This is a genomic window from Rhodocista pekingensis, assembly GCF_042665545.1.
In the GTDB taxonomy this organism is placed as follows: Bacteria; Pseudomonadota; Alphaproteobacteria; order Azospirillales; family Azospirillaceae; genus Rhodocista; species Rhodocista pekingensis.
Genome location: NZ_JBHTCM010000016.1, coordinates 56822 through 112021, shown reverse-complemented (window position 1 = coordinate 112021; position 55200 = coordinate 56822). Strand labels below are relative to the sequence as shown.

Below are 55200 nucleotides of genomic sequence, written 5' to 3'. Positions count from 1 at the left end.
TCGGCCAGACGGCCCTGGCGAACGGGCCGGAATACATCGGCGTCGCGGTGCAGGACGCGACGACGATCACCGGCATCGGCCGCATCACCATCCACGCCGACGGGCTTGATGTCGGGCTGATCCACGATCCCTTCACGATGCAGGTGGCCAACGAGACGCAGCAGCAGCGGACGATGCGGTTGCAGACCTGGTCCAACAACCTGCCCGGCGGCACCACCCCGGACACCCGCGGCCTCGCCTACGTCGTGATCGCCAACGGCAACTCGGCCGCGGCGGTGGGCTTCATGCACAACATGTACACGTTCGAGGAAGCCCGAGCCCTGACCGCCGGCAAACTGCCGGGGATGGCCCGGTTCATGCGGCAGGCGATGGTCACGGCCGTGCCGAACGCGGCAAGCTATCTGACCGTCATCGGCGGGGACTTCAACGTCGCACCGATCGAAGTCCGCGGCACCGCGCGCCAGGGCCGGATCTTCGCCTACGACACGCCCTGCCTGAACCCGCCGCCCGGCGCCATGGCCGGCGGCACGACCTGGTTCGGCAACCTGTACGACTACTGGTATCTGGATCTCCAGCCGACGGGGGGCGGAGGCGACCCGGTGCCGGGAACCTATCCGGACACCATGGACAACGACCTGATGTCGGACCATTGCGGCATCACGCTCCAGTTCTGACTCTGAGCGTTTCTGCGCGCGCCGGCCCCCTACCCCGCCAGCTTCGGGGCCGGATGCACGGCGATCTCACCGCGCCGGTTCAGGGACTTCGCCAGCGCATCGACGCGGCGCTGCACGGCCTCGCCGGTCAGCATCGCCGCGTCCTCCGGCAGGACCAGGGTCAGCGTCTCTTCGCCCAGCCGCAGTGCCGTCCGTTGCAGCAGCGTGGCGGCCCCGCCGGTCAGGGTGTGGGCCAGCCGCAGCGCCAGCCCCAGGATCAGGGCGCGGGCCTGCACGCCGGGGCCGGTCATGGTCCTCGCCGTCTCCACCTCCCGCGCCTCCAGCGTGCCGGCATAGCGGACGAAGGAGGTCAGGGCGAGGAAGCAGCGCTCGGTATGGTCGATACCGGCGACGGGCATGCGCAGGATGCGCAGGAAGGCATGTTCCGCCCGGTAGTCGGGATGCTCCGCCCAGCCCAGGTCGGACAGCAGGCAGGCCGCATGCCGGAGCCGCGCCGCGGCCTCGTCCTCCCCGACGAAGAGGGGAGCCGTCCAGCCCGTCAGAATCTCCGCCTCGCCGAAGCGGCCCAGCCGCTCCGCCACCTCCCGGCAGGAGAGCAGCAGCGGGTCCAGGCGCCGCTGCTCCGGCGGCAGCAGGTCGAACAGATGCCCCTCGCGCAGCCCGTAGGCGGAGAAGACGACGCGGGCCGGCTGCACCGTCTTCAGCACCCGCTCCAGCACCAGTGCCGCCATCGGCAGGGTGTCCAGGCGGCGGCGGGACACCCCGGGCTGCTTCTCCAGCGCCGACCGGTTCTGCCGGGCGATGCCGGCCGCGAACTCGGCCATGTCCGGGGCGGCGACGGTATAGTGGTGGATGATGTGGAGCGGGTATTTCACCTGCTCCATGTGCATCTTGGCGATGGCGCGCCAGCTTCCCCCCACCGGGTAGAAGCTGCGGCCCTTGGCGGCGCCGATCCAGTCCAGCTTCCCGAGATGCTGGTCCACCAGCTTCGTGACCGTGGCAGGCTTGCCGTCCGTCGCCTCCATCAGGCGCAGCGGCCCCAGCGGCAGCGTCACCTGCGGCCCGATCTCGCCCTTGTCCAGCCCGACCAGTTCCAGACTGCCGCCGCCCAGGTCCCCGGCCAGACCGTCCGCCCCCGGCGTGCCCGACAGCACCCCCATGGCCGCCAGCCGCGCCTCCTCCTCCCCCGGCAGGACGGTCAGGCGCAGGCCGGTCCGTTTCTGCACCTCGGCGACGAAGTCGGGACCGTCCGTCGCGTCGCGCACGGCGGCGGTCGCCAGCGCATCCACCCGGCCGACGGCCATGCCCTCGATCAGCCGCCGGAAACGGCAGAGATTGTCGAGGGCGAGCGGCACCCCCTCGGGGTTCAGGCGGCCGCTCTTCTCGACCGACTTGCCCAGACCGCAGAGGACCTTCTCGTTGAAGAGCGCGGTCGGGGACCGGGACAGCCCGTCATAGACCACGACACGGATGGAGTTCGACCCGATGTCGATGACGCCGATCCGTTCGGTCGGGGAGGACTGGCCGGGCTGCCGGTTGAACTGGAGTGCCATGCGCGGGGGCGACCCTTTACGGGAGGGACTTCTTCAGCTCCAGCTTCGGTGGCAGCCGCGCTTCCGTCAGCGCACTGCCCCGGCCGGACAGGCTGGGGTTCGTCATGAAATAGGTGTGCGCGCTGAAGGCGCCCGGCGTGGCGTCGTTGCGCTGATAGGTGCCGTCGGGCCAGAGCCGCCAGCTCTGCGCCTCGTCCTTCAGGTTCGCCACCATGATCTGGTCCAGCACCTGCTGGTGGACCGTGGGATTCTCGATCGGCACCAGAACCTCGATGCGGCGGTCGAGGTTCCGCGGCATCCAGTCGGCGGAGGAGATGAAGACCTTGGCGTCGGGATGCGGCAGGCCGTGGCCGTTGCCGAAGGCGACGATGCGGGCATGCTCCAGGAAGCGGCCGATGATCGACTTCACCCGGATGTTCTCGGACAGGCCCTTGATCCCCGGCCGCAGGCAGCAGATGCCGCGGATGATCATGTCCACCTGCACCCCGTTCCGGGACGCTTCGTAGAGCTTGTCGATCACCTGCCCGTCCACCAGGGAGTTCAGCTTGACCCAGATGTGGGCCGGCCGGCCGGCATGGGCGTGGGCGATCTCCGCGTCGATGAGCTGGACCAGCCGCTGCCGCAGGGTCAGCGGCGCCACGGCCAGCTTCTCCAGCACCCGGGGCGTCGCGTAGCCGGTCATGTAGTTGAACATGTTGGCCGCGTCGTGGCCCAGTGCCGGATCGCAGGTGAAGAAGGACAGGTCCGTGTAGACCTTCGCCGTGATCGGGTGGTAGTTGCCGGTCCCGAAATGCACGTAGGTGCGCAGGCCGCGGGTTTCCCGGCGCACGACCAGGGAGACCTTGGCGTGCGTCTTCAGGTCCACGAAGCCGTAGACGACCTGCACGCCCGCCCGCTCCATGTCGCGGGCCCAGCGGATGTTGGCCTCCTCGTCGAAGCGGGCCTTCAGCTCCACCATGGCGGTGACGCTCTTGCCGGCCTCCGCCGCCTCGATCAGGGCGGCGACGATGGGCGAGTTCTTGGAAGTGCGGTAAAGCGTCTGCTTGATCGCCAGCACGTTGGGGTCCTGCGCCGCCTGACGCAGGAACTGCACCACGACGTCGAAGCTCTCGAACGGGTGGTGGACGATGATGTCCTTGTGCCGGATGGCGGCGAAGCAGTCGCCGCCGAAGTCGCGGATGCGCTCGGGGAAACGGGCGTTGTAGGGCGGGAACAGCAGGTCCGGCCGCTCGTCCACGATGAGCTGCCGCGTGTCCGTCAGCCCCAGCAGCCCGTCCAGCAGGAACACGTCGTCATTGGAGACGTGGAGCTGGCCGCGCAGGAACTCCAGCAGCTCCTTGCCCATGCCGGAATTGACGGCCAGCCGGATGACGACGCCGCGCTTGCGCCGCTTCAGGGCGCTTTCGAAGGTGCGGACCAGATCCTCCGACTCCTCCTCGATCTCGATGTCGCTGTCCCGCAGGATGCGGAACACCCCGTGCCCCTTCAGCACGAAGGGCGGGAACAGCCGCGAGATGAAGGTGAGGATGATCTGCTCAAGGAGGACGAAGCGCAGCTCCGAGCCCGGCAGGCGGATGAACCGTTCGAGCTGCTGGGGCATCATCACCAGCGCGTCGAGATTCTGGTTCTTGATCGGATCGAAGAGCTGGAGCGCCAGCGAGAAGCCGGTGTTGGGCACGAACGGGAACGGATGCGCCGGGTCCACCGCGATGGGGGTGAGCACCGGGAAGATGTCGTCGTGGAACTTGTTCTCCAGCCAGTCGTGCTCGGCCGGGGTCAGGTCCTCGGGATCGACGACGTTGATGCCGGACCCGCGCAGATCCCGCCGCAGCAGCAGCCAGCAGGCCTGCTGGTCGCGCATCAGGTCGTTGACCCGCGCGTTGATCGCCGCGAGCTGCTGCGCCGGCGTCAGATTGTCGTCCGACGGCGTGGCGACGCCCGCCGCCACCTGTGCCTTCAGGCCGGCGACGCGGACCATGTAGAACTCGTCCAGGTTGCTGGCCGAGATGGAGAGGAAGCGCAGCCGTTCCAGCAACGGGTGATTCGGGTTGTAGGCCTCTTCCAGGACCCGCTGGTTGAAGGCCAGCCAGGAAAGCTCACGGTTGATGAACCGGTCCGGCGTGGACAGGTCCGTCCGGTCGACTTCGGGTTCGGCCAGAATGGTCATCGTGGTCTCCGGGACGGGGGCCGCCATGGGCGCTTCGGAAGAGGCCTTGGGACTGTAGGCCGGTTCCGTTACGGTTTTCGGGCGCGTATCCTGGGGCGCTGTCCCGGAGTCCGGTTCGTGCAGGTCGTCCCGCATGGCCGGGTCCACCGACGGCCGCCGCCGTGGAGCCCGTCCCGTCGAAGTCCGCCTGGTCGCCATGAAACGCCTCTATCTGCTCCGCCACGCCAAATCGGCCTGGGACGATGCATCCCTTGAGGATCACGACCGTCCTCTCGCCCCCCGCGGTCGCCGTGCCTGCGCGACCATGGCCAAATATCTGGGGGAACGCAAGGGCGGGCCGCCCCGGCTGGACCTCGTGCTCTGCTCCACGGCGCGGCGGGCGCGGGAGACGCTGGAGGGGGTGCTGCCGGCCTGGCCGGTGCCGCCGGAGACCGTCCACGAGGCGGGCCTCTACCTCTGCGGCACCGACGCCCTGCTGGACCGCCTGCGCGCCCTGCCGGAGACGGTGACGGCGGTCATGCTGGTCGGGCACAACCCCGATTTCCAGGAACTGGCGCTGACGCTTGCCGGGGCAGGCGATCCGACGGCCCTGGCCGCGGTGCGGGAGAAACTGCCAACCGGCGGCTTCATCGCGCTGGACCTGCCGGACGGGCCGTGGGCCGACCTGTCGCCCCGGAGCGGCCGGCTGGTGGAATTCACCCCACCCCGCAGCCTTGCCGGCTCCTCCGAATGATCCCGGCCGGGCGGGCCCGCGGATTTGGACTTAACGTCCTGCCGACGCTAGGCTATCTGAACGCGGGTTCCCCAGCGCCACGGATACCGTGACAGGCCAGCCGACGCCTTCCCAGCCCCGCCCCCAGCCGATCCCGTCCGCGGGATCGCCAGCGCCGACGCGCGAGATCGAGCTGAAGCTCTGCGCCCCCGCCGCGGACCTGCTGCGCCTGCTGGACCTGGACGAGGTGACCTCGATCGCCACCGGGCCGGCGCAGCGCACGCGCCAGCGCACCACCTACTTCGACACGCCGGACCTCCGGCTCGCCCGCGGCGGCATCGCCCTGCGCGTCCGGCGCGTGGGCAACAGCCGGGTGCAGGCGGTGAAGACCACCGGCAGCGCCCCCGGCCCGGCCTCGGGCAAGGCGGGCGGCGGCGGCGCCGTGGCGGTCCGGCGCGAGTGGGAATGGCCGATCCAGACGGACACGCCGGACCTGAGCCTGCTGTCGGAACTGGAGCTGGACGCCGCCCTGCCCGACGGGGCGCTGGACCGCCTCGGCCCCGTCTTCGTCACCGACGTGCAGCGCACCACCGTGCTGCTGCGCCCGGACCCGCGGGTCGAGGTGGAACTGGCGATCGACATCGGTCAGGTCACCGCCTCGCCGCCCGGCGCCGCCCAGCGTCACCAGCCGATCAGCGAGGTCGAGCTGGAGCTGAAGGCCGGGCGGATGTCCGATCTGCTCACGCTGGCGGCGGCGCTGCACCGACGTGTGCCGCTGCACCTCTCCACCCGCAGCAAGGCGGATGAGGGGTTCGGGCTGCTGACCGGCCGGCGGCCGCGGTCAAAACCGGCCGGACCCGTCGGGCTGTCGCCGGCGACCACGGTGGCGGAGGCATTCCGCCATATCGGTCGCAACGCGCTGGGCCAGCTCCTGGACAACGCCCCCGCCTTCCAGGCCGACGGCGACCCCGAGGCGCTGCGGGAGATGGCGGCGGCGACACGGCGGCTGGAGGCGGCTTTCGTCCTGTTCAAGGACGTGATCGTGCATCCGCGCAGGGACGGGCTGCGCCACGAGCTGCGCGGGCTGGCCGAACCGCTGGCGCTGGCACGGGCCTGGGACCGGGTCGCCGCCCGCGTGTCCGGCCATGGCGGTGGAGCGGCGGCCGGTCCGCTGGCCGCGGCCGTCGCCACCGCGCGCCGCACGGCACGCCTCCAGGCCCTGGAGACGCTGAACGGACCGGCCTGGACCGGCTGGGCCCTGGGCTTCGGCGCCTGGCTGGAGGACGGCGCCTGGGCCGATGGGGAGGGCTTCGCCGGCACGATGCGGGAGATCGCCCCGACCCTGCTGGCGAAGCGTCTGGCGAAGCTGGAGAAGAGTGCGCGGAAGCTGCCCGACGGGCCGACGGCGAAGCTCTGGCGCCGGTTGCAGCGTCTGCGCTACGGCATCGACTTCTTCCGCTCCCTGTTCCCGGCCGACCGGGTGCGTCCGGTGCTGGCCGCCGTGGACTCACTGCGGGGCCCCTGCAAGACGCTGATGGACGGGCACGAGGCGGAAACGCTGCTGGCGGACATGCGTGACGGACTGCCCAGGGAGTCGCGGGCGGCGCTGCGGAGCCTGCTGGAGACCATCGCCACCCACCGGGCAGAAGCGCGCGCCGCCCTGCCCGCCGCCTGGGCCGATCTGCGCGCGACGCCGGTGTTCTGGGACTGACGGCCTGCTCAGGGCTGTCCGGCCGCCGGCTCCGCCTCCTCCGCGTCCTGCCCCAGCACGGCCTTGCAGAACGGCACGGTGATCGGCTTCTTCGCCTCCAGCGCGGCGCGGTCCAGCACCTCCACCACCCGGCGGGCATTGGCGAAGGAGCGCTCGGTCCGGGTCATCAGCCAGCGGATGACATCCTCGCCCACGCGGATCTGGCGGTCGGCGAACAGCTTCACCAGCACCGCCATCAGCAGCGCGTCGTCCGGTGCCGCCATGCCCACCGCCGGCGCCGCCAGCAGGCGGGAGCGCAGGTCGGGCAGCCGCAGCACCCAGTTGACGGGCGCGTTGTCGGCCAGCAGCAGCAGCGAGCCGCCGATCTCCTTCGCCGCGTTGTAGAGGTGGAACAGGGCCCGCTCCCGCCCCGGATCGCCCGCCACCTCGTGGGCGCGATCCAGCACGACGGTCCGCATGGGCCGCAGCAGGTCCGGGACCGAGTCGAGGTGCAGATCGTCGGGTTCCACCAGGACGGCCCGGCTGCGGGCGCGCCAGATCTGGGCGAGATGGCTCTTGCCGCTGCCGGGCGGCCCGAACAGCACCAATGCCGGCGCCGGCCAGTCGGGCCAGGCGTCCAGCCAGGCCACCGCGTCCGCATTGCCGGGCGCGACCAGGAAGTCGGCCTCGCCCATGGCGGAGCGGTGCCCGAGATCGAGGGACAGTTGCTTGTTCTCGGCGACCATCAGGACCGGCCTCAACGACGTGCTCAAGGGGCCGGCGGCGCGTCCGCCGGGCCGTGGCCGCCCGCCCCTTCCGCCGCCGGGTGCGCCAGCACCGGCTCGGGCGGGAAGACGGGCGGGCCGGACGGCTCCGGATCAACCCCCATGTAGTAGGTGCTGGAGAGATACTGCCTGAGGCCGAAGCGCACCAGCACTCCGATCACGGCCGCCACCGGCACGGCCAGCAGCACGCCCACGAAGCCGAACAGGCTGCCGCCCGCCAACAGCGCGAACATGACCCAGACCGGGTGCAGCCCGACCCGCTCGCCCACCAGCTTCGGCGTCAGCAGATAGCCCTCGATGGTCTGGCCGACGACGAAGATGCCGGCCACCAGCGCGATCCGCCAGAGATCGTCGTACTGGAAGACCGCGATGCCGACGCTGAGCCCGAAGCCGACCAGCGAGCCGACATAGGGGATGAAGGAGAGCAACCCGGCGATCAGTCCGACGACGAGCCCGAAATTCAGCCCCGTGAGGGACAGGGCCGCGGCGTAGAGCAGCCCCAGCGCGATGCAGACGGTCGCCTGCCCGCGCACGAAGCCGGCCAGCGTCCGGTCCACCTCCCGCACCTGGCCGCGGATCGTCTGCGCGTGCGGGCGCGGCAGCCAGCCGTCCACCGTGCGGATCAGACGGTCCCAGTCGCGCAGCAGATAGAAGGCCACGACCGGGGTGATCAGCAGCACCGATAGCACGTCCACCAGGGCGACGCCCTGCACCAGCAGGCCGCGCAGCAGGGCCGCGGTCCAGCTCACCACCGTGCCGGCATACTCGCCCACCGCCTGCCGCAGCCGCTCCACATCCTCCGGCGACAGGCGGGCGACGATCGCCTCCAGGTCCGGCAGCAGTTCCTCCTTGACCCAGGCGATCCAGCCCGGCGCGCTCTCGGCGATCTGGACGATCTGCGCCTGCACCAGGGGGAACAGCAGCACCGCCGCGACGGTGGCGCCCAGCATGAAGGCCAGCAGCACCACGGTCGCCGCCAGCCAGCGCGGCAGGCCCGCACGTTCCATCCGGTCGGCCAGCGGGTCGAGCAGATAGGCCACCGCCATGCCGGCCACGAAGGGCAGCAGCATCTCGTGCAGCAGCCAGATCAGCGTGATGAAGACGCCGAGTCCGATCATCCAGAAACGCAGCGGCCGCCTGTCGTTCATGTCGGACCCGTCTCCCGTTCCTCCTCCCGCGTGCGCAGGATCAGCAGGCCGCGCAGGAAGTAGCCGAGCAGCGACCAGCCGGTGGTGACCGCCACCAGCCAGACCAGAGGCTCGATCCAGGATTCCGGCGCCAGGTCCGGGCCGTAGACGGCCAGCACCAGCGCCGCCAGCGCGATCTGGGCGAAGGTGTTGACCTTGCTGATCCACAGGGGCTGCATCGCCAGCCGCTCCTTCATCAGGGTCAGGACCGAGACCCCGCCCACGATGATGATATCGCGCAGGACGATCAGCACCACAAGCCAGAGTGGAACCAGCGCCTCGTAGCCCAGCACCAGGAACACCGCGACCAGCATCGCCTTGTCCGCGATGGGATCGAGATAGCCGCCGAGCTTCGTGCGGGCCCGGAAGGTGCGGGCGATGAAGCCGTCCATGGCATCGGAGACGCCGGCGGCGACGAACAGCCAGAACGCCTCGTGGAAACGCTCCTCCGCGATAAGCCAGACCAGGAGCGGCACCGCCAGGATGCGCGCGACGGTGATGATGTTCGGCAGGCTTACGATGAACATGCGGACCGATCAGGGCGACGGGGCGACCGCTCCGGGAACGGCCGGCTGGGGGGAATGGGCCGGGTCCGCCGCGGGAATCGCCGCGGCAAGCGGCGAGCCGCGCCAGACCAGCCGCCATGCGGGCGCAGGCGGGACGGCCGCCGGCAGGCTCGTCCCGGGCTCCGCGACCGGTGGCCCCCCGTAGGGCGACGGACCGGCGGGCAGCCCGGCCCCCGGCTCCTCGGTCAGGATCAGATCCTGCTGCGCCAGGGCCGTGCGCAGCCGGGCCGTGTCGCCGAGACAGGTCAGTTCAAGTTCCGCCCGGTCGCGGGCCAGGGAGACGATGCGGACATGGGTGATCGTCGGGACCCCGCCCAGGCGACGCCGGGTCTCGGCCCAGTCCTGCAAACCGGACAGGGGCACCGTCACGGCGAGCCGGTTCTCGTGCCCCGTCTCCACCAGATTGGCCTGGACCCAGTCCTGCTCCAGACGCGCCACGACCTGACGGACAGCCTCGGGCATCGCCTCGGCGATGCCGGGCGGCGGTGCCCCTGCGGCGGCGGACGTTCCGTCCGCGGGCGGTGCGGACGCCAGGTCGGTCGTCGCATCGGCGCGATGGACCGGGGCCGGCGGCAGGTCCAGGACCGTCACCGTCGGCGCGCCGTCGAAATGATGGAGCGTGACGATCACCCGCAGATCGCGCGCGCCGGTCGATGGAGCGCCCGCCGTGGCGGATGCCGGCGGCACGGCCGGAACCGGGGCCGGAAGTGCCGTGGGACCGGTCGGCGGCAGCCCGGCCGGCGGCGGCATCTCCAGGAGCCCCCTCAGCCCGGCCTGGACCACGGCGACGGCGCCGGCGCCGTAGCGGTCCGCGATCCGGCGCAGGGCCGTGACGTCGCCGGCCAGGGCCTCGGCCACCCCGATGTCGGTCACGTCCTGAAGCTCGCCATAGGGAATGACGATGGGCAGCAGCCCGTCGGGCAGGGCCAGATCGGCCCAGGCGCGGCGCCATGCCGTCTCCTGCTGCCAGAGGATCGGATCGCCCAGCGTGTGATCCACCGCCAGCACCAGCACCGGCTTCGCCTGCACCTCGGCATAGGGGATGCCGGCACCGATCATCAGGGTGCGGACGGCCGAAGGGCGGAAGCGGACCGTGTAGGTCCCGACATAGCGCACGGCGGAGGTCCGCTCCTCCTGCACCTCGAAGGCTTCGACCAGCGGTTCGATCTCCGCCGGCCCGAGCGTCGGCAGCCGGTGCGCGTCCCGCGGCAGGGTCAGGCGCTCGTACAGCGTCCGGAACGCCTTGCGCTGCGCCTCCGGGATCGCCTCGTCGCGGGCGGCCGCGGCGTTGCCGGCGGTGATGTCCACGACCACGTCGCGCACCGTGAAGACATCGTGCGGCGCCTGCGCCCGGGCGGGGGTCCAGAGGCACAGCAGCGCCAGAACCAGGAGGGCGGGACGCAGGGCGGAAATGCAGCGGACCAGCATTGCAATGGATTCCGATCTTGCTATGTTCGGCGCCGGTTGAAACGCCCGGACGGCCGCATCGGCGCCGCAGGCTACCCCAGACCCCGAGTTGAGCGCCACACCGTCCGGCGCCAAAGCGAGGACGCCATTACCAGCTACTCCTACAAGGATGCCGGTGTCGATATCGACGCGGGCAATGCTCTCGTCGAGGCGATCAAGCCGCTGGCGAAGTCCACGGCCCGTCCCGGCTCCGATGCCGGTCTGGGCGGCTTCGGGGCGCTGTTCGATCTGAAGGCCGCCGGGTACTCCGATCCGCTGCTCGTCGCCACCACCGACGGCGTCGGCACCAAGCTGAAGGTCGCCATCGAGGCCGGCCGCCACGATACCGTGGGCATCGACCTCGTCGCCATGTGCGTCAATGACCTGGTCGTGCAGGGCGCCGAGCCGCTGCTGTTCCTGGACTACTTCGCCACGGGGCGGCTTGAGGTCGCGGCCGGCCGCGCCATCGTCCAGGGCATCGCCGAGGGCTGCCGGCAGGCGGGCTGCGCGCTGGTGGGCGGTGAGACGGCCGAGATGCCGGGCATGTACGCCCAGGGCGACTATGATCTGGCCGGCTTCGCCGTCGGTGCCGTGGAACGCAGCCGGGTCCTGACCGGCGACGCCGTGGCCGAGGGCGACGTGGTCCTGGGCCTCGCCTCCTCCGGCGTGCATTCCAACGGCTACTCCCTGGTGCGCAAGCTGGTCGGCGTCGCCGGCCTCAGCTATGCCGATCCCTGCCCCTGGGATGCCGGCCGCACCCTGGGCGAGGCGCTGCTGACCCCGACCCGCATCTATGTGAAGCCCCTGCTGGCGACGGTGCGGGCCGGCGCGGTCCATGCCATGGCCCACATCACCGGCGGCGGCCTGATCGAGAACATTCCGCGCGTCCTGCCAGCCGGACTGGGCGTTGCCCTGGAGGCCGGCGCCTGGACCCTGCCGCCGGTGTTCGGCTGGCTGATGCGGACCGGCGGCATCGACGCGCACGAGATGGCGCGCACCTTCAACTGCGGCATCGGCATGGTGGCCCTCTGCCCGGCCGAGCGGGCGGACGAGGCGGCCCGGCTCCTGACCGCGGGCGGCGAGACGGTGACCCGGATCGGCCGCGTGGTCCGCGCCGCGGATGGCGCCGAGCGGGTGGCGATCGCGGGACTGGACGGATGGCGCGCCTGAAGCTTGGCGTGCTGATCTCGGGCCGCGGCAGCAATCTCCAGGCCCTGATCGACGCCTGTGCCGCGCCCGGCTTTCCGGCCTCGGTGGCGCTGGTGCTCTCGAACAGGGCGGACGCCGCCGGCCTGGAGCGCGCCGGCGCCGCCGGCATCGCCACCGCCGTCGTCAGCCACCGCGACCATGCCGGCAAGCAGGCCTTCGAGGAGGCCATGAGCGCGGCGCTGGAGGCGGCAGGCGTCGAGCTTGTCTGCCTGGCCGGTTTCATGCGCCTGCTGTCGCCCTGGTTCGTGGAACGCTGGCGCGACCGGCTGATCAACATCCATCCGTCCCTGCTGCCCGCCTTCCCCGGCCTGGACACGCACGCCCGCGCGCTGGAAGCGGGCGTCCGCTTCCACGGCTGCACCGTGCATCTGGTCCGCCAGGACATGGACGCCGGGCCCATCCTCGTGCAGGCGGCCGTGCCCGTTCGGCCCGACGACACGGAAGAGAGCCTCGCCGACCGCGTGCTGGAGCAGGAGCACCGCTGCTATCCGCTGGCGGTGCGGCTGCTGGCGGAAGGGCGCGCCCGCGTCGTGGGCGAGCGGGTGCTGCTGGATGCGGACATGACGGTCCCGGAACCGCTGCTGAACCCCGTTCCCTGACGCGGCGCTCCCCCGAAAGGAAGGGGCGGACCGCCCTTGTCAACGGGTCCGACAGCCCGTAAATCGTTTCCCGTTGGAACAGTTCTGAGAACGGGAGGATTTGACATGGCCGGCACTACCGGACCCGCCGCCGTCAGCGAGGATCTGGTCCGCGAGCATGCCGCGGGCTGGACGCGGTTCACCCGCCTGCTGACGATCGCCGTCGTCTGCGTCGCCATCGTGATGCTGATGTTCGTGCTTCAGTTCGCCACCGGCTGGGGCTTCGCCGTCTTCATGATGCTGGCGGGCTTCGCCACCGTCGGCATCCTGGTGGCCCGCGGCCGGCTCTGACGGACCCTTGCCGCTTCCCTGCCGGCCCATCCGCCGGGCAGGCGGTGCCCACGAAAGCCATGAAAAAAGGGCCGCCGGATCGCTCCGACGGCCCTGGTCCGGTTGTCGCCGAGCTGTATCAGCCGACGATCTCGGTCCCGCTGAAGAAGTAGGCGATCTCGGTCGCCGCATTCTCCAGGCTGTCGGAGCCGTGGACGCTGTTGGCCTCGATGCTCTCGGCGAAATCCTTGCGGATCGTGCCCGGAGCGGCGTTGGCCGGGTTGGTGGCGCCCATGATCTCGCGGTTCCGGGCGACAGCGTTCTCGCCCTCCAGGACCTGCACGACCACGGGGCCGGAGATCATGAAGGAGACCAGCTCGCCGTAGAACGGGCGCTCGGCATGGACGATGTAGAACTGCTCGGCCTGCTCGCGGGTCAGGCGGATGCGCTTCTGGGCGACGATGCGCAGACCGGCTTCCTCGAAGCGGGCATTGATCTTGCCGGTGAGGTTGCGGCGGGTCGCATCGGGCTTGACGATCGAGAGCGTCCGTTCGACGGCCATGTTTGTTCTCCTGGGCCTTCCAAAAATCCGCGGCGTTATATCCGCCCGATGTCCCCACGGCAACGTCCTTGTGGCGAGCGGCCCGCCGCGCAGCCCGCACCTTCTGCAAGCCGGCCCTGCGTGGTATGAGGCGGCATGCTGCACATCAACGACCTGACATACCGCATCGCCGGCCGTGTCCTGCTGGACAGGGCGACGGTCGCCATCCCGGACGGGCACAAGGTGGCGCTGGTCGGCCGCAACGGCACCGGCAAGTCCACCCTGCTGAAGCTGATCGCCGGCGAACTGGCGCCCGACGCGGGCGAGATCACGCTGCCCGTCGGCACCCGCATGGGCTGGGTGCGCCAGGAGGCGCCGGCCGGCGCCGCCAGCCTGCTGGAGACGGTGCTGGCCGCGGACGAGGAGCGCAGCGCCCTTCTGCGCGAGGCGGAACAGACCGGCGATCCCGTGCGCATCGCGGAGATCCACACCCGCCTTGCCGACATCGGCGCCCACGCGGCGGAGGCCCGGGCCGCGCGCATCCTCTCCGGCCTGGGCTTCGATGCGGAGGCGCAGCGGCGGCCGTGCAGCGACTTCTCCGGCGGCTGGCGGATGCGCGTGGCGCTGGCGGGGGTGCTGTTCGCGGAACCCGACCTGCTGCTGCTGGACGAGCCGACCAACCACCTGGACCTGGAGGCGACCCTCTGGCTGGAGGACTTCCTGAAGTCCTATCCGCACACGGTGCTGATCGTCAGCCACGACCGCAACCTGCTGAACCGGGTGCCGACGACCATCGTGCATCTGGACCAGCTCAGGCTGACCGCCTATGGCGGCAACTACGATGCCTTCGTCCGCACCCGGTCCATGAAGCTGGACCTGATGCGGGCGCAGGCGGCGAAGCAGGAGGTGCAGCGCCAGCACCTTCAGGCCTTCGTGGACCGCTTCCGCTTCAAGGCGTCGAAGGCGCGACAGGCGCAGAGCAAGCTGAAGGCCATCGAGCGCCTGGGGCCGCGCATCCAGGTGATCGACGACACCCCGGTGCGGTTCGACTTCCCCTCCCCCGAGGAACTGGCGCCGCCCCTGATGACGCTCGACGGGGCGGAGGTCGGCTATGACGGCCGCCCGGTGCTGCGCCGGCTTGACCTGCGAATCGACCAGGACGACCGCATCGCGCTGCTGGGCGCCAACGGCAACGGCAAATCCACCCTGGTCAAGCTGCTGGCCGGGCGGCTGAAGCCCCTGGCGGGCGAGGTCCGCCGCTCCTCCAAGGTGCGGATCGGCTATTTCGCGCAGCATCAGGCGGACGAGCTGACGCTCGACTGGACGGCCCTGCGCCAGATGCAGGCCTCCATGCCGGGCATCGCGGAGGAGAGGGTGCGCGCCCATCTGGGCCGCTTCGGCTTCAACCAGGCCAAGGCGGAGACGCGGATCGGCGACCTGTCCGGCGGCGAGAAGGCGAAGCTGCTGCTCGCCATCATGACCAAGGACGCGCCCCACATCCTGATGCTGGACGAACCGACCAACCACCTGGACATCGACAGCCGCGAGGCCCTGGTGGAGGCGCTGAACGACTACCAGGGCGCCGTCATCCTCATCAGCCACGATCCGCACCTGATCGAACTGACGGCCGACCGGCTCTGGCTCGTTGCGGCGGGCACAGTGCAGCCCTACGAGGGGGACATGGATGACTACCGCCGGCTGCTGCTGGACCAGCGCCGGGCGGAAGCGCGCGACACCCGCGCGGACGGCGGCGGCGCCTTGCGCGGCCGCGATGCCCGCAAGGAGGAACGCCGCGCCGCGGCCGAGCTGCGCGCCCAGCTCGCCCCCCTGCGCCGCAAGGTGGACGAGGTGGAGAAACGTCTGGCCCGGTTGACGGAGCGCCGCAACAAACTGGAAATGCAGCTCGCGGACCCCAAACTGTACGAGGGACCGGCCGACAAGGTCTCGAAGCTCCAGATCGAACTCGGCACGATCGTGAAGGAGGTGGACTCAGCGGAACTGGAATGGCTGGATCTGTCCGAACAACTGGAACAGGCGCAGGCTGCCGGTTCCGCATAGGCGGGTCGGCATTTCCCCTCGGACGGATGCCACCGGCCCCCGCTTCGCTTCGGGGAACCATCGGTGTTGTTCCGGGTTTGCCAGACCGTGCATGCGACGGTCAAACGATTGCATTGCAGCGGACACCGTGCCATCTCTCCTCACCGTCTTCACCCCCAATAACCCATCGGAAGGGCATGTCCCCAAATGCCGCTCGATCGTGCTGAGGCCGCCACGGCCGGCAAGGCGCCGCATCCCGCTTGGCTGTTCTTCAAGCGCTGGATGGCCAACCCGCTCACCATGGCGTCCATCACCCCGTCCTCCCCGGCGCTGGGGCGCCTGATCGCCAGGAACGTGCGTCGGGAACCCGACGAGGTGGTGGTGGAGTATGGCGGCGGAACCGGCCCCATCACGCGCTGCCTGCTGGAATCCGGTATCCCGTCGTCGCGGCTGTTCACGGCGGAGATCGACCCGAACCTCGCCAGCTACCTGCGCCGGCAGTTCCCCGACGTGACGATCCTGGAAGGCGATGTCCGCAACATCCGCCAGATGCTGCCGGAGCAGCACATCGGGAAGGTCGGCACCGTCGTCGTCGGCATCCCGATGATCCTGATCCCGCTGTCGGCGCAGCAGGTGATCGTGGACGAGATCTTCAAGATCATGCCGGAAGGCCGCTACTTCCTGGCCTACACCTATTCGACCGGCTCGCCGCTGAAGCACAAGGAGCTGGGCATGAAGGCCCGGCGTGTGGGCTTCACCCTGGCGAACATCCCGCCGGCCCATGTCTGGGCCTATTCGCGCTGAGCCTGTTCCCGCTGACGGGCGGTCCCGTTCCCCGTGGCAGAAGGCGCCGGCTCCGGCGCCTTCTGCGTTTCGGGATCTGGCGCCCTTGAACGCCTCGCAGCCCCCGCCTCACCCCTTGCGGGGCGCCCGCGCCAGCAGCGCGTCCGTCAGCCCCGGCGGCAGCAGCGACAGGAACCACACCGCCGCCCAGGTCGGCCAGGGAAAGGCGATGCGCGCCCGGTTGCGCTCCAACCCGCGGCGGATCAGCCGGGCCGCCCGCCCCGTCTCCATCAGGAACGGCATGGGAAAGCGGTTCACCGCCGTCATCCGGCTGACGACGAAGCCGGGGCAGACGACGCTGACCTCCACCCCCGCCGCCGCGAGCGCGCCGCGCAGCGACTCGCCGTAGAGCCGCACCGCCGCCTTCGACGCGCAGTAGGCCGGCGCGCCGGGAAAGCCGCGGAAGCCGGCCAGCGAACTCATGAGCGCGATCTGGCCCCGCCGCCGCGCCACGAAGCGCGGGATCAGCGGCTGCACCGTGTTCAGCACCCCGTCCAGGTTGACCGCGAAGATGGCCCGGGCCTGGTCCTCGCTCTCCCCGCCGCTGCCGGTGCCGGCGGAGATGCCGGCATTGGCGATGGCGAGATCGACCGGCCGTTCCCCGTCGCGCGCCAGCAGCCAGTCCGCCAGCCCCTGCCGGTCGGTCACGTCGATCACGGCGGCCGCCACCTCCGCACCGCGGCTCCGGCAGGCTTCCGCCACCGCCTCCAGCCGTGCCGTGTCCCGTCCGGTCAGCAGCAGGCGCCGCCCCGGCGCCGCATAGTCCAGCGCCAGCGCCTCCCCGATCCCGCTGGACGCGCCGGTGATCAGGATGCACCCCGGGTCATGCATGGAACCTCCTGCTCCGTCTGAGGACCGCCGCCATAAGCTCCATGCGCGGCAGCCAGCGCCCGGCGCGGCTTGTTGGCTGCCGACCCGCGGGCTATAACCGCGGCAACCGATGCGCCCGGCGCGTTCCCCGAAAGCAGTATCCCGAGAGACCGTTGCCAGCCAACAGCCCCGCTCCCGCCGCCGCCACGAAGGCTCCCGTGCCGCAGGCTTCCGCCCCGCAGGCGATCGTCAGCATGACCGGCTTCGCCCGGGCCGACGGCGCGCTGGCCGGCACGCACTGGACGGTCGAGGTGAAGAGCGTCAACGGCCGGGCCCTGGACGTCCGCTGCCGCCTGCCGGGCGGCTTCGACTCGCTGGAGGCACCGGCACGGGCGGAGATCACGCGGCAGCTCAAGCGCGGCAACGTCTCGCTGACCCTCAGCGTCGTGCGCGCCCAGGCGGGGGCGCCGATGCGGCTGAACCGGGAGCTGCTGGCCCAGGTCGTCCAGCTTGCCCGCGAGATCGAAGGGGCCGGTGCCGCACCGCCGCGGATCGACGCCCTGCTGGCGGTGCGCGGCATCCTGGAGCCGGTCGAGGAGCAGGAGACGGAGGAAGGGCGCGCCGCCCTGGAGGAGGCCGTGGCCGCCAGCATCGCCCAGGCCGTCGCCCGTCTGGCCACGGCCCGCGCCGACGAGGGCCGGCATCTGGCCGACGTGCTGGCGGGACAGATCGACACCATCGAGCACCTGACCCGCGCCGCCTCCCAAGTCGCCTCGCTGCAACCCGAGGCGCTGCGCTCGCGGCTGCGTCAGCAGCTCCAGGCCCTGCTGGAGGCGCTGCCGGCACTGCCGGAGGAGCGGCTGGCGCAGGAAGCGGCGCTGCTGATCGCCAAGGCCGACGTGCGCGAGGAGCTGGACCGGCTGCGCGCCCATGTCGCCCAGGCGCGCGCGCTGCTGAAGGAAGGCGGGGCCGTCGGGCGTCGGCTGGACTTCCTCTGCCAGGAGTTCAACCGCGAGGCCAACACCCTCTGTTCCAAGTCCTCCGACGTGGAGCTGACCCGGATCGGGCTGGAGCTGAAGGCGACGATCGAGCAGTTCCGCGAGCAGGTCCAGAACATCGAATAGGCCGCCGCCGGCGACGGCGCGTGCCCCGACCATCACGATCCGCGTACCGGGAGAACCCTTCCCCGGGTTCCCGCTTCCGAGTCCCTGTATCCAAGACCCCGATCCCGAGACGACGCCCATGTCCAGCACCGCCCCGACGCCCGACTCGACGGCCGACCGCATCCGGCGCCGCGGCCTGATGCTCGTGCTCTCTTCCCCTTCCGGGGCGGGCAAGACCACCATCTCCCGCCGCCTGCTGGAGCAGAATCCCGACGTCGCCATGTCGGTGTCGGTCACCACGCGCCAGAAGCGGCCGGGCGAGGTGCATGGTCGGGACTATTTCTTCATCGACCCGACCGAGTTCAACCTGATGGTCAACCGCGGGCAGCTCCTGGAATACGCCAAGGTCTTCGACAACTACTACGGCACCCCGCGCGAGGCGGTGGAACAGTCGCTCCGGGGCGGGCACGACGTGCTGTTCGACATCGACTGGCAGGGCACCCAGCAGCTCCGCGAGACGGCGCGCACGGACCTCGTGAGCGTCTTCATCCTGCCACCCTCGGCGCATGAGCTGGAGCGGCGGCTCACCACCCGCGCCCAGGACAGCGCGGAGGAGATCGCCCGCCGCATGGCGAAGGCGAACGACGAGATGAGCCACTGGTCGGAATACGACTATGTCATCGTCAACCATGACATCGACGACTCGGTCGTGGCCGTGCAGGGCATCCTCGACACCGAGCGTCTGAAGCGCGAGCGGCAGGTCGGGCTCAGCGAGTTCGTGCGCGGGCTCCAGGCCGGGTTCTGATCCCGGCCGCGCCGGTTCCGAGCCGCGGCAGCCCTCAGCGGCGCAGCGCCTTCGCCAGCGTGACGAAGCCGGCCACGTCCACCTCCTCCGCCCGGGCGGTCGGGGCGATGCCCACCGACTCCAGCAGCGGTTCGGGCTCACGCACGACGGATTTCAGGCTGGCCCGCAGCATCTTGCGGCGCTGCCCGAAGGCGGCGGCGACCAGCGTCTCCATGGTGCGGAAATCGGGATCGTCCGCCGGCCGCGCGCGCGGCGTCAGGTGCGCGATGGCGCTGTCCACCCGCGGCGGCGGCGTAAAGGCCCGCGCCGGCACGTCGAACAGGATGCGGCAGTCGGCCAGCCACTGGCACATCACGGCCAGCCGGCCATAGGCTTCGGTCCGCGGCCGGGCGACGATGCGCTCCGCCACCTCCTTCTGGAACATCAGCGTCAGCGAGCGGTACTCCGCGATCCGCTTCAGCCAGCCGATCAGGAGCGGCGTGCCGACATTGTACGGCAGGTTGGAGATCACGGCCCGCGGCGCCGGCACCAGATCGACCGGATCGACCGTCAGCGCATCCGCCTCCACCAGCCGCAGCCGGCCGTCCGCCGCGGCCACCACGTCGGCCAGGGCCGCGGCGAAGCGGCTGTCGCGCTCCACCGCCACCACCTCGCGCGCGGCGCTCTCGACCAGGGCGCGGGTCAGCCCGCCGGGGCCGGGACCGACCTCGACCACGGCGACGCCCGAGAGATCGCCCGCCTCCCGCACGATGCGGCGGGTCAGGTTCAGATCCAGCAGGAAGTGCTGACCCAGCGCCTTGCGCGCGCCCAGCCCGTGCTCCGCGATCACGTCGCGCAGCGGCGGCAGATGCGACAGGTCCGCCATCACGGCGCCCCCCCGTCCTGACGGGCGGCGCGGCGGGCGGCGATGCGCGCCGCCGTGTGCAGCGCCGCGATCAGGCTGGAGGCGCTGGCGGTGCCCGTGCCGGCGATGCCGAGCGCGGTGCCGTGGTCGGGGGAGGTGCGGACGAAGGGCAGCCCGAGCGTGACATTCACGCCCGTCTCGAAATCCAGGGTCTTCAAGGGAATCAGGGCCTGATCGTGGTACATGCAGACGACCGCGTCATAGCGGCTGCGGGCGCCGGGGTGGAACAGCGTGTCGGCCGGCAACGGCCCCGCGGCGTCGATACCGACGGCCTGGAGGGCGGCGACAGCCGGGGCGATGATCTCGATCTCCTCCCGGCCCAGGCTGCCGGACTCGCCGGCATGCGGGTTCAGGGCGGCCACCGCCAGCCGCGGCCGCGCCACCCCGAAGTCGGCCGTCAGTCCGGCCGCCGTGGCCGTCGCCACGCGGACGATGCCCGCGGTGGAAAGCGCCGCCGGCACGTCCTTCAGGGGGATGTGGATGGTCGCCAGCACGACGCGCAGGCCACCGCCCTCCAGCAGCATCACCGGCTCCTCGGCCTGCCCGGCAAGGTGGGCGAGATATTCGGTGTGGCCGGGCCAGCGGAAACCCGTGGCGTAGAGCGCACTCTTCTGGATCGGGTTGGTGACGACGGCCGCCGCCCGCCCCTCCCGGCAGAGGGCCACGGCGCGGTCGATGCTCTCCAGCACCGCCGGCCCGTTCGCCGGGTCCGGCTGGCCGTAGCGGACCGGAACCCGCAGCGCCACGGGGAGCACCGGCAGCGCCGAGCCGAACAGGCCGGGAGCTTCGGCCGGGTCCGCGACCGTGACCAACGGCACGTCCCAGCCCAGGCTGCCGGCCAGCGCCGCGAGGCGCGCCGGATCGTCGAGCAGGACGAAGGGCGGCACCGCCCGGTCGGCACGGTCACGCCAGGCGGCGAGCGCGATCTCCCCGCCGATCCCGGCCGGCTCGCCCATGGTCAGGGCGAGCGGCCGGCCTGACGGTCGGTCGCCGCTCACAGGCGGTATTCGATGGTCGCGTCGCGGCGCAGGTCGCGCAGATAGCGCCGCTGCAACATCTCGATCCGCTCGCCGGCGATGGCGTCGCGCACCTGGTCGGCGGGGGGGATGCTGCCCTCCGGCACCACCCGGTCGCAGACCATGAGGATCATGATGCCGCGGTCGGTGAGGAAGGGCTGCGTCGGGGTGCCGACGCCCAGCGCGCCGACGATGCTGGAGATCTCCGGCGGCAGATCGCCCAGCCGGGTCAGCGCCGCCTGTCCCTGCTGCGCACCGGGGATGCGCTGCGCCGCGGCCGAGAGGGCATCACAGCTCGCCGCCTCCTGCGCGATCTGGCGAGCGGCCTCCAGGCCGGCCGCCGGGTTGGCCGGGTCCGCCGGCAGGACGAGCTGTCCGACCGCGACCTGGATGTCCGCCGGGTTGCCGGCGGCCACCGCGCGCTGATCGCGGAGCCAGAGGATGTGGTAGCCGTTCACGCCGCGGATCGGGCGGGAGAACTGGCCCGGCTGGAGCTGCTGCACCGCCGTGTCCAGCGCCTGTTCGAGCTGACCCTGCTGGAGCCAGCCCAGATCGCCCCCGGTGAAGGCGCCGGCCGACTGGCTGAACTGGCGGGCGACGGCCCCGAAATTGGCGCCCCCGGCGATCTGCTCGACCAGCCGGTCGGCCAGACGGCTGACCTCGGCCTCGTTGGCGTCGTCGTCCACCGCGAGGAAGATCTCCGACACCAGATATTCGGGCTTGCCGGCGTTGGCCTTGATGCGTTCGAGCTGGGCCTGGACCTCGTCATCGCTGACGCTGACGGTGGGGCGGATGCGCCGCTGCACCAGCCGGCTCCAGGCGACGCTGGCCAGCAACTGCTGGCGCAGCGAGGCGACGGGAACGCCCGATGCATCAAGAAGGCGCTGGAACTCGCCCAGCGACAGGCGGTTCTGCTGCGCCAGATTCTCCAGCGCGCGGTCGATGTCCTGTTCGGTGACGCGGATCTCCAGCCGCCGCGCCTCCTGGATCTGCAACACCTCGTCGATCAGCAGGCGTAGCACCTGCGGCAGCAGACGCTGGCGCGTCTCCGGCGTGTCGGGCAGGCCGGAGGAAGAGAGCGCCATCTGCAACCGGTTCATCAGATCCGACATCGAGATGACCTCCTCGTTCACGAGGGCGGCCGCGCGTTCCACCGGCCCCTGCCCCTGTGCCGCGGCCGGCCGGCCGGCGAGGAGCACGCCGGCGGACAGCAGGACGCCGCAGAGGGCGGCGGCGGCGGTCGGAAGATGCCGGACAAGGGACTGCCGGAGGGTGCGGATCATGGCGTATCGGCTCAACGCTGGTGTCGTGGGGGGACTTATAGACGGTTGTGCCCGCGCGGCAAAGCGCGCCGGGCCGGGGCGGACGGGATCATCCGTCCTCCAGATGCAACAGCGCCGCCGCCCCCAGCATGACGCTGACCCCGGCCGGGGCCCAGGCCGCCAGCAGCACCGGGATGGTGCCGGACATGCCCAGGGCCAGGACGATGTCCTGCATCACGAACAGGAGGAGCGCCGCGGCAATGCCCAGCGCGATCAGGGTCAGGGCACCGCCGCGCCGGACCTGGCGCATGGCGAAGGCCGCAGCCAGCAGGATCATGGCGCAGAACAGGACCGGCTGCGCCAGCAGAGAATGCCAGTGCAGCCGGTGCCGGACCGACGACAGCCCCGTCGCCTCCAGCGTGGCGATGAAGCCCGGCAGCTCCCAGAAGGACAGGGTGTCGGGCGAGGCGAACGCCTCCTGGATCTTCTGTTCGGTCAGTTCCGTCGGCAGACGGTAGGCAGGCAGGAACTCCCCCACCCGGCCGGGCCGGTTGAACCAGGCGTCGCGCAGTTCCCAGAAGCCGTCGCGCAGGGTGGCCGAGGTCGCGTCGAACCGGCCGGACACCTGTCCGTCGCTTTCGTTCAGCAGCACCATCACCTGCCGCAGTTCCAGCGTGCCGGGCACGATCGCGTCGGCATGGATCAGGTAGGCCTGGGGCTCCCCGACCTGACGCAGCCAGATGCCCGACTCCGCCACGTCCAGCGAGGATTTCAGACCGCGGAGATAGCGGTTCTCCAACTGCTCGTAGCGGCCCAGCATGGCCGAGAAGACCGGGTTCAGCACGCCGACCATGGTCATGCCGATCAGAAGCGTGGCCGTCAGCACGGGTGCCATGAACTGCCAGACGGAGATGCCCGAGGCGCGCGCCACCACCAGTTCCTGCGTCCGGGTCAGACGCCAGAAGGTGTACATGCCCCCGAACAGCACGACGAAGGGCACGATCTCCTGCCCGATCTCGGGCAGCTTCAGCAGCCCCATGGTCAGCACGATCTGGAAGGTCGCGTCCGGCTTGTTGGCGGCGCGGCGCAGCAGCTCGACCGTGTCCAGCAGGTAGACGATCGCCAGCATGCCGCCCAGGATCGCCAGGAACCAGAGCACGAACTGCCGGCCGATATAGAGGGATAGGGTCGCGGACAGACGCATCCGGGTCACTCCGCCGGAACGGTGCGGGTCAGGCCCCGCCGGAGCGCCCGCCAGCGGACCATGTACCAGAGAGCGGCCACGGCGGGCAGCAGAACGACAGCATAGAGCAAGGGCGTCAGGACCGGGTTCTTGCCCACGAGATTGGAGATGCCGAGCACCGCGCTCTGCAACACCAGCGCCCCGACCGCTGCCAGGGCGATGCGGCGCCCCTGCCCGCGGCGGGAGAACTCGCCCGGCAGCAGCGCGGCCAGGCCGACCGCCGTGAAGGCCAAGGGCAGCAGCGGCGTCGCCAGCCGCGAATGCAGCTCGGCCCGCAGGCGGCCGACGAACTGGCGGTCCAGCGGATCATCGGTCAGGTTGACGAGGTCGCGCAGGCTGCGTTCCCGCGGCTCGATCCAGCGCGGCCCCAGCTCCTTGCGCAGCACCTGGAGGTCAACCGTGTAGCGGGCGAACTCCAGCCATTCCGTCCGGCCGTTGTCCTGGCGGAACTTGATCTGGGTGCCGTTGAAGACGACGACATGGGGGACGTCGTCCACCTCGACCAGCCGACCGCGCTCGGCGACCACGGTGGTGGCGACGCCGGGGCTGCGCAGGTCATGGATCAGCAGGCCCGACAGCGCCCCCTCGCGGCCGCGCTCGCGGACATAGACGGTCAGGCCGGAGCCGACATCGTTGAAGGTGCCCTCGCGCAGCAGCACGGCGGTGACGTCGCTGCGCACCGACTGCCGCAGCTGCACCAGCTCGCGCTGGGCCGCGGGGCCGGCGAACAGGGTCAGGGTGTAGCAGAGCACCGCCACGACGGACGCCAGGATGAGCGCCGGCCGGGCCAGCGCCATGGGGCTCAGCCCGGCGGCGCGCATCACCACCAGTTCGCTGTCCATGATCAGCCGGTTGTAGGTGAACAGCACCGCGGCCAGCAGCCCCAGCGGCAGGATCAGCGACAGAAAGGTCGGGAAGGTCAGCAGCGCAAGCCGGAAGAAGATCCCGAGCGAAGCGCCCCCCTCCACCACCATCTCCACCAGCCGCAGCGACTGGGTCAGCCAGATGGCGGCAGACAGGCCCGCCGTGACGAACACGGTGGCCACGGCCAGATTGCGCAGGAGGTATCGGTCGATCTGATTCATGGCTCCTGCGGGGACCGGCGTCGCGCCGGCGGGCGGAGGGTTCCGGTGGACGGCATCCGGGACGGATGACGGCCGCTCTATCCGACGATTGGGACGGCATCGTGGCGCGCCGGCTTCCCGCCGCCGCCGCCCCGGCCGGCGAGGCCGCTTCCCCGGGTCCTCTTGCTTGACACCGCTCGGAGGGTGTTCTTTATCGACTCCCACGGCATGAGACAACAGCGGGGCAAGCAGGTCCCCCATCCGGCCCGCCGCCCCCTCCCCGATCCGTTTCGAGAGGCATGATGAAGATCTCCTTTTCCCAGCTCGCCCTGCCGAAGTCCGGGGCGATCGCACTGACCGTCGCGCAGGACGCCAGGCTCGGACGCTTCGGCGCGGAACTGGACGAGCGGACCGGGGGCCTCATCACCCGCGCCATGCAGGCCGGGCGCTTCACCGGCAAGGCGGAGGAGACGCTGACGGTGCTGGCGCCCACCGGCGTCGAGGCCGGACGTATCCTGCTGGTCGGCATCGGCAACCCGGCCGACGCCACCCTGCTGACCGCGGAGAATGCCGGCGGCGCCGCGCTGGGCGCCCTGCTGACCTGCGGCGAGACGGAGGTGGCGATCGCCGTGGACGTGCATGACGGCCTGTCCATCGGCGCCGGTGAGATGGCGGCCGAGGCGGCGTTCGGCGCCGTGCTGCGCGGCTACCGCTTCGACCGGTATCGCACCAAGGAGCCGAAGGAGAAGAAGCCGTCGGTCCGCAAGGTGGCGGTGCTGAGCGACGAGCCGACCGTGGCCAAGAAGGCCTGGGCGCGGCTGGAGAAGGTCGCGGACGGCGTCTGCCTGACCCGCGACGTCGTCTCCGAGCCCGGCAACGTCATCTATCCGGAGAGTCTGGCCGAGCGCTGCCTGGCGCTGAAGGACCTCGGCGTCGAGGTCGAGGTGCTGGACGAGAAGAAGATGAAGAAGCTGGGCATGGGCGCCCTGCTGGGCGTCGGCCAGGGCAGCGCCCGGCCGCCGCGGCTGGTGATCATGCGCTGGAACGGTGCCGCCGACGCCAAGGAGGCGCCGGTCGCCTTCATCGGCAAGGGCATCACCTTCGATACCGGCGGCATCTCCATCAAGCCGGCGGCCGGCATGGAGGAGATGAAGTGGGACATGGCCGGCGCGGGCGCCGTGATCGGCCTGATGGCCGCGTTGGCCGGCCGCAAGGCCCGCGCCAACGTCGTCGGCGTCGTGGCGCTGGCGGAGAACATGCCCGACGGCAACGCGCAGCGGCCGGGTGACATCGTCACTTCGCTGTCCGGCCAGACCATCGAGGTGCTGAACACCGATGCCGAGGGCCGGCTGGTCCTGGCCGATGCCCTCTGGTACACGCAGGACCAGTTCAAGCCGAAGGCCATGATCGATCTGGCGACCCTGACCGGCGCCATCATCATCAGCCTGGGCCACGAGCATGCCGGCCTGTTCAGCAACAACGACGACCTTGCCGACAAGCTGTCCGGGGCCGGCCGCAAGGCGGGCGAGCTGCTCTGGCGCATGCCGCTGGCCGCGGCCTATGACAAGGACATCGACAGCGACGCTGCCGACATGAAGAACATCGGCTCGCCGGGCAAGGCCGGGTCGATCACCGCGGCCCAGTTCCTCCAGCGTTTCGTGAACGGCACGCCCTGGGCGCACCTGGACATCGCCGGCACGGCCTGGTCGAAGGCCGACAAGGCCGTCTGCGCCAAGGGGGCGACGGGCTTCGGCGTGCGCCTGCTGGACCGCTTCGTGGCCGAGAACTACGAGGTCTGAGAACTACGAGGCCTGATCCGGCGGCCGACGCCGCCGCGACGGGTATCCAGCGCATGGAGGGGCCGGAGCGATCCGGCCCCTTTTCCATGTCCGACTGCCCTGTGCCCGTCTGCTATGATCGCGCCATGACGGATGTCCGCTTCTATCACCTGACGCGCAAGACCCTGGAACAGAGCCTGCCGGAGCTTCTGGAGAAGACCCTGGAGCGCGGCTGGCGCGCCGTCGTGCTGGCCGCCAGCGAGGAGCGGGCGGAAGCGCTGGCGCAGCATCTCTGGACCTGGAAGCCGGACAGCTTCCTGCCGCACGGGACCGCCCGCGACGGCCATCCCGCGCGTCAGCCGGTGTTCCTCAGCGCGGCGGACGAACGGCCGAACGACGCCAATGTCCTGTTCCTGGTGGACGGGGCGGAAACCGCCCGCGCCCCGGAGTATGAGCGGGTCTGCGACCTGTTCGACGGCAACGATCCCGACGCCCTGGCCGCCGCACGGCAGCGCTGGCGCACCGCCAAGGCCGCCGGGCACGCGCTCCAGTACTGGCAGCAGGGGGACCGCGGCGGCTGGGAACAGAAGGCCTGAGGCCGGACGGACAGGCGGGCCGGCGGCGGAGCCGGCGCCCCGCCCCTCACTTCTGCGGTGCCGTCTCCGCCGGGCCGTCGCCCTGGTCACCCCGCTCCTGCCGGATACGGCGCCAGGCGGCGACGTTGCGGTTGTGCTGCTCCAGCGTCTCCGCGAAGGCATGGCCGCCGCTGCCGTCCGCGACGAAGTAGACGAACCCGTGCCGCGCCGGGTTCAGGGCGGCCGCCAGCGACTCCCGCCCTGGATTGGCGATGGGGCCGGGCGGCAGCCCGTCGATCACATAGGTGTTGTAGGCCGAGTCGTGCTGCCAGTCGGCGCGGGTCAGCAGCCGGTCCAGCACCCCCTTGCCCCCGGTCAGCCCGTAGATCACCGTCGGGTCGGACTGCAACCGCATCCCGGAACGCAGGCGGTTGACGAAGACGCCGGCGACCTTCGCCCGCTCCGCCGCCACGCCCGTCTCCTTCTCCACGATGGAGGCGAGGATCACCGCCTGCTGCGGCGTCTCCAGCGGCAGGTCCGGCGCCCGCGCCGCCCAGAGGTCGGCCAGCGTGCGCTCCATGGCGGACTGCATCCGGCGCAGCAGGTCGCCGCGGTCGTCGCCCCAGGAGAAGTGATAGGTTTCCGGCAGCAGGGTTCCCTCCGCCGGAGCGTCCGCGACCTCGCCGGCCAGCGCCGGCTCGGCACGCAGCAGTTCGACGATCTGGGCAGAGGTCAGCCCCTCCGGCACGGTCAGGCGCCGCACCACCGTCCGGCCGCTCTCCAGCAGCTCCAGCGCCCCCTGGAGGCTGATCCCGGCGGGGAAGGCGTATTCGCCCGCCTTCAGACGCCGCGCGGACTCGCGGTAGCGGGCGGCGGCCAGCACCTCCCACTCCGCCCGCACGACGCCCGCCGCGGCGAGCTGGCCGGCGATGGCCTGCACCCCGCTGCCGCGGGGGATCACCAGGGTGGTGTCCGCCGCCAGGGGGCCGGGCCCCGTATAGCGGTCCTGCACCCAGGACAGCAGCCCCGCCGCCAGCACCGCCAGCAGCAGAAGCAGCAACGCCGCCGCGGGCAGGACCCGGCGGCGGCGTTTCTCTGAAGGATCGGGCGTCACGCTCAAGCGACCGGCGCTCAATCGACCTGCTTGAAGACCAGCGAGGCGTTGGTGCCGCCGAAGCCGAAGGAGTTGGAGAGCGCGGCGCGGACCTTGCGCTGCTTCGCCTGCTTCGGCACCAGATCCGCGCCCTCCGTGCCCTCGGACGGGTTGTCGAGGTTGAGCGTGGGCGGCACGACCTGGTCGCGGATCGCCAGGACGGAGTAGATCGCCTCCACCGCGCCGGCGGCCCCCAGCAGGTGGCCGATGGCGGACTTGGTGGACGACATGGAGGCCCCGGCCAGATCGTTGCCGAACAGGCGGCGGACGGCCCCCAGCTCGATCATGTCGCCGACCGGCGTGGAGGTGCCGTGGGCGTTGATGTAGTCGATCCCGTCGATGCCGACGCCGGCGCGCTTCAGGGCCATCCGCATGGAGCGGAAGCCGCCGTTGCCATCCTCCGCCGGGGCGGTGATGTGGTAGGCGTCGCCCGACATGCCGTAGCCGATGACCTCGGCATAGATGGTGGCGCCGCGCTTCTTCGCGTGCTCGTACTCCTCCAGCACCACGACGCCGGAGCCCTCGCCCATGACGAAGCCGTCACGGTCGCGGTCATAGGGCCGGGAGGCCTGCTCGGGCGTGTCGTTGAAGCCGGTGGAGAGCGCCCGGGCGGCAGCGAAGCCGGCCATGCCCAGGCGGTTGACCGCCGCCTCGGCGCCGCCGGCGACCATGACGTCGGCGTCGTCCAGGGCGATCAGGCGGGCGGCGTCGCCGATGGCGTGCGCGCCCGTCGAGCAGGCCGTCACCACCGAGTGGTTGGGCCCCTTGAAGCCGTGGATGATGGAGACGTGGCCCGAGGCCAGATTGATCAGGGCCGAGGGGATGAAGAACGGCGACACGCGCCGCGCCCCCTTCTCGGCCAGCAGCAGAGACGTCTCGTAGATGGCCGGCAGGCCGCCGATACCGGAGCCGATCATCACGCCGGTGCGCTCGGCCTGCTCCTCGGTCTCGGCCTTCCAGCCGCTGTCCTTGATGGCCTCATCCGCCGCCGCGATGGCGAACTGGATGAAGTCGTCCATCTTCTTCTGTTCCTTGGGCGGAACATAGTCGTCGGGGTTGAAGAGGCCGTCGGCGGTGGCGCCGCGCGGCACCTGGCCCGCGATCTTCGCGGTGAGGTCCGAGACGTCGAAGCGGGTGATGGCCGAGATGCCGGACTGACCGTCCAGCAGCCGCGACCAGTTCTGCTTCACGCCCACGCCGAGGGGCGTGACGAGCCCCATACCGGTTATGACGACACGACGCATGGAGATGCCCACCCCTGGATCAGGATGCTTTTGTACGGGGGCGACCCGAAGACTCGTCGAGGCCAGCCGCGGCTGGCCCCGGCGTCGTCCGATCCGCTCAGGCCGCGGTCTTCTGATTGATGAAGTCGATCGCGTCCTTCACGGTCAGGATCTTCTCGGCCGCATCGTCCGGAATCTCGATCCCGAACTCCTCCTCGAAGGCCATGACCAGCTCGACGGTGTCGAGCGAGTCCGCACCCAGATCGTCGATGAAGCTGGCGCTCTCCGTCACCTTGGACTCTTCCACGCCCAGGTGCTCGACGACGATCTTCTTCACGCGCTCGGCGGTATCACTCATGTCTTTCGACCTTTCCAGGATCGTTTGGTGGCTAGGATTAAGGGACGTGGCTTGCGACGGACGGTCAAGGCCAGTCAAGTGCGGCGCCAGTCTTCAAAAAAGTGCCGTCAGATAGCACAGACGGCGGCCCGTTGACCAGCGCCGACGAACGGGCCGAAGCGAGCGGGCTCCGGTCAGATCATGGCCATGCCGCCGTTGATGTGCAACGTCTGCCCGGTGACATAGGCCGCCTCCTCGCTGGCGAGATAGACCACGCCGGCGGCGATCTCCTCCGGCGTGCCCAGCCGCCCGGACGGGATGCGGGTCTGCATCGCCTCCTTCTGGGCGTCCGTCAGCACGTCGGTCATCGCCGTCCGGATCATGCCCGGCGCGACGCAGTTGACCGTGATGTTGCGGCTGGCGACTTCCTGGGCAAGCGCCTTGGTCAGGCCGATCATGCCGGCCTTGGACGCGGCATAGTTCACCTGTCCCGGATTGCCGGTGACGCCGACGACGGAGGTGATGCCGACGATGCGCCCCCAGCGGCGCTTCATCATGCCCTTCACGACCGCGCGGGCGAGGCGGAAACCGGCCGTCAGATTGACGTCCAGCACCGTCTGCCAGTCCTCGTCCTTCATCCGCAGCACCAGCGTGTCGCGGGTCAGGCCAGCGTTGTTGACCAGGATGTCCACCTGCCCCAGCGCCGCCTCGGCGTCCTTGGCGAGCTGCTCGACCGCCGCGGGATCGGCCAGATTGGCCGGGACGATGCGGGTGCGCTCGCCCAGCTCGGCTGCCAGCGCCTCCAGCGAGGCCACCTTCGTGCCGTGCAGGGCGACGGTGGCGCCGCGCGCGTGCAGCGCCCGGGCGATGGCGGCGCCGATGCCGCCCGAAGCGCCGGTGACCAGGGCGGACTTGCCGGTCAGGTCGAACATGGGGGGTCTCCTCGCGGGTAGGCGGATCAGGCGTTCAGGAAGGTCTCGACGTCGGCCGAAGTGCCGACGGAGGTGGCGGCGATCTCCTTGTCGATGCGCTTGACGAGCCCGGCCAGCACCTTGCCCGCGCCCAGCTCGACCGCCTCGGTCACGCCCTGCTGCTTCATGTAGGTGACGCTCTCGCGCCAGCGGACCATGCCGGTGACCTGCTGCACCAGCAGCCCGCGGATCGCCTCCGGATCGGTCACCGCGGCGGCGGTCACGTTGGCGACCAGCGGCACGCGCGGCGCCTTCAGGGTGACGCCGGCCAGCGCCTCGGCCATGGCATCCGCCGCCGGCTGCATCAGCGGGCAGTGGAAGGGGGCGGACACCGGCAGCAGCACGGCGCGCTTGAAGCCGCGCTCGGCCGCCAGCCGGATGGCGCGCTCCACGGCGCCCTTGTGGCCGCTGACGACGACCTGTCCGGGGGCGTTGTCGTTGGCGGTGGTGCAGACCTCACCTTCCGCCGCCGCGGCCGCGATCTCCTGCGCCGCCTCCAGGTCGGCGCCCAGGATGGCGGCCATGGCGCCAACGCCGACCGGCACCGCCTTCTGCATGGACCGGCCGCGCAGCTTCAGCAGGCGCGCGGTGTCGGCGAGGCTCAGCGTTCCGGCGGCGCAGAGGGCGGAGTATTCGCCGAGCGAATGGCCGGCCACGAAGGCGGCCGACCGGGCCAGATCCACACCGCCGGCCTCCAGCACCCGCAGCACCGCGACGGACACGGCCATCAGCGCCGGCTGGGCATTCTCGGTCAGGGTGAGCTGGTCCTCCGGCCCCTCGAACATCAGGGCGGAGAGCTTCTGGCCCAGCGCCTCGTCCACCTCCTGGAAGGTGTGGCGGGCGATCTCGAAGGCGCCGGCAAGCTCGCGGCCCATGCCGACGGCCTGGCTGCCCTGTCCGGGGAAGACGAACGCGCGGGTCATCTGGCTTCCGTTCCTCTGGGTTTCCGGGGTCGGGCCCATGGCAGTTGCAGACGGGGCCGGTGCGCTGGCACCGGCCCTCGGTAAGTCGCGCCCTTGATAGCGTCTCGGACCGCCAAGTCAAGCCGCGTCGGCCGACACTGTCTCTTGTGCCCTGCGGCGATTTGTGTATAGTCGCCCGCTTCCGTAACCCCGCCGACGCCCGCCAAGCGCCGGCTAGGTCCGTGCGGCCGCAGGTTCCCCCGGTAACGGTCCGGAGCCGGGCGGCGGACCGTGAACAGCCAAGGGGAGTGACATGGCACTGTACGAGACGATCCTGATCGCGCGTCAGGACATCACCGCCTCGCAGGTGGAGGGTCTGACCGAGACCTTCACCGGCATTCTCAAGGAGAATGGCGGCGAGGTGAAGAAGGTGGAGCAGTGGGGTCTCAAGACCCTCACCTACCGGATCAAGAAGAACCGCAAGGCCCACTACGTCTACATCGGCCACGAGGCGCCGGCTGCCGCCGTCGCCGAGATGGAGCGCAACATGTCCATCAATGAGGACGTGCTGCGGTTCATGACCGTGAAGGTCGAGAAGATCGAAGAAGGCCAGACGGCCATGCTCACCAACAAGGGCGAGCGCAGCGAGCGCGGTCCCCGTGGTGGCTTCGGCGACCGTGGTCCGCGCCGCGACTTCGGCGACCGCGGCCCGCGCCGCGACTTCGGTGACCGGGGTCCGCGCCGCGACGGCGACGGTCCCCGCGCCGAGGGTGGCCGCAACGAAGGTGAAGGAGACCGCGCATGAACGCCGAACGTACCCCCGGCGCCGGCCCCCGTGGTGGTGGCGGCGGTCGCCGCCCCTTCTTCCGCCGTCGGAAGACCTGCCCCTTCTCCGGCCCCAACGCGCCGGCGATCGACTACAAGGACGTGAAGCTGCTGTCGCGCTTCATCTCCGAGCGGGGCAAGATCGTCCCGTCCCGCATCACCGCCGTGTCGGCCAAGAAGCAGCGTGAACTCGCGCGCGCCATCAAGCGCGCCCGTTTCCTCGCTCTCCTGCCGTACGTGGTGAAGTGAGCGGCTCTGGCAAAGGAGAACAGACATGGACGTGATCCTGCTGGAGCGGGTCGAGAAGCTGGGCCAGATGGGCCAGGTCGTGAAGGTGAAGCCCGGCTTCGCCCGTAACTTCCTGCTGCCGCAGAAGAAGGCCCTGCGCGCCACCAAGGAGAACCTCGCCTACTTCGAGACCCAGAAGGCCCGCCTTGAGGCGCGCAATCTGGAGCTTCGCAAGGAGGCCGAGCAGGTCGCCGGCTCGATGGGGAACGTCTCCGTCGTCATCACCCGGCAGTCGGGCGAGACGGGCCAGCTCTACGGCTCCGTTTCCTCGCGCGACATCGCCGACGCCCTGGCCGAGAAGCAGATCCAGGTCGAACGTCGTCAGGTCGCCATCGACCAGCCGATCAAGACCCTGGGCCTGTTCCCGGTCCGCATCGTGCTGCACCCGGAAGTCTTCGTGACGATCACCGTCAACGTCGCCCGGTCGGCCGACGAGGCCGAGTTGCAGGCGCAGCGCGGCGGCATGGTGACCGGCCTCCGCGAGGAGGACGAGGAGGAAGAGGTGGAGGAGACGGCCACGGAGGAAGGCGGCGAGGAAACCGCCGCCTGATCCAGGCCCGACCTCTGTCGAAAAGACGGCGCGCCCTCCCGGGGCGCGCCGTTTTCGTTCGGGCTACCCCTTCCGCGCCGGCTCCGGCCCGTGACAGCCGTTGATCCCCGCCGGACGGGTTCCCACCTGGAATCGCGGATGCGTGGCGAGCCTGCGTCCGCCGCTGACCGCTGCCGGCCGCGCATCCGTCGCAAGCCCGATGGACCGATGCCGGAGGTCGCCCGTGCTGCTCGCCCGTATGTTCGACGCCCTGATCGTCACCGGCCGCCTGACGCTGATCGATGCCGACGGCCGCCGCTGGGAGTTCGGTGACGGCGATACGCCGCCGGCATCCCCAGAAACCCATCCCCCCGCGCCCCATCCTGTCGTCCGCCTGCACGACCGCGCGCTGCACTGGAAGCTGGCGCTGAATCCGGGCCTGTACGCCGGCGAGGCCTACATGGACGGCACGCTGACCCTGGACCGGGGCGGCATCCACGATCTGATCGCGCTGGTCCTGCGCAATGCCGGCCGCGGCGGCTATGGCCGCTGGGATGCGCTGCGCGACCGTATCCGTCCCCTGCTGCGCTGGCTGCACCAGATCAATCCGGCGGCCCGCTCCCAACGCAACGTGGCCCACCACTACGACCTGTCGGAACAGCTCTACGCCCTCTTCCTCGACCCCGATCTCCAGTATTCCTGCGCCTACTTCACCGAGCCCGGCCTGAGCCTGGAGGAAGCGCAGGCGGCGAAGAAACGGCACATCGCCGCCAAGCTGCTGCTGCGTCCCGGCCAGCGCGTGCTGGACATCGGCTGCGGCTGGGGCGGGCTGGCGCTCCATCTCGCCCGCACGGCCGATCTGGAGGTGACGGGCGTGACGCTGTCGCGGGAGCAGCTTGCCGTCGCCCGCCGCCGGGCGGAGGAGGCCGGCCTGTCCGACCGGGTGCGCTTCGAGCTGGCGGACTACCGCCAGCTCAAGGGGCGCTTCGACCGCATCGTCTCGGTCGGCATGTTCGAGCATGTCGGCCTGCCGCACTACGGCACCTTCTTCCACACGGCCCGGCGGCTGCTGAGCGAGGACGGGGTGATGCTGCTGCATGCCATCGGCCGGCTGGAGGGGCCGGGCAGCACCAGCCCCTGGCTGCGCCGCTACATCTTCCCCGGTGGCTACTCCCCCGCCCTGTCGGAGGTGCTGCCGGCGATCGAACGCTCCGGCCTCTACCTCACCGACATGGAGATCCTGCGCCTGCACTATGCCGAGACGCTGCGCCACTGGCGGGAGCGGTTCCTGGCGAACCGGGAGCGGGCGGCGCGGCTCTACGACGAGCGGTTCTGCCGGATGTGGGAATTCTATCTGGCCGGCTGCGAAGGTGCCTTCCGCTACCAGGGCCACATGGTCTGGCAGGCACAGCTCGCCCGCCGCGTGGACGCGGTGCCGCTGACGCGCGACTATGTCCAGCGGACGGAGGCCGCGACGACCCGGGCCGCGGGCCTAGCCGCCTGAGGCAGTTGCAGCGCTTATCCACAATATTGTCCACCTGCTGTGCACGGTTTGCACGGGCGGTTTCCTGCGGACGGGTTAGTCTCCCGGGCCCGCCCGCTGTTACACTGGCACCATGGAAACCAGACTGCTCGATCCGCCCGCCGACGCCGGCGACCGGCACCTGTCCTACCGCGTCCCGCCCCACAACGAGGAGGCGGAACAGGCTCTGCTGGGCGCCATCCTGGTCAACAACAAGGCCTACGAGAAGGTCGGGGAGTTCCTCCGCCCCGAACACTTCTTCTTCCCCGAGAATCAGAAGATCTTCCGGGCCTGCGCGACCCTGGTCGACCGCGGCCAGGTGGCGAACCCGATCACGCTGAAGGCCTATTTCGAGCAGGACGCCGACATCCGGGAGATCGGCGGCACCGAGTATCTGGCGCGCCTCGCCGCGGCCATCGTCACGGTGCCGAACGCCGAGGATTACGGCCGCATCATCCACGAATCCTATCTCCGCCGGCAGCTCATCGAGGTCGGCGAGGAGATGGTGAACACCGCCTACAAGCACGAGCTGGACATCTCCGCCGGGGACCAGATCGAAGAGGCGGAGAAGAAGCTGTTCGAACTGGCGTCGTTCGGCGACGTGCGCGGCGACTTCATCCCGTTCGAGCGCGCCCTGGCCGCCGCGATCAACACGGCGGAAGCCGCCTTCCGCCGCTCCAGCCACGTCACCGGCGTGACCACGGGCCTGCGCGACATCGACATCAAGCTGGGCGGCCTGCATCCGTCAGACCTGCTGATCCTCGCCGGCCGCCCGTCCATGGGCAAGACCGCGCTGGCCACCAACATCGCCTTCAACTCGGCCAAGGCCTGGATGACCAGCGGCGGCAAGGAGGGGGCGCCGGTCGGCTTCTTCTCCCTGGAAATGAGCGCCGAGCAGCTCGCCATGCGTATCCTCGCCGACCAGGCGGAGGTGAGCGGCGACAAGATCCGCCGCGGCGAGATCGCGGCCAGCGACTTTCCGAAGTTCGTCGAGGCCAGCCAGTATCTCAGCCGCGTCCCCTTCTTCGTGGACGACACGCCGGCGCTCAGCATCTCCGCCGTGCGGACACGCTGCCGCCGGCTGAAGCGGACCCAGGGCCTCGGCCTCGTCGTGGTGGACTACCTCCAGCTTCTGCGCGGCAGCGGGTCCGCCCGCAGCGAGCAGAACCGCGTGCAGGAGATCTCCGAGATCACCCGCGGCCTCAAGGCCATCGCCAAGGAGCTGGACGTGCCGGTCCTGGCCCTGTCGCAGCTCTCCCGCTCGGTCGAGCAGCGCGAGGACAAGCGGCCCCAGCTTTCGGACCTGCGCGAGTCGGGCTCGATCGAGCAGGACGCGGACGTCGTGATGTTCGTCTTCCGCGAACAGTACTATCTGGAGCGCGCCGAGCCGTCCCGCCGTCCGGACGAGTCCGACGACAAGTACAACGACCGTTACCAGCGCTGGCAGGAGCGGCTGGGACAGGTCCACAACACCGCCGAAGTCATCATCGGCAAGCAGCGCCACGGCCCTGTCGGGACCGTGAAGCTGTACTTCGACGGCAACTTCACCCGCTTCGGCGATCTGGACACGCATCACAGCAACTACGATGACTGACCCGGTGATCCCGGCGCTGGACGGCGTTCCGTCCCGCGCCGGTGCCGTCCTGGCGATCGACCTGGGCGCGCTCGCGGCAAACTGGCGGGACCTCGCGGCCCGCGTCGCCCCCGCCGAATGCGGTGCCGTCGTCAAGGCCGACGCCTACGGCCTGGGCGCAGGCCCGGTGGCCCGCCGGCTCCTGTCGGAAGGGGCGCGCACCTTCTTCGTGGCGGATACGGAAGCCGGCATGGCGCTGCGCGCCGTGCTGCCGGAGCCGCGCATCGTCGTGCTGCACGGGGTGCCGCCCGGAGCGGCGCCTGACCTTGCCGCGGCCCGCCTGCTGCCGGCCCTGAACACGCCGGGCGACCTGGAGCGCTGGCGGGCGGAAGGGCAGCGGCGCGGCGCCCCCCTGCCCTGCTTCGTGCATATCGACACCGGCATGAACCGGCTGGGCCTGACGGCGGCGGAACTGGAGACCCTGGCCGGCGACGCCGACCGGCTGCTGGCCGGTGTCCGGGTCGAGAGCTGGATGAGCCATCTGGCCTGCGCCGACCATCCGGCCGATCCCATGACGAAGACCCAGCTCGGCCGCTTCCGTGCGGCGCTGGCCCGGCTTCCCGCGGCCCGCGCCAGCCTCGCCAACTCGGCAGGCATCTTCCACGGGCGCGACTATCACTTCGACCTGGTGCGGCCGGGCATCGCCCTGTACGGCCCGAACCCGGCCCCCTGGACGGAGAACCCGATGCGGCCCGTCGTGCGGGTCTTCGCCCGTATCCATCAGGTCCGGCCGGTATGGCCGGACGACACGGTGGGCTACGACGCCACGCACCGGATCGGGCGCCCCGGCCGCATCGCCGCCCTGGGCATGGGCTATGCCGACGGCTATCCCTGGTCGCTGTCCGGCCGCGGCGAGGTGCTGTTCGGCGGTGCTCACCGCGCGCCCCTGGTCGGCCGCGTCTCCATGGACCTGCTGACGGCCGACGTGACCGATGTGCCCGAGCGGTTCCTGGCCGAGGGCGGCTGGGCCGAGGTGATCGGCCCGCACCGGCCGGTGGACGCGGCGGCGGCGGAGGCCGGCACCATCGGTTACGAGGTGCTGACCCGGCTCGGCAGCCGTTACCACCGGGTCCATCTGGACGGTCCGGGCGGCTGACCGGAAGGGAAAGGCGGGCCGGACCGGCCGAATCGGCGCGGAGCGGGCGGAATCCGGCCCCCTGATATTGACACCCGCGGCTACGGCGATTAGCCGTACCCCGACTTCCCGGCAGACAGGGCACGACGGATGGGTTTCATCGCCGGTATCGGCCGCGCAACGCTGGTCTTCATGGAGGCGACGGGGCGTCTGGCCCTGTTCACCGCCATCGCCCTGTCGCACTGCCTTCGCCCGCCCTTCTATCTGCGGCACATCGGCCGGCAGATGATCGACATCGGCTACTATTCGCTGCCGGTGGTGGGGCTGACGGCGCTGTTCACCGGCATGGTGCTGGCGTTGCAGAGCTACAGCGGCTTCAGCCGCTTCGAGGCGGAGAGCGCCATCGCCACGGTGGTGGTGCTGTCCATCACCCGCGAGCTGGGACCCGTGCTGGCCGGCCTGATGGTGGCCGGCCGCATCGGCGCCGCCATGGCGGCCGAGCTGGGCACCATGCGGGTGACCGAACAGGTGGACGCGCTGACCACCCTGTCCACCAACCCGTTCAAGTATCTGGTGGTGCCGCGCCTGCTGGCCGGCACGCTGATGCTGCCGCTTCTGGTGCTGGTGGCCGACATCATCGGCGTCTTCGGCGGGTTCCTGGTCGGGGTCTACCGCCTGAACTTCAACGCCGGCGGCTACATCACCAGCACCTGGAAGTACCTGGAGGTGATGGACGTCGTCTCCGGCCTCGTGAAGGCGGGCGCCTTCGGCTTCGCCATCTCGCTGATGGGCTGCTACCACGGCTACCATTCGCGCGGCGGGGCGCAGGGCGTGGGTGCGGCGACGACCAACGCGGTCGTCTCCGCCTCCATCCTGATCCTGGTCCTGAACTATCTGCTCACGGGGATCTTCTTCTCATGACGGCGGCTGACCTGCGCGGGCCCGGCAACGGCGCCACCCCGAAGATCTCCCTGCGCGGCGTGAAGAAGCGCTTCGGGCCGAAGGTGGTGCTGGACGGCATCGACCTGGACATCGCCGCCGGTGAGTCCATCGTGATCATCGGCGGCTCCGGCACCGGCAAGTCGGTGCTGCTGAAGTGCATCCTGGGCATCCTCCAGCCCGACGAGGGCACCATCCTGATCGACGGGGAGGACACGACCCACGCCTCCGGCCGCGAGCGCGAGGCGGTGCTGCGCAAGTTCGGCATGCTGTTCCAGGGCGCCGCCCTGTTCGACAGCCTGCCCGTCTGGGAGAACGTCGCCTTCGGCCTGATCCAGGGGCAGCGGATGCCCCGCCGGGCCGCGAAGGAGCGGGCGGTCGCCACCCTGGGCGCCGTCGGCCTGGGGCCGGAGGTGGCCGATCTCTACCCGGCGGAGCTGTCCGGCGGCATGCAGAAGCGCGTCGGTCTCGCCCGCGCCATCGCCACCCGCCCGGAGGTCATCTTCTTCGACGAGCCGACGACGGGGCTGGACCCGATCATGGCCGACGTCATCAACGACCTGATCGTGAAGTGCGTGCGTGACCTGGGCGCCACCGCCCTGTCGATCACCCACGACATGGCCAGCGCGCGCAAGATCGCCGACCGCGTCGCCATGCTGTACCAGGGCCGCCTGATCTGGGTCGGCCCGGTGTCGGAGATCGACAATTCCGGCAACCCGCATGTGGACCAGTTCATCCACGGCCGCGCCGACGGCCCGATCCGGATGCAGATCCGCGCGTTCTGACGGCCCCCGGGCCGCTAGAGCCGGCCGCTCAGCGTCAGGTCGAGCGGTCCCAGCGTGACCGATCCCAGCGCCACCGGCTGATCCAGCCGGCCCTGGACCTGGAAGGCCCGGCTGGCCGGGGTGAAGCCGACGGAGACACCCCCCGGCGGACCGTCCGCGGTCGCCACCGCCAGGGTCACCGGCTGCTCCGGCGATGCCGGCACGCGCAGCGCCGCCGTCAGCGCCTGCCCCTTCACGGCGAAGCTCATGGTCATCGACCCGGTAAGGGAGAAGCGGCGGCCCCCGGCCGTCCCGGTCCCGCCCGGATCCCCCTGCCCGGCCTGACCGCCGCCGGCATCGGCAGCGCCGGCCGGGACAAGCGCGCCGCCCGCTCCCGACGTCGGGGCCGCGGAACCGGCCGGGGGCGTGACCTCGGCGGCATCGGGATCGTCGGTCATCGGCGGCTCCTGCTGGGACGGCCCTGCTGGGCATATGACCGGGATGCTAGGACCGGCAGGGAACCGGGTCAACACGTACCCGCCAAGGATGTGCAAGCCCCCACCGCCTGCGCCCCTGAAGGTCCGCGTATGTTGCAAACGTGTTATGATGCCTCTCCGAAGCATGGACGGCAGGGGCCATATCAGCGAAACACTCCCTGATCGGACATCTTGAGCCGCCCGCAGGAGCCCCGACGCCTTGGCCCGCGCCTCCACCCGCTTCGTCTGCCAGTCCTGCGGCGCCTCCTTTCCGAAATGGGGCGGGCGCTGTGACGCCTGCGGTGCGTGGAACACACTGGTCGAAGAGCAGGTGCCCGAGTCGGCGCCGAAGGGGCTGGGTCCCGCCCGGCATTCCGGCCGCCGCATCGAGTTCGTGGCGCTCTCCGGCGTCTCCAGCGATGCGCCGCGCCGGCTGACCCGCAATGCGGAGTTCGACCGGGTCTGCGGCGGCGGGCTGGTCCACGGTTCGGCCCTGCTGGTCGGCGGCGATCCCGGGATCGGCAAGTCCACCCTGCTGCTCCAGGTCTGCTGCACGTTGGCGGTGGGAGAGAAGGTCGCCTACATCTCCGGCGAGGAGGCGGTGGACCAGGTGCGCATGCGCGCCGCCCGCCTGGGCCTCGCCGCGGCCCCGGTGGAGCTGGCCGCCGCCACCAGCGTGCGCGACATCGTCGCCTCGCTGGACGCGGCGGACGGGCCGCGCGTCGCCGTGATCGATTCGATCCAGACCATGTATGTCGATACGCTGGACAGCGCCCCCGGCACGGTGGCGCAGGTGCGCGCCAGCGCGGCCGAACTGATCCGCGTCGCCAAGCGCCGCGGCATCACGCTGCTGATCGTCGGCCATGTCACCAAGGACGGCCAGATCGCCGGCCCGCGCGTGCTGGAGCACATGGTGGACACGGTGCTCTACTTCGAAGGGGAACGCGGCCACCAGTTCCGCATCCTGCGCGCGGTGAAGAACCGCTTCGGCCCGACCGACGAGATCGGCGTCTTCGAGATGGGCGAGGAAGGGCTGGTCGAAGTACCCAATCCGTCCGAGCTGTTCCTTGCCGACCGGCGGGGGGATATAACCGGGACAGCGGTGTTCGCGGGACTGGAGGGCAGCCGCCCCGTGCTGGTGGAGGTGCAGGCGCTGGTGGCGCCCTCACCCCTGGGCACGCCCCGCCGCGCCGTCGTCGGCTGGGATACCGCGCGGCTGGCGATGGTGCTGGCCGTGCTGGAAGCGCGCTGCGGTCTGGCGATCGGTGCCAACGACGTGTACCTCAACGTGGCGGGCGGTCTCCGGGTGACGGAGCCGGCCGCCGATCTGGCCGTGGCGGCGGCGCTCGTCTCCTCCATGACGGGGGAGCCGGTGCCGGCCGATACGGTGGTGTTCGGAGAAATCGGCCTGTCGGGGGAGATCCGGGCGGTGAGCCAGACCGACCAGAGGCTGAAGGAAGCGGCGAAACTGGGATTCGGACGGGCGCTGATGCCCACCCCCCGGCGGACGCGGTCCGGCGGGCGGGGGGATGACGGGCTGAAGCGCATCGAACTGGACCAGCTTGCCGACCTGCTGCCCCTGTTCCAGGCGTCGCAGCCCCCCGCACGGGCCCGGAGCTGACATGATGGACGGCAGCAGCCTCAACCCCGTGGACCTCGTCGTTCTCGCCGTGGTCCTGCTGTCCGCACTGCTGGCCTTCGCCCGCGGTTTCGTGCGCGAGGTGCTGTCGATCGCGGCCTGGATCGGCGCGGCGCTGGTCACCCTCTGGGGCTTCAACGCCGCCGCCCCCATCGCCCGTGCCTATGTCGAGCAGCGCTACCTCGCCGACATCGCCACCGGGCTCTCCCTCTTCACCCTGGCGCTGATCGCCTTCTCGATCCTGACGCACTCCCTGTCCGCGCGGGTGCAGGACAGTTCGCTGTCGGCCATCGACCGCTCCCTGGGCTTCGCCTTCGGCGTGGCGCGGGGAGCCGCGGTCGTCTGCCTCGCCTTCCTCTTCAGCACCTGGCTGTGGCGGCCGGAGGAGGAGCCGGAGTGGCTGCGCTCCGCCCGCACCCGCCCGATGCTCGCCAGCGGGGCGGAGATGCTGCGCACCCTGCTGCCGGTACGGCCGGGCGACGGGACGCCCCTGCCGGCGGCCCCCGACCGCGACATCGGCGTGCAGCGCGCGCTGGAGCTGGAGCGCCTGTCCAATCCCGTGCCGGCGGCCGGCCCCCCGGCCCCCGAGACCAGCCGCGGCTACAGCCAGCAGGAACGCGGCCAGCTCAATCAGTTGTTGGAGAACACAGGCGGACAGGAGGCCCCCCCGGATGGCCGCTGACCTCATGCCCCGCCCAGCCCACACCGACCCCGCGAAAGGCGCCCGGACGATGCTCACGACCAATCCCTTCGACCCCGAAATGCAGGACGGGGACAAGCTGCGCGAAGAGTGCGGCGTCTTCGGCATCCTGGGGCCGCAGGACGCCGCGGCGCTCGCGGCACTCGGCCTGCACGCGTTGCAGCACCGCGGGCAGGAGGCGGCCGGCATCGTCAGCCTCGACGGCGGGGTCTTCCACCAGCACCGCGCCCTGGGTCAGGTCGGCGACATCTTCGGCAGCGAGCCGGTGATGCGGAGCCTGCGCGGCAACGCCGCCATCGGCCATGTCCGCTATGCGACCACGGGTGAGACGGCGCTGCGCAACGTGCAGCCGCTGTTCGCGGAATTCGAGTTCGGCGGCTTCGCCGTGGGCCACAACGGCAACCTGACCAACGCGAACATGCTGCGCCGCCAGCTCGTCCGCCGCGGTTGCCTGTTCCAGTCCACCACCGATACCGAGGTCATCATCCATCTGATGGCGACCGCCCGCGGCGGCAACGTCATCGACCGGCTGGTGGAGGCGCTGCGCCAGATCGAGGGCGCCTACTCCCTGGTCTGCCTCGCCAAGGATCAGGTGATCGGCGTGCGCGATCCCCTGGGCGTGCGGCCGCTGGTGCTGGGCCGGCTGGGCGAGGCCCCGGTGCTGGCGAGCGAGTCCGTGGCGCTGGACATCATCGGTGCCGACTATGTCCGGGACATCGAGCCGGGCGAGATGGTCGTGCTCGACGAGACCGGCGTGCAGAGCTTCCGCCCCTTCCAGAAGGCGCCGTCGAAGTTCTGCATCTTCGAGTACATCTACTTCGCCCGCCCCGACAGTCTGGTGGAGGGGCTGTCCGTCTATCAGGTGCGCAAGCGGATCGGTGCCGAGCTGGCCGCCGAGAGCCATGTGGACGCCGACCTGATCATCCCGGTGCCGGATTCCGGCGTGCCGGCGGCGCTGGGCTATGCCGAGCAGAGCGGCATCCCCTTCGACCTGGGCATCGTGCGCAACCACTATGTCGGCCGCACCTTCATCCAGCCGACGGACAAGATCCGCCGCCTGGGCGTGAAGCTGAAGCACAACGCGAACCGCCACCACATCGCCGGCAAGCGGGTCGTGCTGGTGGACGATTCCATCGTGCGCGGCACGACCTCGGTGAAGATCGTGGAGATGATGCGCGACGCCGGGGCGAAGGAGGTCCACATGCGCATCTCCAGCCCGCCGACCAGCCACTCCTGCTTCTACGGCATCGACACGCCGGAGAAGGAGAAGCTGCTTGCGCACAAGCACTCGGTCGAGGAGATGCGGCAATTCATCAATGCCGACAGTCTCGCCTTCATCAGCCTTGACGGCCTATACAAGGCTCTGGGCCATGCCGCGCGGAACGGCGCCAATGCGCAGTACTGCGACGCCTGCTTCACCGGTGACTATCCGATCCCGCTGACGGATTACGAGGCCAGCCCGGTGCCGCTGTTCGCGGAACGGCGGGCCTGACCCGCCGGAGGGGCGCCCCGCCCGGGGAAGCCCCTCCTCCGGCCGCTGCACGGCCACACCGACCCGACGAACCGCCAGCCAGGCAGGAACCATGACCGAACAGTCCCCCACCGGCCGCCTTGCCGGTCGCATCGCCCTGATCACAGGCGCCTCGCGCGGCATCGGGGCCGCCGTTGCCGAGCGCTTCGCCGCCGAGGGGGCGCATGTCGTCCTGGTCGCCCGCACCCAGGGCGCGCTGGAGGAACTGGACGACCGCATCCGGGCCGCCGGCGGCACGGCGACCCTGATCCCGCAGGACCTCGCCGACCTGGAGAAGCTGGACGTCATCGGCCCGGCCCTGTTCGAGAAGTTCGGCCGGCTGGACATCTTCGTCGCCAATGCGGCCCAGCTCGGCTTCCACGGTCCGCTGGGCCATGCCGCACCGAAGGACTGGGACAAGACCTTCACGGTCAATGTCACCGCCAACCATCGGCTGATCCGCACGCTGGACCCGCTGCTGCGCGCCTCCGACGCGGGGCGCGCCATCCTGGTGACGGACCGCGTCGGGCACGTTCCCGCGGCCTACTGGAACGCCTATGCGGCGTCGAAGGCGGCGGTGGAGATGATGGGGCGCCTGTGGGCGGCGGAGACGCTGCGCACCAACCTGCGGGTCAACCTGCTGGACCCCGGCCCCGTCGCCACCGCCCTGCGCGGCAAGGCCTTCCCGGGGGAGGAGCCGGCCTCGCAGCGGCAGCCGGCCGACGTGGCCGCTGCCTTCGTCGATCTGGCACTCCCCGGCTGCACCCGGCATGGCGAACTGGTGACCCTCTGCTGATCCGGGACGCGGCCGACGGACGGCGGTCGCATATCTGATCTGTCCCGGACTCATGCCTCAGACCCGGCTGTCGGGTCGGAAATGCAAGCAGGCGTGACCGCCGTCACAGATCGGGGGGCGGGGGTATCCTAGGGTGGGGTCGTTGGTTCCTCGCACTTGGGACGGACGGCACTCCCCCCCTCCCCACTGCCCGCCTGTCCGATCCCATAGGGCCCGCCGTTTCCCCGACGGCGGGCCCACCTCTTTCCGGGGTTCCCATCCTCCCGTTCCCGCCTGTGCAAGAGCCGTCCGCCCTGCGGTCAGGCGCGGGAGCGTTCCCCGGCACGCTTTCCAGGCGGTATCTCCGTAAGGCAGCATGTTTCCAAACAGGGGCCGGGACAACCGGCCACCGGACCGGGAGGAAACATGTTCGACTACGTCGTCGTCGGCGGTGGCTCCGCCGGGTGCGTCATGGCATCCCGGCTGTCGGAAGACAGGGACGTGAAGGTCTGCCTCCTGGAGGCCGGCCCCCCGGACAGGAGCATGGCGATCCATGTGCCCGCGGGCATGGTCGCCATGATGCGCAGCAAGGACCTCAACTGGAACTACTCGACGGAGCCGCAGAAGCATCTCGGCGGCCGCCGGCTCTACTGGCCGCGCGGCAAGACGCTGGGCGGCTCCAGCGCCTGCAACGCGATGATCTACATCCGGGGTCACGCGGGCGACTATGACGAGTGGGCCGAGCTGGGCTGTCCCGGCTGGGACTACGCCTCGCTGCTGCCGATGTTCCGCCGGGCGGAGAACAACGAGCGCGGCGGCGACGACCGGCACGGCACCGGCGGCCCCCTGAACGTGGCCGATCTGCGCTACACCAACCCGCTGGCCGAGATGTTCCTGCGCTCCGCCGAGGCGCTGGGCTACCGGCGCAACGACGATTTCAACGGTCCCGACCAGGAGGGCTTCGGCTACTATCAGGTGACGCAGAAGGGCGGCGAGCGGTGCAGCGCCGCCCGCGCCTACCTGCCGCCGGAGGTGCGCGCCCGCCCCAACCTGACCATCGTCACCGGCGCCCACGCCACCCGTCTGGTGGTGGAGAACGGCCGCGTCGTGGCGGTGGAGTATGTGCGCGACGGCGTGCCCGGCAATGCCATGGCCTATACGGAGGTGATCCTCAGCTCCGGGGCGCTGAACACGCCCCATCTGATGCTGTTGTCAGGCATCGGACCGGGCGACGAGATCCACCGGCACGGGCTGAAGGTGGTGCATGAGCTGCCGGGGGTCGGCCGCAATCTCCAGGACCATCTGGACATCCGACCGATGTACCGGGACGGCAGCCGGCATTCCTTCTCCTGGAAGCTGTCGGCCCTGCCCCGGAATCTGGTGGAGATCGTCCGCTACATGACCAGCCGGCAGGGGATGCTGACGAGCAACTTCGCGGAATCCGGCGGCTTCGTGAAAAGCGACCCGTCGCTGGAGCGGCCGGACCTCCAGTTCCACTTCCTCGCCTGCATCGTCGAGGACCACGGCCGCACCTATGTCACCGAGCACGGCTTCTCCCTGCATGTCTGCCAGCTCCGCCCGACCAGCCGCGGGCATGTCGGGCTGCGTTCGGCCAACCCGCTGGTCGCGCCGCTGCTGGACCCGAACTATCTGGCGACGGAAGAGGACCGCGCCGCCCTGCGCATCGGGCTGAAGCTGGCGCGGGAGATCGCCAATACCGGCCCGCTGGCCGCCGCCAACGTGGGGGAGATCGTACCGGGAGCGGACGTCACCTCTCCGGAGGCGATCGACGAAGCCATCCGCCAGCATTCGGAGACGGTCTACCACCCGGTCGGCACCTGCCGCATGGGCACCGACCCGATGGCGGTGGTGGACCCGCAACTGCGGGTCCACGGGCTGGACGGGCTGCGGGTGGTGGATGCCTCGATCATGCCGCGGCTGGTCGGCGGCAACACGAACGCCCCCACCATCATGATCGCGGAGAAGGCGGCCGACCTGATCCGCGGCCGGCGCAACCTGCGGCCGGGCGACCTCCAGGCGGCGGAATAGGAACCCGGCCAGGAACAGCGGCGGCGAGGCCGTCGCCGGTCAGTCCTTGCGGTCCGGGGCCTCCGGGTCGGGCGCCTTCGTCCGCATCGTGACGAACTCCTCCGCCGCCGTCGGGTGCAGCCCGATGGTGCGGTCGAAGACCTGTTTGGTGGCGCCGGCATTCATGGCGACGGCGACGCCCTGGATCATCTCCGGCGTGTCGGCGCCGACCATGTGGCAGCCGACCACCCGCTGACTGGCGCGGTCCACCACCAGCTTCATCAAGGTGCGCTGGTCGCGGCCGCTGAGCTGGTGGCGCATCGGCTTGAAGGTGGTGCGGTAGATGTCCACCGCCCCCAGCCGCTGCCGCGCCTCCTCTTCCGTCAGGCCGCAGGTCGCCACCGGCGGGATGCTGAAGACGGCGGTCGGGATGTTGTCGTAGCAGACATCGCGCGGATTGCCGCCGAACAGGGTATCGGCCAGGGCGTGGCCCTCGGCGATGGCGACGGGGGTCAGGTTCACCCGGTTGGTCACGTCGCCGAGCGCATAGATGCTCGGCACGCTGGTGCGGTATCCCCCGTCCACGATGACGGCTCCGGCCGCATCCAGGGCGACGCCCGCCTCCTCCAGCCCGATGCCCCGGCTCATCGGCCGCCGGCCGATGGCATAGACCACGGCGTCGCATTCGATGGAGCGGCCGTCGGACAGCTCCGCCATCAGGCAGTCGCCCGCCTTCTCGATCCGCTTGATGACCGTGTTGAGCCGCAGGTCGATGCCGCTCTTGACCAGTTCCTCGGTCAGGAACTCGCGCACGTCGCGGTCGAAGCCGCGCAGGATCTGCTTGCCACGGTAGAGCTGCCTGACCTTCGCGCCCAGCCCGTTGAACATGCAGGCGAATTCGGTGGCGATGTAGCCGCCGCCGGCGACCACGACGCGCTCCGGGAAGCGCTCCAGGTGGAACACCTCGTTGGAGGTGATGCCGTACTCCCGCGCTCCCGGCTCGTCGGGCAGTTCCGGCCAGCCGCCGGTGGCGATCAGGATGCGCTCGGCCGTCACCCGCTGACCGGCCACCTCCACCGTATGCGGGTCCACGACCCTGGCCCGTCCCTCGAACAGGGTCACCCCCGCCCCCTCCAGCAGCCGGCGGTAGATGCCGTTCAACCGTGCGATCTCCGTGTCCTTCGCGGCGATCAGGCGGGACCAGTCGTGCGTCCGCCCGCCCACGGCCCAGCCGTAGCCGGCTGCATCCTCCATGTCGTGGGCGTACTGGGCGGCATAGACCAGCAGCTTCTTCGGCACGCAGCCGACATTGACGCAGGTGCCGCCGAGCCGGCCCTCCTCGGCCAGCCCGACCCGGGCGCCGTGCTGGCTGGCGATACGGGCGGCGCGGACACCGCCGGAACCGCCGCCGATGGTGAACAGGTCGAAATCGTAGGCTGGCACCGCCGTCCTCCCTCTACTGCCCGGATCGTCATCCGCCCCTTGTGCCCCACGCATGCCCCCGGCGTCCACTTCACCGAGCCCACCGTGCCAGAGGAGGAAGCATAACGGTTTGCTAAACCGTCATACGAGGACTGGCCGCGGCCAGTCCGCGCGGGTGGTCCGGCGAAGGCGACTGGAGGCTGGCCCGCCCCGGCGAAAGGGCCTATCACCCAGGGGAGAAGGGAAGGAAGGGAACCGGTATGGCCATCCATATCGCGGGCGATTTCGCCCTCCGCCGCATGCGCCCGGATGATGCGCCGGGGCTGCTGGCCGTATGCAGCGACCCGGTGGTGATGCGCCATGTCGGCGACGGGACCGTGCTCACCTCGACCCAGGTGGAGAACTGGATCGCCAACAGCGCGGGCAACTATTCCCGCGTCGGCTATGGCAGCTTCATCGTGGCGGACCCGGTGGACGACCGGGTGATCGGCTGGGGCGGCTTCGTGCCGCCGGGCCGCGAGGCGCTGCCGGAGATCATCTACGGGCTGGCGCGCAACCGTTGGGGGCGCGGCATCGGCCGCCGGCTGGCCCGGGCACTGCTGGATTACGGCTTCCGCGAGCAGGGCTTCGCCCGGGTGCTGGCGACCGTGGATGCGGGCAACCACGCCTCCATCCGCATCCTGGAAGGTGCGGGGATGCGGCACGAGGCGACGAGCCTGGAATCCGGGGTGCCGGTCCGGCGCTACCTGCTGGAGCGCGGGGCCTGGCTGACCCCGCGCGCCCAGGCCAGCGCCTGACCGGACGGCTCAGCCGCCGCCGGGCCGGGCGTCCTTTCCGGCCCCGTCCTTCTGCGCCCCGTCCTTGCCCTTGCGTGACAGGTCCGCGGCGGGCGAGCCTTCGGGCTGGTCCTGGGTGACCTCCCACATCTCCAGCACGGTGCAGCGTTGCCCGTCGATGATCAGCGCGTCGCCGCCATAGCCACAGAGCTGGCTGCTGCGGGTGACGACGCCGATCGCCGTCTCATATTTCGGATCGCCGAAGCAGGCGCCGCTGAAGCGGACCAGATAGCGGTCGCGCACACCGCTGCGGATGATGACATGGCCGCGGTCGACCGGCTGCCAGTCGTCCACGTTCCGGGCCCAGGTGCAGGCGGCCTTGTCGCCCTTGACCCGGACCCCGGCGACCGTCTGGATTTCGCCGCCGGGCGGTCCGGCGGCCGGCTGGCCGGCATCGCCCGGCCGGGCCAGGGCGGCCCCGGACAGGAGAAGCGACAGGCAGACCGCCAGCACCGACAATCGGGCGCCCGGGGACAGCAGTGTTTTCATGGTGCCCTCACGACATCGTTCGAACACCCCCTCACGCGCCGGATCATAGAACGGGGCACCCCGTTTGGCGAGAACCACCAGGGCAGCGCAGGGCGGGCGTCAGGACGCGGCCGAGGCCGGCAGCATCAGGAGCCGCGGCGCCCGCGGGGGAAACCCGGCCGGTTCGGCCCCGTACCCCGTGCCGAGGCCGAGCCGGTGGCGGAGCATCTCCCGGATGTCGTCCGCGACGAAGGGCTTGCGCACGAGCGGCAGGTCGGCCGTGATCTCGTCCATCCCCTCTTCCGGCACCCAGCCGGAGATCAGCACCACGTCCAGCTTGAGCTGGCGGCGGATCTGCCGCGCCGCGTCCAGCCCGTCGGTCCCCTTCGCCAGCCTGACATCCAGCAGCACGAGGTCGGGACGGAGATGGTCGGCCAGCGCCACCCCGCGCGGGCCGGTCGAGGCCAGCCCGACGACCCGGCAGCCCACCTGGGCCGCGAGATTGGACAGTTCCAGCGCCGTGAGCGCGTCGTCCTCGACGATCAGGACCGTCGGCTGCTCGGACATGGCGATACCTCCCGGAGGGTGTCAGCGGGGCGCGCGGAGGCGCGACCCCCAGACAACACGAGTCCCCCCGGAAACGGCCCGCCGAACGGCCTGGGCATTGGGTGGAGCACGGAAGGGGTGCCCCCCCGACGGCACGCACCCGTCCGCGCCGGGGCGGCGCGGACGGGGTGCTTCAGGCGCCGATCCCGCCCATCAGCAGGTATTTGATCTCCAGATACTCGTCGAGCCCGTACTTCGAGCCCTCGCGTCCCACCCCGCTCTCCTTCATGCCGCCGAACGGGGCCACCTCGGTGGAGATGATGCCCTCGTTGATGCCGACGATCCCGTATTCCAGCGCCTCCGCCACCCGCCAGACGCGGCCCAGGTCGCGGGCGTAGAAATAGGCGGCCAGGCCGTACTCGGTGGCGTTGGCGAGCCGGATCGCCTCCGCCTCGTCCTTGAAGCGGAACAGGGGGGCCACCGGCCCGAACGTCTCCTCCCGCGCCACCGCCATGGCCGGCGTCACATCGGCCAGCACGGTCGGCTCGAAGAAGCTGCCGCCGAGCGCGTGGCGCCGGCCGCCGGTGACGATCCGCGCGCCCTTCGACACGGCGTCGCGGATGTGCTCCTCCACCTTCTCCACGGCGGCCATGTCGATCAGGGGCCCCTGCGTCGCCCCTTCCTCCAGCCCGTTCGCCACCTTCAGCCCGCGCACGGCCTCGGCCAGTCTGGCCGCGAAGGCGTCGTAGACGCCGTCCTGCACCAGCAGGCGGTTGGCGCAGACGCAGGTCTGGCCGGTGTTGCGGTACTTGGAGGCGATGGCGCCCTGCACCGCCGCGTCCAGGTCGGCATCGTCGAACACGATGAAGGGGGCGTTGCCGCCCAGTTCCAGGCTCAGCTTCTTCACCGTGCCGGCGCACTGGGCCATCAGCGTCTTGCCGATCTCCGTGGAGCCGGTGAAGGACAGCTTGCGGACGACGGGATTGGCGGTGAACTCGCCGCCGATGGCGCCGGCCGAGCCGGTGAGGACGGAGAGAACCCCCGGCGGCACGCCCGCACGCTCCGCCAGCACGGCCATGGCGAGCGCGCTGAAGGGGGTGTAGCTGGCCGGCTTCACCACCATCGGACAGCCCGCCGCGAGCGCCGGGCCGGCCTTGCGGGTGATCATCGCGGCGGGGAAGTTCCAGGGCGTGATGGCCGCGGTGACGCCGACCGGCTCCTTGACGACGACGATGCGCGATCCCGGCCGGTGGGTCGGGATCACGTCGCCATAGACGCGCTTCGCCTCCTCCGCGAACCATTCCAGGAAGTTGGCGGCATAGACGATCTCGCCGCGGCTCTCGGCCAGGGGCTTGCCCTGCTCGGCCGTCATGATGCGCGCCAGATCCTCCTGGTGCGCCAGCATCAGCTCGTACCAGCGGCGCAGCACCTGCGCCCGCTCCTTCGCCGTCTTCGCCCGCCAGGCCGGCCAGGCACGCTCCGCCGCCGCAATGGCCCGGCGCGCCTCCTCCGCCCCCATGGCGGGCACGGTGCCCAGCGCGCTGCCGTCGGCGGGGTTGGTGACAGCGATGGTCTTGCCGGAGTCGGCACCGACCCACTGCCCGTCCAGGAAGCAGGCCTGCCGGAACAGGCCGGGGTCCGAAAGGCCCAGGCGGGCCGGAGTCTCTGTGGTCGCGCTGTCTCTCGTCACGCTGTCGGTCGTCGCGGTGGCCATGGCGTTCCTGTCCCGGCGGGGTCTTCTGGCGGCCGCCTCCGCTGGCGGCCTCTTCCACCGACCCTAACAGCCCGCGGCGCCGGATGGGAGCGGGTGCCCGGCCCCCGCGCGGCGAATTCCACCCGGCCCTGGTTCGGGGAGGCGCCCCCTCAGCCCTTGGCCTTCTCCTTCGCCGCCTTCTCCGCCTGCTTGCGGGTGCGGTAGGAGGCGGCCCAGGCTTCCTTGACCACCTGACGGGTGCGGCCGAAGGCCAGGGCATCCGCCGGCACCTCCGTCGTGATGACGGAGCCGCCGGCGATGAAGGCGCCGTCCCCGATGCGGAGCGGCGCCACCAGCGTGCTGTTGGAGCCGACGAAGACCCCGGCGCCGATGGCGGTGCGGTGTTTCAGGAAGCCGTCATAGTTGCAGGTGATGGTGCCGGCGCCGATGTTGCTCTTCGCCCCCACATCGGTGTCGCCCAGATAGGCCAGATGGTTGGCCTTGGCACCGGGGCCGACGCGGCTGCCCTTCACCTCGACGAAGTTGCCGATATGGGCGCCTTCCCCGATCTCGCTGCCGGGGCGCATGCGGGCGAAGGGGCCGACCACGGCGCCCTTGCGGATGGTGACGCCGGTCAGGTGGCAGAAGGGCAGGATCTCGACCCCATCCTCGACCGTGACGCCGGGACCGAAGACGACGTTCTGGCCCACGGTGACGTCGCGGCCCAGCCGCGTGTCGGCGGCGAACCAGACGGTGGCGGGATCGACCAGCGTCGCCCCGCCCGCCATGGCGGCGCTGCGCAGCCGGTCCTGCATGAGCCCCTCCAGCGCCGCCAGCTCGGCGCGGGAATTGACGCCCAGCGCCTCCTCCGTCGCCCCCTCCACCACGGCGCAGGTCCAGCCGAAGGCCCGCGCCACGGCGACCGCGTCGGTCAGGTAGTATTCGCCCTTGGCGTTGTCGTTGCCGATGCGCTCCATGACGGCGCGCAGCCGGCCGCCGTCGAGCGCCATCAGCCCGGCGTTGCACAGGCCCAGGGCCCGCTCCTCCGGCGTGGCGTCGAGATATTCCACGATGCGGGAAAGGCCGCCGTCGGCGTCCAGCACCAGCCGGCCATAGGCACCGGGATCGTCCGGACGCATGCCCAGGACGACGACGGCCGGATCGGTGCCAGCGGCCCCGACCGGGGTCCGCCGCGCCTCCGTCAGCCGCGCCAGCGTCTCCGACCGGATCAGCGGCGTGTCGCCGTAGAGCACCAGCACGTCGCCGTCGAAGCCCTCCAGCAGCGGCAGCGCCGCAGCCAGGGCGTCGGCCGTGCCCTGCTGGCGCTGCTGCACGACGGTCGGGTGCGGCGCCACGGCGGCGGCGACGCTGTCCATGCCGGGACCGACGACGACGACGATGCGCTCGGGTTCCAGGCTGGCGGCGGCGTCCACGACATGGCGCACCATGGGCACCCCGGCCAGGGGATGCAGCACCTTGGGCAGGTCGGATTTCATCCGCGTGCCTTTTCCGGCGGCCAGCACGACGCAGGCGAGACGGCGGTCGGTCATCCTGTTCTCCTCGTTCCCCGATCGGAGTGCGAAGGATGCGGACGTGCCTTCGCCCCCGCGGCCCCCTATCTTGCAGTCGGGCGGGGTCCCGCGAGGCTTGTGCCACAGGCCACCCTGTCCGCCAAATCCAACTTTCGCGCCGGTCCGCTTCCGGACCGGCCCGTTCCGAGAGGGTGTCGTTCGGATGAGAGCCCCGGCCCGGTTTCCCGCCCTGCTGTTCGATTTCGACGGCACCCTGATCGACAGCGCGCCGGAGATCGGCTCCGCGCTGAACGGCCTGCTGGCCGAGCGCGGCCGCCCGCCCGTGACGGAGGCGCAGGTCCGCCAGTTCGTCGGCGACGGCGCGGCGAAACTGGTCGAGCGCGGCTTCGCCGCCGGCGGCGACCCGCTGCCGGAAGAGGAGCTTCCCGGCGCCGTGCGCCGCTATCTCGCCCTCTATGCCGAGGTGCCGGCCGTGCCCGGCTCGGTCTATCCGGGCGTGCCGGAGACGCTGGAGCGGCTGGTCGCGGCGGGCCACCGGCTGGGGCTCTGCACCAACAAGCCGGAGGGCATCAGCCGCACCCTGCTGCGCGACCTGGGACTGGGGCCGCGATTCGCGGCCGTGGTCGGCGGCGACACCCTGCCCCGGCGCAAGCCCGCCCCCGACCCGCTGCTGCACGCGCTGGAGACGCTGGGCCATGGCGCCGACCGCGCCGTCATGGTGGGCGACAACGGCAACGACGTGAAGGCCGCCCGCGCCGCCGGGATGCCGGTCATCGCCGTCTCCTACGGTTATCCGCGGATGCCGGTGGTGGAGCTGGGCGCGGACCGGGTCATCGACCTGTTCGCGCATCTGCCGGAGGCCCTGGAGAGTCTGGTGGACTGAGCCGCGTTTTGCTTACGCGTCGCGCGCCGCCCCGGCCGGGGACCTGCGGGTCAGAGCGGCGGCAGTCCGACCGTATCCCCGGGTCCCATCCGCTCCAGCCCGGACAGGTGGATCATCACCGTGCCCAGGGGACTCGACGCCTGCAACCGCACCGGCACCGGCGGCCCCTCCGGCACCGGCCGGCCGACCCAGAAGACGGGCGTGGTGTCGCGCGCCCGACGGGCATCGTCGTCCCGGTCGCGCCGCTGCGCCTGCCGCTCCTTCCAGCGCCCGGCCAGCGGCTTGAACTCGATGGCGCAGGCCACCGCCTCACCGGCAAAACTGGAGATGTCGTTGGCCGGAAGGGTCTCCCGGCCACGGTCGGCGAAGACGAGATCGTAACGCTGGCGCCCGTCATAGACGGGGACCGCCCCGCCGCAGCCCCGCCCCTCCGCCACCGACTCCAGGGCGGCGACGATGGCGGTCATGGGATCGACGGTCGCCGGCCGGAGATGCTCGGGCACGGGCTCCCGGTCCTCCTCCGGCGGCGGCTCGACCAGGGCCAGCCGGGGCGTGCCGTCCTCATACTCCAGGACCGTGTTGCGCGCCTTGCTCCGCCAGACGCTGAGGGCGCGGTACTCCTGCGGCCGGGGCAGCCCCGCTCCGTCCAGGCGGCCGTGCGAGGTGATGTCCGCCCGCCAGTCCGCGACCCGTCCGAGGAAGCCGTCGGTCGCCGCCCGCATGCCGATCCGGTAGCTGTCCCGCACCAGGGACAGATGCGCTTCGGCATCCATGACGTGAATGCCCCCGACATGGACCGCGTAGGAGAGCCGGTAGCCGCCTCCCGGTCCGGCCGCAGCCGGATCGTCCGCCACGGCCGGCAGGGCGGTCAGCGGAAGGGCCAGAAGCATGGCCAGGGCGGAAACGGCGGCGGCGCGAAGCGGACGCATGCGGAACCTCCCGGTGGCGATGCCACGAAGATGATGCCAGGAAGATAGGGCCCCGGACGGTGCCTGCAACGGCGCATCCGGGGCGTCCGGCGAGGATTGACGGGAACGCCTGCGATAAGTGGTTGACAGCCCCCGTTCGCCCGCCCTATATCACCGGCCCACGACGGATGGGCGCGTAGCTCAGCGGGAGAGCATCGCCTTCACACGGCGGGGGTCGTAGGTTCAATCCCTACCGCGCCCACCATCCGTCCCCTTCTCCTGACAATCCGGTTTCCACAGCATCCGCTCAGGACGTCGCCTGGCGTGCCGCAACGTCGGTGCGGTCCGGCGTCTCCACCGCGACGCTGCGGGGCGGCTGGTCGCCCTGACCCGGCAGCAACGGCCCCCGGCCCGTCGCCGGTCCGGTGCCGCCGCGCGGCGCGCTGGGCACGGCATAGCGGTCGTTCAGGCGGCGCACCTCGGCGGACACCTCGGCATGGATCTCGCGCAGGCGCTTGTCCGTGGCCGGCCCCCAGCCGACGGGCGTGCTGCGCGGGATCAGGGGCAGCCGCGTCGCCTCCTGGAACGCCTCGCGCACCGACAGTCCGAAGGCGCCCAGCTTCGCCGGCAACGACCGGGCGATGCGGGACGCCGCGGCGCGGGCGGTGACCACCCGCACGGCCAGCACCAGCAGCAGCACGGCCACGATGGCGATGTAGGGCCACGGCTCCTCCGCCAGAAGGCC

Annotated in this window: 53 protein-coding genes and 1 tRNA gene (2 of these 54 only partly in view); 28 read left to right on the top strand and 26 right to left on the bottom strand. The window is 70.9% G+C overall.

Going from position 1 to position 55200, the window contains the following annotated elements:
- On the top strand, positions 1-674 hold the 3' portion of the coding sequence (locus tag ACFQPS_RS15255) for an exonuclease/endonuclease/phosphatase family protein (protein ID WP_377360075.1). It extends 220 nt beyond the left edge of the window; only the last 674 of its 894 coding nucleotides appear in the window; its start codon lies beyond the left edge, outside the window; the stop codon is at positions 672-674.
- A 29-nt stretch (positions 675-703) separates the two neighbouring features.
- Here ACFQPS_RS15255 and ACFQPS_RS15250 read toward each other — a convergent pair whose 3' ends face one another.
- Together ACFQPS_RS15250 and ACFQPS_RS15245 are read right to left on the bottom strand one after the other, a co-directional pair.
- On the bottom strand, positions 704-2227 hold the full coding sequence (locus ACFQPS_RS15250) for a Ppx/GppA phosphatase family protein (RefSeq protein ID WP_377360074.1): 1524 nt from the start codon (positions 2225-2227) through the stop codon (positions 704-706).
- A 16-nt stretch (positions 2228-2243) separates the two neighbouring features.
- On the bottom strand, positions 2244-4394 hold the full coding sequence (locus ACFQPS_RS15245) for an RNA degradosome polyphosphate kinase (RefSeq protein ID WP_377360073.1): 2151 nt from the start codon (positions 4392-4394) through the stop codon (positions 2244-2246).
- Between the two features lie 133 nt (positions 4395-4527).
- On the opposite strand from ACFQPS_RS15245, the gene ACFQPS_RS15240 reads away from it, so the two are divergent.
- On the top strand, positions 4528-5127 hold the full coding sequence (locus ACFQPS_RS15240; RefSeq protein WP_377360072.1) for a SixA phosphatase family protein: 600 nt from the start codon (positions 4528-4530) through the stop codon (positions 5125-5127).
- 88 nt (positions 5128-5215) lie between these two features.
- Positions 5216-6817 carry a CYTH and CHAD domain-containing protein gene (locus tag ACFQPS_RS15235; protein ID WP_377360071.1) on the top strand — a complete coding sequence of 534 codons (1602 nt, stop codon included), beginning with the start codon at positions 5216-5218 and terminating at the stop codon, positions 6815-6817.
- A gap of 8 nt (positions 6818-6825) precedes the next feature.
- On the opposite strand, the gene ACFQPS_RS15230 is transcribed toward ACFQPS_RS15235, so the two are convergent.
- Genes ACFQPS_RS15230 through ACFQPS_RS15215 form a run of 4 tightly spaced genes read right to left on the bottom strand, consistent with a single transcriptional unit; the run spans position 6826 to position 10762 of the window.
- Complete coding sequence (locus ACFQPS_RS15230; RefSeq protein WP_377360070.1) at positions 6826-7542, bottom strand: HdaA/DnaA family protein; 717 nt, start codon at positions 7540-7542, stop codon at positions 6826-6828.
- A 23-nt stretch (positions 7543-7565) separates the two neighbouring features.
- The gene (locus ACFQPS_RS15225) at positions 7566-8729 is read right to left on the bottom strand and encodes an AI-2E family transporter (protein WP_377360069.1); all 1164 of its coding nucleotides are present in this window, start codon (positions 8727-8729) and stop codon (positions 7566-7568) included.
- Complete coding sequence (locus tag ACFQPS_RS15220) at positions 8726-9295, bottom strand: CDP-alcohol phosphatidyltransferase family protein (protein ID WP_377360068.1); 570 nt, start codon at positions 9293-9295, stop codon at positions 8726-8728. The genes ACFQPS_RS15225 and ACFQPS_RS15220 overlap by 4 nt, the downstream gene beginning before the upstream one ends.
- A gap of 9 nt (positions 9296-9304) precedes the next feature.
- Entirely contained in the window at positions 9305-10762 is a 1458-nt protein-coding gene (locus ACFQPS_RS15215) for a DUF2066 domain-containing protein (RefSeq protein ID WP_377360067.1), read from the bottom strand.
- Between the two features lie 126 nt (positions 10763-10888).
- On the opposite strand from ACFQPS_RS15215, the gene purM reads away from it, so the two are divergent.
- The 3 genes from purM (at position 10889) to ACFQPS_RS15200 (ending at position 12918) form a co-directional block, all read left to right on the top strand.
- A complete protein-coding gene (gene purM, locus ACFQPS_RS15210) occupies positions 10889-11950 on the top strand; it encodes a phosphoribosylformylglycinamidine cyclo-ligase (protein WP_377360086.1) in 1062 nt (353 codons plus the stop codon).
- Positions 11938-12588 carry a phosphoribosylglycinamide formyltransferase gene (gene purN, locus ACFQPS_RS15205; RefSeq protein WP_377360066.1) on the top strand — a complete coding sequence of 217 codons (651 nt, stop codon included), beginning with the start codon at positions 11938-11940 and terminating at the stop codon, positions 12586-12588. Before purM ends, purN begins: the two co-directional genes overlap by 13 nt.
- A gap of 105 nt (positions 12589-12693) precedes the next feature.
- Positions 12694-12918, top strand: a complete 225-nt coding sequence (locus ACFQPS_RS15200) for a hypothetical protein (RefSeq protein ID WP_377360065.1) — start codon at positions 12694-12696, stop codon at positions 12916-12918.
- Between the two features lie 118 nt (positions 12919-13036).
- On the opposite strand, the gene ndk is transcribed toward ACFQPS_RS15200, so the two are convergent.
- On the bottom strand, positions 13037-13459 hold the full coding sequence (gene ndk, locus ACFQPS_RS15195) for a nucleoside-diphosphate kinase (protein ID WP_012566743.1): 423 nt from the start codon (positions 13457-13459) through the stop codon (positions 13037-13039).
- 135 nt (positions 13460-13594) lie between these two features.
- Between ndk and ACFQPS_RS15190 the strand changes: the two genes are divergently transcribed.
- Both ACFQPS_RS15190 and ACFQPS_RS15185 read left to right on the top strand, forming a co-directional pair.
- On the top strand, positions 13595-15496 hold the full coding sequence (locus tag ACFQPS_RS15190) for an ABC-F family ATP-binding cassette domain-containing protein (protein WP_377360064.1): 1902 nt from the start codon (positions 13595-13597) through the stop codon (positions 15494-15496).
- A gap of 186 nt (positions 15497-15682) precedes the next feature.
- Entirely contained in the window at positions 15683-16279 is a 597-nt protein-coding gene (locus ACFQPS_RS15185) for a class I SAM-dependent methyltransferase (protein WP_377360063.1), read from the top strand.
- A gap of 108 nt (positions 16280-16387) precedes the next feature.
- On the opposite strand, the gene ACFQPS_RS15180 is transcribed toward ACFQPS_RS15185, so the two are convergent.
- A complete protein-coding gene (locus ACFQPS_RS15180; RefSeq protein WP_377360062.1) occupies positions 16388-17149 on the bottom strand; it encodes an SDR family NAD(P)-dependent oxidoreductase in 762 nt (253 codons plus the stop codon).
- 233 nt (positions 17150-17382) lie between these two features.
- Between ACFQPS_RS15180 and ACFQPS_RS15175 the strand changes: the two genes are divergently transcribed.
- A complete protein-coding gene (locus ACFQPS_RS15175; protein ID WP_377360085.1) occupies positions 17383-18252 on the top strand; it encodes a YicC/YloC family endoribonuclease in 870 nt (289 codons plus the stop codon).
- Between the two features lie 118 nt (positions 18253-18370).
- Positions 18371-19036 (top strand): guanylate kinase, encoded by a 666-nt coding sequence (gene gmk, locus ACFQPS_RS15170; protein ID WP_377360061.1) that lies wholly within the window; start codon positions 18371-18373, stop codon positions 19034-19036.
- A 34-nt stretch (positions 19037-19070) separates the two neighbouring features.
- Here the strand turns inward: gmk and rsmA are convergent, their stop codons facing one another.
- From rsmA to lptF, 5 genes are all read right to left on the bottom strand, one after another.
- Complete coding sequence (gene rsmA, locus ACFQPS_RS15165) at positions 19071-19901, bottom strand: 16S rRNA (adenine(1518)-N(6)/adenine(1519)-N(6))-dimethyltransferase RsmA (RefSeq protein ID WP_377360060.1); 831 nt, start codon at positions 19899-19901, stop codon at positions 19071-19073.
- Positions 19901-20938, bottom strand: a complete 1038-nt coding sequence (pdxA, locus tag ACFQPS_RS15160) for a 4-hydroxythreonine-4-phosphate dehydrogenase PdxA (RefSeq protein WP_377360059.1) — start codon at positions 20936-20938, stop codon at positions 19901-19903. The genes rsmA and pdxA overlap by 1 nt, the downstream gene beginning before the upstream one ends.
- Complete coding sequence (locus tag ACFQPS_RS15155; RefSeq protein WP_377360058.1) at positions 20935-22239, bottom strand: peptidylprolyl isomerase; 1305 nt, start codon at positions 22237-22239, stop codon at positions 20935-20937. The genes pdxA and ACFQPS_RS15155 overlap by 4 nt, the downstream gene beginning before the upstream one ends.
- An 88-nt stretch (positions 22240-22327) precedes the next feature.
- The gene (gene lptG, locus ACFQPS_RS15150; protein ID WP_377360057.1) at positions 22328-23422 is read right to left on the bottom strand and encodes an LPS export ABC transporter permease LptG; all 1095 of its coding nucleotides are present in this window, start codon (positions 23420-23422) and stop codon (positions 22328-22330) included.
- Positions 23423-23427: 5 nt separating this feature from the next.
- Positions 23428-24546 carry an LPS export ABC transporter permease LptF gene (gene lptF, locus ACFQPS_RS15145; RefSeq protein WP_377360056.1) on the bottom strand — a complete coding sequence of 373 codons (1119 nt, stop codon included), beginning with the start codon at positions 24544-24546 and terminating at the stop codon, positions 23428-23430.
- Between the two features lie 281 nt (positions 24547-24827).
- On the opposite strand from lptF, the gene ACFQPS_RS15140 reads away from it, so the two are divergent.
- A complete protein-coding gene (locus ACFQPS_RS15140; RefSeq protein WP_377360084.1) occupies positions 24828-26324 on the top strand; it encodes a leucyl aminopeptidase in 1497 nt (498 codons plus the stop codon).
- Positions 26325-26449: 125 nt separating this feature from the next.
- Positions 26450-26899 carry a DNA polymerase III subunit chi gene (locus ACFQPS_RS15135; protein ID WP_377360083.1) on the top strand — a complete coding sequence of 150 codons (450 nt, stop codon included), beginning with the start codon at positions 26450-26452 and terminating at the stop codon, positions 26897-26899.
- 46 nt (positions 26900-26945) lie between these two features.
- On the opposite strand, the gene mltG is transcribed toward ACFQPS_RS15135, so the two are convergent.
- The 5 genes from mltG to fabD form a co-directional block, all read right to left on the bottom strand.
- Positions 26946-27998 carry an endolytic transglycosylase MltG gene (gene mltG / locus ACFQPS_RS15130; RefSeq protein WP_377360055.1) on the bottom strand — a complete coding sequence of 351 codons (1053 nt, stop codon included), beginning with the start codon at positions 27996-27998 and terminating at the stop codon, positions 26946-26948.
- A gap of 11 nt (positions 27999-28009) precedes the next feature.
- Positions 28010-29275: a beta-ketoacyl-ACP synthase II gene (fabF, locus tag ACFQPS_RS15125; protein WP_377360054.1), complete on the bottom strand. Its 1266-nt coding sequence runs from the start codon at positions 29273-29275 to the stop codon at positions 28010-28012.
- Between the two features lie 97 nt (positions 29276-29372).
- Complete coding sequence (locus ACFQPS_RS15120; RefSeq protein ID WP_377360053.1) at positions 29373-29612, bottom strand: acyl carrier protein; 240 nt, start codon at positions 29610-29612, stop codon at positions 29373-29375.
- Positions 29613-29785: 173 nt separating this feature from the next.
- Positions 29786-30523 (bottom strand): 3-oxoacyl-[acyl-carrier-protein] reductase, encoded by a 738-nt coding sequence (fabG, locus tag ACFQPS_RS15115; protein WP_377360052.1) that lies wholly within the window; start codon positions 30521-30523, stop codon positions 29786-29788.
- A gap of 26 nt (positions 30524-30549) precedes the next feature.
- The gene (fabD, locus tag ACFQPS_RS15110; RefSeq protein WP_377360051.1) at positions 30550-31485 is read right to left on the bottom strand and encodes an ACP S-malonyltransferase; all 936 of its coding nucleotides are present in this window, start codon (positions 31483-31485) and stop codon (positions 30550-30552) included.
- A 292-nt stretch (positions 31486-31777) separates the two neighbouring features.
- Here fabD and rpsF point away from each other — a divergent pair, with 292 nt between their 5' ends.
- From rpsF to ACFQPS_RS15070, 8 genes are all read left to right on the top strand, one after another.
- On the top strand, positions 31778-32269 hold the full coding sequence (gene rpsF / locus ACFQPS_RS15105; protein ID WP_012566761.1) for a 30S ribosomal protein S6: 492 nt from the start codon (positions 31778-31780) through the stop codon (positions 32267-32269).
- Positions 32266-32538, top strand: a complete 273-nt coding sequence (gene rpsR / locus ACFQPS_RS15100) for a 30S ribosomal protein S18 (RefSeq protein ID WP_377360050.1) — start codon at positions 32266-32268, stop codon at positions 32536-32538. Before rpsF ends, rpsR begins: the two co-directional genes overlap by 4 nt.
- Positions 32539-32563: 25 nt before the next feature.
- A complete protein-coding gene (rplI, locus tag ACFQPS_RS15095) occupies positions 32564-33127 on the top strand; it encodes a 50S ribosomal protein L9 (protein ID WP_012566763.1) in 564 nt (187 codons plus the stop codon).
- 223 nt (positions 33128-33350) lie between these two features.
- Positions 33351-34610 (top strand): class I SAM-dependent methyltransferase, encoded by a 1260-nt coding sequence (locus ACFQPS_RS15090; protein WP_377360049.1) that lies wholly within the window; start codon positions 33351-33353, stop codon positions 34608-34610.
- Between the two features lie 112 nt (positions 34611-34722).
- A complete protein-coding gene (locus ACFQPS_RS15085; protein WP_377360048.1) occupies positions 34723-36222 on the top strand; it encodes a replicative DNA helicase in 1500 nt (499 codons plus the stop codon).
- Positions 36215-37357 carry an alanine racemase gene (alr, locus tag ACFQPS_RS15080; RefSeq protein WP_377360047.1) on the top strand — a complete coding sequence of 381 codons (1143 nt, stop codon included), beginning with the start codon at positions 36215-36217 and terminating at the stop codon, positions 37355-37357. Before ACFQPS_RS15085 ends, alr begins: the two co-directional genes overlap by 8 nt.
- Positions 37358-37486: 129 nt before the next feature.
- Positions 37487-38257: an MlaE family ABC transporter permease gene (locus ACFQPS_RS15075; protein ID WP_012566767.1), complete on the top strand. Its 771-nt coding sequence runs from the start codon at positions 37487-37489 to the stop codon at positions 38255-38257.
- Entirely contained in the window at positions 38254-39060 is an 807-nt protein-coding gene (locus tag ACFQPS_RS15070; RefSeq protein ID WP_377360046.1) for an ABC transporter ATP-binding protein, read from the top strand. The genes ACFQPS_RS15075 and ACFQPS_RS15070 overlap by 4 nt, the downstream gene beginning before the upstream one ends.
- Positions 39061-39074: 14 nt before the next feature.
- On the opposite strand, the gene ACFQPS_RS15065 is transcribed toward ACFQPS_RS15070, so the two are convergent.
- The gene (locus ACFQPS_RS15065) at positions 39075-39497 is read right to left on the bottom strand and encodes a hypothetical protein (protein WP_377360045.1); all 423 of its coding nucleotides are present in this window, start codon (positions 39495-39497) and stop codon (positions 39075-39077) included.
- Between the two features lie 238 nt (positions 39498-39735).
- On the opposite strand from ACFQPS_RS15065, the gene radA reads away from it, so the two are divergent.
- The 5 genes from radA (at position 39736) to ACFQPS_RS15040 (ending at position 46188) form a co-directional block, all read left to right on the top strand.
- Positions 39736-41136, top strand: a complete 1401-nt coding sequence (gene radA / locus ACFQPS_RS15060; protein WP_377360044.1) for a DNA repair protein RadA — start codon at positions 39736-39738, stop codon at positions 41134-41136.
- A 1-nt stretch (position 41137) separates the two neighbouring features.
- Positions 41138-41836 (top strand): CvpA family protein, encoded by a 699-nt coding sequence (locus ACFQPS_RS15055; protein WP_377360043.1) that lies wholly within the window; start codon positions 41138-41140, stop codon positions 41834-41836.
- Between the two features lie 49 nt (positions 41837-41885).
- Positions 41886-43346, top strand: a complete 1461-nt coding sequence (gene purF / locus ACFQPS_RS15050; RefSeq protein ID WP_377360042.1) for an amidophosphoribosyltransferase — start codon at positions 41886-41888, stop codon at positions 43344-43346.
- Between the two features lie 91 nt (positions 43347-43437).
- Positions 43438-44160, top strand: a complete 723-nt coding sequence (locus ACFQPS_RS15045) for an SDR family NAD(P)-dependent oxidoreductase (protein WP_377360041.1) — start codon at positions 43438-43440, stop codon at positions 44158-44160.
- A 405-nt stretch (positions 44161-44565) separates the two neighbouring features.
- Positions 44566-46188, top strand: a complete 1623-nt coding sequence (locus ACFQPS_RS15040) for a GMC family oxidoreductase (protein ID WP_377360040.1) — start codon at positions 44566-44568, stop codon at positions 46186-46188.
- Positions 46189-46227: 39 nt separating this feature from the next.
- On the opposite strand, the gene gor is transcribed toward ACFQPS_RS15040, so the two are convergent.
- A complete protein-coding gene (gene gor, locus ACFQPS_RS15035; RefSeq protein ID WP_377360039.1) occupies positions 46228-47610 on the bottom strand; it encodes a glutathione-disulfide reductase in 1383 nt (460 codons plus the stop codon).
- A 239-nt stretch (positions 47611-47849) separates the two neighbouring features.
- Between gor and ACFQPS_RS15030 the strand changes: the two genes are divergently transcribed.
- The gene (locus ACFQPS_RS15030; RefSeq protein WP_377360038.1) at positions 47850-48386 is read left to right on the top strand and encodes a GNAT family N-acetyltransferase; all 537 of its coding nucleotides are present in this window, start codon (positions 47850-47852) and stop codon (positions 48384-48386) included.
- 9 nt (positions 48387-48395) lie between these two features.
- Here ACFQPS_RS15030 and ACFQPS_RS15025 read toward each other — a convergent pair whose 3' ends face one another.
- From ACFQPS_RS15025 to glmU, 4 genes are all read right to left on the bottom strand, one after another.
- Positions 48396-48914 (bottom strand): DUF6491 family protein, encoded by a 519-nt coding sequence (locus ACFQPS_RS15025; RefSeq protein ID WP_377360037.1) that lies wholly within the window; start codon positions 48912-48914, stop codon positions 48396-48398.
- Between the two features lie 99 nt (positions 48915-49013).
- Positions 49014-49460, bottom strand: coding sequence for a response regulator (locus ACFQPS_RS15020; RefSeq protein ID WP_377360036.1), 447 nt, complete (start codon positions 49458-49460; stop codon positions 49014-49016).
- A gap of 172 nt (positions 49461-49632) precedes the next feature.
- Positions 49633-51153, bottom strand: a complete 1521-nt coding sequence (gene gabD / locus ACFQPS_RS15015) for an NADP-dependent succinate-semialdehyde dehydrogenase (RefSeq protein WP_377360035.1) — start codon at positions 51151-51153, stop codon at positions 49633-49635.
- Between the two features lie 149 nt (positions 51154-51302).
- Positions 51303-52682, bottom strand: coding sequence for a bifunctional UDP-N-acetylglucosamine diphosphorylase/glucosamine-1-phosphate N-acetyltransferase GlmU (glmU, locus tag ACFQPS_RS15010; RefSeq protein WP_377360034.1), 1380 nt, complete (start codon positions 52680-52682; stop codon positions 51303-51305).
- 184 nt (positions 52683-52866) lie between these two features.
- On the opposite strand from glmU, the gene gph reads away from it, so the two are divergent.
- Entirely contained in the window at positions 52867-53547 is a 681-nt protein-coding gene (gene gph, locus ACFQPS_RS15005) for a phosphoglycolate phosphatase (protein ID WP_377360033.1), read from the top strand.
- A 50-nt stretch (positions 53548-53597) separates the two neighbouring features.
- On the opposite strand, the gene ACFQPS_RS15000 is transcribed toward gph, so the two are convergent.
- Positions 53598-54476, bottom strand: a complete 879-nt coding sequence (locus ACFQPS_RS15000) for a DUF3108 domain-containing protein (RefSeq protein ID WP_377360032.1) — start codon at positions 54474-54476, stop codon at positions 53598-53600.
- Positions 54477-54645: 169 nt separating this feature from the next.
- Between ACFQPS_RS15000 and ACFQPS_RS14995 the strand changes: the two genes are divergently transcribed.
- Positions 54646-54720, top strand: a tRNA-Val gene (locus ACFQPS_RS14995).
- A gap of 42 nt (positions 54721-54762) precedes the next feature.
- On the opposite strand, the gene ACFQPS_RS14990 is transcribed toward ACFQPS_RS14995, so the two are convergent.
- Positions 54763-55200 carry the 3' end of a dynamin family protein gene (locus ACFQPS_RS14990; protein WP_377360031.1) on the bottom strand. It continues 1065 nt past the right edge of the window, so only the last 438 of its 1503 coding nucleotides appear in the window; its start codon lies off the right edge, out of view — the gene reads right to left on this strand; the stop codon is at positions 54763-54765.

Coding starts and splice junctions, on each gene's coding strand:
- ACFQPS_RS15020 (WP_377360036.1), bottom strand. CDS start 49,460: ATGTCCGAGCAGCCGACGGTCCTGATCGTCGAGGACGACGCGCTCACG.
- rpsF (WP_012566761.1), top strand. CDS start 31,778: ATGGCACTGTACGAGACGATCCTGATCGCGCGTCAGGACATCACCGCC.
- rplI (WP_012566763.1), top strand. CDS start 32,564: ATGGACGTGATCCTGCTGGAGCGGGTCGAGAAGCTGGGCCAGATGGGC.
- ACFQPS_RS15085 (WP_377360048.1), top strand. CDS start 34,723: ATGGAAACCAGACTGCTCGATCCGCCCGCCGACGCCGGCGACCGGCAC.
- fabG (WP_377360052.1), bottom strand. CDS start 30,523: ATGTTCGACCTGACCGGCAAGTCCGCCCTGGTCACCGGCGCTTCGGGC.
- gph (WP_377360033.1), top strand. CDS start 52,867: ATGAGAGCCCCGGCCCGGTTTCCCGCCCTGCTGTTCGATTTCGACGGC.
- ACFQPS_RS15040 (WP_377360040.1), top strand. CDS start 44,566: ATGTTCGACTACGTCGTCGTCGGCGGTGGCTCCGCCGGGTGCGTCATG.
- rpsR (WP_377360050.1), top strand. CDS start 32,266: ATGAACGCCGAACGTACCCCCGGCGCCGGCCCCCGTGGTGGTGGCGGC.
- ACFQPS_RS15025 (WP_377360037.1), bottom strand. CDS start 48,914: ATGAAAACACTGCTGTCCCCGGGCGCCCGATTGTCGGTGCTGGCGGTC.
- ACFQPS_RS15190 (WP_377360064.1), top strand. CDS start 13,595: ATGCTGCACATCAACGACCTGACATACCGCATCGCCGGCCGTGTCCTG.
- ACFQPS_RS15175 (WP_377360085.1), top strand. CDS start 17,383: ATGACCGGCTTCGCCCGGGCCGACGGCGCGCTGGCCGGCACGCACTGG.
- ACFQPS_RS15185 (WP_377360063.1), top strand. CDS start 15,683: ATGCCGCTCGATCGTGCTGAGGCCGCCACGGCCGGCAAGGCGCCGCAT.
- ACFQPS_RS15250 (WP_377360074.1), bottom strand. CDS start 2,227: ATGGCACTCCAGTTCAACCGGCAGCCCGGCCAGTCCTCCCCGACCGAA.
- ACFQPS_RS15030 (WP_377360038.1), top strand. CDS start 47,850: ATGGCCATCCATATCGCGGGCGATTTCGCCCTCCGCCGCATGCGCCCG.
- ACFQPS_RS15220 (WP_377360068.1), bottom strand. CDS start 9,295: ATGTTCATCGTAAGCCTGCCGAACATCATCACCGTCGCGCGCATCCTG.
- ACFQPS_RS15065 (WP_377360045.1), bottom strand. CDS start 39,497: ATGACCGACGATCCCGATGCCGCCGAGGTCACGCCCCCGGCCGGTTCC.
- ACFQPS_RS15135 (WP_377360083.1), top strand. CDS start 26,450: ATGACGGATGTCCGCTTCTATCACCTGACGCGCAAGACCCTGGAACAG.
- gabD (WP_377360035.1), bottom strand. CDS start 51,153: ATGGCCACCGCGACGACCGACAGCGTGACGAGAGACAGCGCGACCACA.
- fabD (WP_377360051.1), bottom strand. CDS start 31,485: ATGACCCGCGCGTTCGTCTTCCCCGGACAGGGCAGCCAGGCCGTCGGC.
- ACFQPS_RS15155 (WP_377360058.1), bottom strand. CDS start 22,239: ATGATCCGCACCCTCCGGCAGTCCCTTGTCCGGCATCTTCCGACCGCC.
- ACFQPS_RS15215 (WP_377360067.1), bottom strand. CDS start 10,762: ATGCTGGTCCGCTGCATTTCCGCCCTGCGTCCCGCCCTCCTGGTTCTG.
- ACFQPS_RS15075 (WP_012566767.1), top strand. CDS start 37,487: ATGGGTTTCATCGCCGGTATCGGCCGCGCAACGCTGGTCTTCATGGAG.
- ACFQPS_RS15120 (WP_377360053.1), bottom strand. CDS start 29,612: ATGAGTGATACCGCCGAGCGCGTGAAGAAGATCGTCGTCGAGCACCTG.
- ACFQPS_RS15245 (WP_377360073.1), bottom strand. CDS start 4,394: ATGACCATTCTGGCCGAACCCGAAGTCGACCGGACGGACCTGTCCACG.
- lptG (WP_377360057.1), bottom strand. CDS start 23,422: ATGCGTCTGTCCGCGACCCTATCCCTCTATATCGGCCGGCAGTTCGTG.
- ndk (WP_012566743.1), bottom strand. CDS start 13,459: ATGGCCGTCGAACGGACGCTCTCGATCGTCAAGCCCGATGCGACCCGC.
- ACFQPS_RS15200 (WP_377360065.1), top strand. CDS start 12,694: ATGGCCGGCACTACCGGACCCGCCGCCGTCAGCGAGGATCTGGTCCGC.
- ACFQPS_RS15000 (WP_377360032.1), bottom strand. CDS start 54,476: ATGCGTCCGCTTCGCGCCGCCGCCGTTTCCGCCCTGGCCATGCTTCTG.
- fabF (WP_377360054.1), bottom strand. CDS start 29,275: ATGCGTCGTGTCGTCATAACCGGTATGGGGCTCGTCACGCCCCTCGGC.
- gmk (WP_377360061.1), top strand. CDS start 18,371: ATGTCCAGCACCGCCCCGACGCCCGACTCGACGGCCGACCGCATCCGG.
- ACFQPS_RS15070 (WP_377360046.1), top strand. CDS start 38,254: ATGACGGCGGCTGACCTGCGCGGGCCCGGCAACGGCGCCACCCCGAAG.
- purF (WP_377360042.1), top strand. CDS start 41,886: ATGCTCACGACCAATCCCTTCGACCCCGAAATGCAGGACGGGGACAAG.
- ACFQPS_RS15180 (WP_377360062.1), bottom strand. CDS start 17,149: ATGCATGACCCGGGGTGCATCCTGATCACCGGCGCGTCCAGCGGGATC.
- ACFQPS_RS15140 (WP_377360084.1), top strand. CDS start 24,828: ATGAAGATCTCCTTTTCCCAGCTCGCCCTGCCGAAGTCCGGGGCGATC.
- ACFQPS_RS15225 (WP_377360069.1), bottom strand. CDS start 8,729: ATGAACGACAGGCGGCCGCTGCGTTTCTGGATGATCGGACTCGGCGTC.
- rsmA (WP_377360060.1), bottom strand. CDS start 19,901: ATGGCGGACCTGTCGCATCTGCCGCCGCTGCGCGACGTGATCGCGGAG.
- ACFQPS_RS15045 (WP_377360041.1), top strand. CDS start 43,438: ATGACCGAACAGTCCCCCACCGGCCGCCTTGCCGGTCGCATCGCCCTG.
- ACFQPS_RS15230 (WP_377360070.1), bottom strand. CDS start 7,542: ATGGTCGCCGAGAACAAGCAACTGTCCCTCGATCTCGGGCACCGCTCC.
- purN (WP_377360066.1), top strand. CDS start 11,938: ATGGCGCGCCTGAAGCTTGGCGTGCTGATCTCGGGCCGCGGCAGCAAT.
- lptF (WP_377360056.1), bottom strand. CDS start 24,546: ATGAATCAGATCGACCGATACCTCCTGCGCAATCTGGCCGTGGCCACC.
- alr (WP_377360047.1), top strand. CDS start 36,215: ATGACTGACCCGGTGATCCCGGCGCTGGACGGCGTTCCGTCCCGCGCC.
- ACFQPS_RS15240 (WP_377360072.1), top strand. CDS start 4,528: ATGGCCGGGTCCACCGACGGCCGCCGCCGTGGAGCCCGTCCCGTCGAA.
- glmU (WP_377360034.1), bottom strand. CDS start 52,682: ATGACCGACCGCCGTCTCGCCTGCGTCGTGCTGGCCGCCGGAAAAGGC.
- ACFQPS_RS15055 (WP_377360043.1), top strand. CDS start 41,138: ATGATGGACGGCAGCAGCCTCAACCCCGTGGACCTCGTCGTTCTCGCC.